Origin of the sequence: uncultured Roseobacter sp., assembly GCF_947491795.1 — a bacterium.
Taxonomy (GTDB): Bacteria; Pseudomonadota; Alphaproteobacteria; order Rhodobacterales; family Rhodobacteraceae; genus Roseobacter.
Genome location: NZ_CANLKW010000005.1, coordinates 1 through 57,671, shown reverse-complemented (window position 1 = coordinate 57,671; position 57,671 = coordinate 1). Strand labels below are relative to the sequence as shown.

The 57,671-nt window shown below is 60.3% G+C and carries 47 protein-coding genes and 2 pseudogenes (1 of these 49 running past the window's edge); 23 read left to right on the top strand and 26 right to left on the bottom strand.

From position 1 onward, the window contains the following. The 7 genes from Q1A34_RS18175 to Q1A34_RS18145 all read right to left on the bottom strand — a co-directional run. On the bottom strand, positions 1 to 685 hold the 5' end (the start) of the coding sequence (locus Q1A34_RS18175) for a sodium:alanine symporter family protein (protein WP_300037733.1). The gene continues 869 nt to the left of window position 1, outside the view; the window shows 685 of its 1,554 coding nt (coding positions 1–685); its start codon is at positions 683 to 685; its stop codon lies off the left edge, out of view. A gap of 10 nt (positions 686 to 695) precedes the next feature. After that, a complete protein-coding gene (locus Q1A34_RS18170; RefSeq protein WP_300037730.1) occupies positions 696 to 1,133 on the bottom strand; it encodes a universal stress protein in 438 nt (145 codons plus the stop codon). 302 nt (positions 1,134 to 1,435) lie between these two features. After that, positions 1,436 to 3,157, bottom strand: coding sequence for a CHASE2 domain-containing protein (locus tag Q1A34_RS18165; RefSeq protein ID WP_300038193.1), 1,722 nt, complete (start codon positions 3,155 to 3,157; stop codon positions 1,436 to 1,438). Positions 3,158 to 3,254: 97 nt separating this feature from the next. Continuing rightward, on the bottom strand, positions 3,255 to 3,782 hold the full coding sequence (locus Q1A34_RS18160) for a FecR family protein (protein WP_300037727.1): 528 nt from the start codon (positions 3,780 to 3,782) through the stop codon (positions 3,255 to 3,257). A gap of 93 nt (positions 3,783 to 3,875) precedes the next feature. Beyond that, positions 3,876 to 4,916, bottom strand: a complete 1,041-nt coding sequence (locus tag Q1A34_RS18155) for an aromatic ring-hydroxylating dioxygenase subunit alpha (protein WP_300037724.1) — start codon at positions 4,914 to 4,916, stop codon at positions 3,876 to 3,878. 295 nt (positions 4,917 to 5,211) lie between these two features. Further along, positions 5,212 to 7,071, bottom strand: a complete 1,860-nt coding sequence (locus Q1A34_RS18150) for a serine hydrolase domain-containing protein (RefSeq protein ID WP_300037721.1) — start codon at positions 7,069 to 7,071, stop codon at positions 5,212 to 5,214. Positions 7,072 to 7,111: 40 nt separating this feature from the next. Continuing rightward, entirely contained in the window at positions 7,112 to 8,110 is a 999-nt protein-coding gene (locus tag Q1A34_RS18145; RefSeq protein WP_300037718.1) for a VPLPA-CTERM sorting domain-containing protein, read from the bottom strand. A 176-nt stretch (positions 8,111 to 8,286) separates the two neighbouring features. Here Q1A34_RS18145 and Q1A34_RS18140 point away from each other — a divergent pair, with 176 nt between their 5' ends. The 4 genes from Q1A34_RS18140 (at position 8,287) to Q1A34_RS18125 (ending at position 15,342) form a co-directional block, all read left to right on the top strand. Continuing rightward, positions 8,287 to 10,113 carry a hypothetical protein gene (locus Q1A34_RS18140; RefSeq protein WP_300037715.1) on the top strand — a complete coding sequence of 609 codons (1,827 nt, stop codon included), beginning with the start codon at positions 8,287 to 8,289 and terminating at the stop codon, positions 10,111 to 10,113. Positions 10,114 to 10,134: 21 nt separating this feature from the next. Then, positions 10,135 to 11,247 (top strand): phosphatase PAP2 family protein, encoded by a 1,113-nt coding sequence (locus Q1A34_RS18135; RefSeq protein ID WP_300037712.1) that lies wholly within the window; start codon positions 10,135 to 10,137, stop codon positions 11,245 to 11,247. A gap of 1 nt (position 11,248) precedes the next feature. After that, the gene (locus tag Q1A34_RS18130; protein ID WP_300037708.1) at positions 11,249 to 13,234 is read left to right on the top strand and encodes a hypothetical protein; all 1,986 of its coding nucleotides are present in this window, start codon (positions 11,249 to 11,251) and stop codon (positions 13,232 to 13,234) included. A gap of 104 nt (positions 13,235 to 13,338) precedes the next feature. Beyond that, on the top strand, positions 13,339 to 15,342 hold the full coding sequence (locus Q1A34_RS18125) for a transporter substrate-binding domain-containing protein (protein WP_300037705.1): 2,004 nt from the start codon (positions 13,339 to 13,341) through the stop codon (positions 15,340 to 15,342). 548 nt (positions 15,343 to 15,890) lie between these two features. On the opposite strand, the gene Q1A34_RS18120 is transcribed toward Q1A34_RS18125, so the two are convergent. The 6 genes from Q1A34_RS18120 to Q1A34_RS18095 form a co-directional block, all read right to left on the bottom strand. Continuing rightward, positions 15,891 to 17,258 (bottom strand): aldehyde dehydrogenase family protein, encoded by a 1,368-nt coding sequence (locus Q1A34_RS18120; RefSeq protein WP_300037702.1) that lies wholly within the window; start codon positions 17,256 to 17,258, stop codon positions 15,891 to 15,893. 3 nt (positions 17,259 to 17,261) lie between these two features. Then, the gene (locus Q1A34_RS18115; RefSeq protein ID WP_300037698.1) at positions 17,262 to 18,626 is read right to left on the bottom strand and encodes a glutamine synthetase family protein; all 1,365 of its coding nucleotides are present in this window, start codon (positions 18,624 to 18,626) and stop codon (positions 17,262 to 17,264) included. 69 nt (positions 18,627 to 18,695) lie between these two features. Next, positions 18,696 to 19,733, bottom strand: a complete 1,038-nt coding sequence (locus Q1A34_RS18110; protein WP_300037695.1) for a TRAP transporter substrate-binding protein — start codon at positions 19,731 to 19,733, stop codon at positions 18,696 to 18,698. A gap of 60 nt (positions 19,734 to 19,793) precedes the next feature. After that, positions 19,794 to 21,119, bottom strand: coding sequence for a TRAP transporter large permease subunit (locus Q1A34_RS18105; protein WP_300037692.1), 1,326 nt, complete (start codon positions 21,117 to 21,119; stop codon positions 19,794 to 19,796). After that, entirely contained in the window at positions 21,119 to 21,640 is a 522-nt protein-coding gene (locus Q1A34_RS18100; RefSeq protein ID WP_300037689.1) for a TRAP transporter small permease subunit, read from the bottom strand. Before Q1A34_RS18100 ends, Q1A34_RS18105 begins: the two co-directional genes overlap by 1 nt. Beyond that, positions 21,634 to 22,392 carry an N-formylglutamate amidohydrolase gene (locus tag Q1A34_RS18095; protein ID WP_300037686.1) on the bottom strand — a complete coding sequence of 253 codons (759 nt, stop codon included), beginning with the start codon at positions 22,390 to 22,392 and terminating at the stop codon, positions 21,634 to 21,636. Before Q1A34_RS18095 ends, Q1A34_RS18100 begins: the two co-directional genes overlap by 7 nt. A 118-nt stretch (positions 22,393 to 22,510) precedes the next feature. Here Q1A34_RS18095 and Q1A34_RS18090 point away from each other — a divergent pair, with 118 nt between their 5' ends. Then, positions 22,511 to 23,383: a MurR/RpiR family transcriptional regulator gene (locus Q1A34_RS18090; protein ID WP_300037683.1), complete on the top strand. Its 873-nt coding sequence runs from the start codon at positions 22,511 to 22,513 to the stop codon at positions 23,381 to 23,383. A gap of 21 nt (positions 23,384 to 23,404) precedes the next feature. On the opposite strand, the gene Q1A34_RS18085 is transcribed toward Q1A34_RS18090, so the two are convergent. Further along, positions 23,405 to 24,424, bottom strand: a complete 1,020-nt coding sequence (locus tag Q1A34_RS18085) for a hydroxyacid dehydrogenase (protein WP_300037680.1) — start codon at positions 24,422 to 24,424, stop codon at positions 23,405 to 23,407. Between the two features lie 238 nt (positions 24,425 to 24,662). Here Q1A34_RS18085 and Q1A34_RS18080 point away from each other — a divergent pair, with 238 nt between their 5' ends. From Q1A34_RS18080 to Q1A34_RS22065, 3 genes and pseudogenes are all read left to right on the top strand, one after another. After that, positions 24,663 to 24,941, top strand: a complete 279-nt coding sequence (locus Q1A34_RS18080; RefSeq protein ID WP_300037677.1) for a PepSY domain-containing protein — start codon at positions 24,663 to 24,665, stop codon at positions 24,939 to 24,941. Between the two features lie 64 nt (positions 24,942 to 25,005). After that, positions 25,006 to 25,515: a LuxR family transcriptional regulator gene (locus tag Q1A34_RS18075; protein ID WP_300037674.1), complete on the top strand. Its 510-nt coding sequence runs from the start codon at positions 25,006 to 25,008 to the stop codon at positions 25,513 to 25,515. Continuing rightward, positions 25,463 to 25,906: pseudogene (locus Q1A34_RS22065) on the top strand (ferric reductase-like transmembrane domain-containing protein); the annotation flags it as partial. The gene Q1A34_RS18075 and the pseudogene Q1A34_RS22065, both read left to right, overlap by 53 nt. Positions 25,907 to 26,104: 198 nt before the next feature. Here the strand turns inward: Q1A34_RS22065 and Q1A34_RS18065 are convergent. Further along, positions 26,105 to 26,386 carry a hypothetical protein gene (locus tag Q1A34_RS18065; RefSeq protein WP_300037668.1) on the bottom strand — a complete coding sequence of 94 codons (282 nt, stop codon included), beginning with the start codon at positions 26,384 to 26,386 and terminating at the stop codon, positions 26,105 to 26,107. Between Q1A34_RS18065 and Q1A34_RS22060 the strand changes: the two are divergent. After that, positions 26,291 to 26,677 (top strand): annotated as a pseudogene (locus tag Q1A34_RS22060) (hypothetical protein); the annotation flags it as partial. The gene Q1A34_RS18065 and the pseudogene Q1A34_RS22060 overlap by 96 nt on opposite strands. A 183-nt stretch (positions 26,678 to 26,860) precedes the next feature. Here Q1A34_RS22060 and Q1A34_RS18060 read toward each other — a convergent pair. Next, entirely contained in the window at positions 26,861 to 28,006 is a 1,146-nt protein-coding gene (locus Q1A34_RS18060; protein WP_300037665.1) for a Xaa-Pro peptidase family protein, read from the bottom strand. Continuing rightward, complete coding sequence (locus Q1A34_RS18055; RefSeq protein ID WP_300037662.1) at positions 27,999 to 29,153, bottom strand: amidohydrolase; 1,155 nt, start codon at positions 29,151 to 29,153, stop codon at positions 27,999 to 28,001. Before Q1A34_RS18055 ends, Q1A34_RS18060 begins: the two co-directional genes overlap by 8 nt. Positions 29,154 to 29,469: 316 nt before the next feature. Here Q1A34_RS18055 and Q1A34_RS18050 point away from each other — a divergent pair, with 316 nt between their 5' ends. Both Q1A34_RS18050 and Q1A34_RS18045 read left to right on the top strand, forming a co-directional pair. Then, a complete protein-coding gene (locus Q1A34_RS18050; RefSeq protein WP_300037659.1) occupies positions 29,470 to 30,369 on the top strand; it encodes a TIM barrel protein in 900 nt (299 codons plus the stop codon). Then, positions 30,366 to 31,199: a PfkB family carbohydrate kinase gene (locus tag Q1A34_RS18045; RefSeq protein WP_300037656.1), complete on the top strand. Its 834-nt coding sequence runs from the start codon at positions 30,366 to 30,368 to the stop codon at positions 31,197 to 31,199. The genes Q1A34_RS18050 and Q1A34_RS18045 overlap by 4 nt, the downstream gene beginning before the upstream one ends. Here Q1A34_RS18045 and Q1A34_RS18040 read toward each other — a convergent pair. Continuing rightward, entirely contained in the window at positions 31,196 to 32,038 is an 843-nt protein-coding gene (locus Q1A34_RS18040) for an amidohydrolase family protein (RefSeq protein ID WP_300037653.1), read from the bottom strand. The genes Q1A34_RS18045 and Q1A34_RS18040 overlap by 4 nt on opposite strands. Continuing rightward, complete coding sequence (locus Q1A34_RS18035) at positions 32,035 to 33,063, bottom strand: aldo/keto reductase (protein WP_300037650.1); 1,029 nt, start codon at positions 33,061 to 33,063, stop codon at positions 32,035 to 32,037. Before Q1A34_RS18035 ends, Q1A34_RS18040 begins: the two co-directional genes overlap by 4 nt. 91 nt (positions 33,064 to 33,154) lie before the next feature. Between Q1A34_RS18035 and Q1A34_RS18030 the strand changes: the two genes are divergently transcribed. Genes Q1A34_RS18030 through Q1A34_RS18020 form a run of 3 tightly spaced genes read left to right on the top strand, consistent with a single transcriptional unit; the run spans position 33,155 to position 36,539 of the window. After that, positions 33,155 to 33,955 (top strand): BtpA/SgcQ family protein, encoded by an 801-nt coding sequence (locus Q1A34_RS18030; protein ID WP_300037647.1) that lies wholly within the window; start codon positions 33,155 to 33,157, stop codon positions 33,953 to 33,955. Then, the gene (locus Q1A34_RS18025) at positions 33,952 to 35,046 is read left to right on the top strand and encodes a M20/M25/M40 family metallo-hydrolase (protein WP_300037644.1); all 1,095 of its coding nucleotides are present in this window, start codon (positions 33,952 to 33,954) and stop codon (positions 35,044 to 35,046) included. Before Q1A34_RS18030 ends, Q1A34_RS18025 begins: the two co-directional genes overlap by 4 nt. After that, positions 35,046 to 36,539 (top strand): FGGY-family carbohydrate kinase, encoded by a 1,494-nt coding sequence (locus Q1A34_RS18020; RefSeq protein WP_300037641.1) that lies wholly within the window; start codon positions 35,046 to 35,048, stop codon positions 36,537 to 36,539. The genes Q1A34_RS18025 and Q1A34_RS18020 overlap by 1 nt, the downstream gene beginning before the upstream one ends. Positions 36,540 to 36,623: 84 nt before the next feature. Here Q1A34_RS18020 and Q1A34_RS18015 read toward each other — a convergent pair whose 3' ends face one another. The 6 genes from Q1A34_RS18015 to Q1A34_RS17990 all read right to left on the bottom strand — a co-directional run bounded on the left by Q1A34_RS18015 (position 36,624) and on the right by Q1A34_RS17990 (position 42,907). Next, positions 36,624 to 37,376 carry a hypothetical protein gene (locus tag Q1A34_RS18015; RefSeq protein WP_300037638.1) on the bottom strand — a complete coding sequence of 251 codons (753 nt, stop codon included), beginning with the start codon at positions 37,374 to 37,376 and terminating at the stop codon, positions 36,624 to 36,626. A gap of 93 nt (positions 37,377 to 37,469) precedes the next feature. Beyond that, positions 37,470 to 38,384, bottom strand: a complete 915-nt coding sequence (locus Q1A34_RS18010; RefSeq protein WP_300037635.1) for a carbohydrate ABC transporter permease — start codon at positions 38,382 to 38,384, stop codon at positions 37,470 to 37,472. Then, on the bottom strand, positions 38,381 to 39,487 hold the full coding sequence (locus Q1A34_RS18005; protein ID WP_300037632.1) for a carbohydrate ABC transporter permease: 1,107 nt from the start codon (positions 39,485 to 39,487) through the stop codon (positions 38,381 to 38,383). The genes Q1A34_RS18010 and Q1A34_RS18005 overlap by 4 nt, the downstream gene beginning before the upstream one ends. 340 nt (positions 39,488 to 39,827) lie before the next feature. After that, positions 39,828 to 40,286: a GFA family protein gene (locus tag Q1A34_RS18000; RefSeq protein ID WP_300037629.1), complete on the bottom strand. Its 459-nt coding sequence runs from the start codon at positions 40,284 to 40,286 to the stop codon at positions 39,828 to 39,830. A 252-nt stretch (positions 40,287 to 40,538) separates the two neighbouring features. After that, positions 40,539 to 41,138 (bottom strand): short chain dehydrogenase, encoded by a 600-nt coding sequence (locus Q1A34_RS17995; protein ID WP_300037626.1) that lies wholly within the window; start codon positions 41,136 to 41,138, stop codon positions 40,539 to 40,541. A 143-nt stretch (positions 41,139 to 41,281) separates the two neighbouring features. Continuing rightward, the gene (locus Q1A34_RS17990; RefSeq protein ID WP_300037623.1) at positions 41,282 to 42,907 is read right to left on the bottom strand and encodes a substrate-binding domain-containing protein; all 1,626 of its coding nucleotides are present in this window, start codon (positions 42,905 to 42,907) and stop codon (positions 41,282 to 41,284) included. Positions 42,908 to 43,124: 217 nt separating this feature from the next. Here Q1A34_RS17990 and ugpC point away from each other — a divergent pair, with 217 nt between their 5' ends. Genes ugpC through Q1A34_RS17970 form a run of 4 tightly spaced genes read left to right on the top strand, consistent with a single transcriptional unit; the run spans position 43,125 to position 46,185 of the window. Further along, the gene (gene ugpC / locus Q1A34_RS17985) at positions 43,125 to 44,162 is read left to right on the top strand and encodes a sn-glycerol-3-phosphate ABC transporter ATP-binding protein UgpC (protein WP_300037620.1); all 1,038 of its coding nucleotides are present in this window, start codon (positions 43,125 to 43,127) and stop codon (positions 44,160 to 44,162) included. Positions 44,163 to 44,179: 17 nt separating this feature from the next. Then, the gene (locus tag Q1A34_RS17980) at positions 44,180 to 44,821 is read left to right on the top strand and encodes an SGNH/GDSL hydrolase family protein (protein WP_300037617.1); all 642 of its coding nucleotides are present in this window, start codon (positions 44,180 to 44,182) and stop codon (positions 44,819 to 44,821) included. A 3-nt stretch (positions 44,822 to 44,824) separates the two neighbouring features. Continuing rightward, positions 44,825 to 45,271, top strand: coding sequence for an RbsD/FucU domain-containing protein (locus tag Q1A34_RS17975; RefSeq protein ID WP_300037614.1), 447 nt, complete (start codon positions 44,825 to 44,827; stop codon positions 45,269 to 45,271). A 2-nt stretch (positions 45,272 to 45,273) separates the two neighbouring features. Beyond that, positions 45,274 to 46,185: a ribokinase gene (locus Q1A34_RS17970; protein WP_300037611.1), complete on the top strand. Its 912-nt coding sequence runs from the start codon at positions 45,274 to 45,276 to the stop codon at positions 46,183 to 46,185. Between the two features lie 54 nt (positions 46,186 to 46,239). On the opposite strand, the gene Q1A34_RS17965 is transcribed toward Q1A34_RS17970, so the two are convergent. Then, the gene (locus tag Q1A34_RS17965) at positions 46,240 to 48,039 is read right to left on the bottom strand and encodes an NAD(P)/FAD-dependent oxidoreductase (RefSeq protein ID WP_300037608.1); all 1,800 of its coding nucleotides are present in this window, start codon (positions 48,037 to 48,039) and stop codon (positions 46,240 to 46,242) included. A 509-nt stretch (positions 48,040 to 48,548) separates the two neighbouring features. Here Q1A34_RS17965 and Q1A34_RS17960 point away from each other — a divergent pair. The 5 genes from Q1A34_RS17960 to Q1A34_RS17940 form a co-directional block, all read left to right on the top strand. Continuing rightward, the gene (locus tag Q1A34_RS17960) at positions 48,549 to 49,676 is read left to right on the top strand and encodes an efflux RND transporter periplasmic adaptor subunit (RefSeq protein ID WP_300037605.1); all 1,128 of its coding nucleotides are present in this window, start codon (positions 48,549 to 48,551) and stop codon (positions 49,674 to 49,676) included. A 1-nt stretch (position 49,677) separates the two neighbouring features. Then, positions 49,678 to 52,821 carry an efflux RND transporter permease subunit gene (locus tag Q1A34_RS17955; RefSeq protein WP_300037602.1) on the top strand — a complete coding sequence of 1,048 codons (3,144 nt, stop codon included), beginning with the start codon at positions 49,678 to 49,680 and terminating at the stop codon, positions 52,819 to 52,821. A gap of 139 nt (positions 52,822 to 52,960) precedes the next feature. Next, positions 52,961 to 54,121, top strand: coding sequence for a 2Fe-2S iron-sulfur cluster-binding protein (locus Q1A34_RS17950; RefSeq protein WP_300037599.1), 1,161 nt, complete (start codon positions 52,961 to 52,963; stop codon positions 54,119 to 54,121). After that, positions 54,121 to 56,424 (top strand): mechanosensitive ion channel family protein, encoded by a 2,304-nt coding sequence (locus Q1A34_RS17945; protein ID WP_300037596.1) that lies wholly within the window; start codon positions 54,121 to 54,123, stop codon positions 56,422 to 56,424. Before Q1A34_RS17950 ends, Q1A34_RS17945 begins: the two co-directional genes overlap by 1 nt. Before the next feature lie 327 nt (positions 56,425 to 56,751). Beyond that, positions 56,752 to 57,671, top strand: a 920-nt coding sequence (locus Q1A34_RS17940) for a FecR domain-containing protein (RefSeq protein WP_300037593.1), incomplete at its 3' end; no start/stop codon positions are given.

Here is a 57,671-nt window from a genome sequence, read left to right as displayed (position 1 = left end):
GATAGTCACCCAGGATCCCGGAAATCTGCGCGTGCGCCTGGTTGGCCTGGAACATGTTCCCGCCGCCCAGAGCGCCGAGGATACAGAAGATCGAGAACAGCACCGCGAGGATTTTGCCCCCCGGCAGACCCAGTTCATCAAATCCCTTGGACATATAGTACATCGGACCACCCGAAACGGTGCCGTCGGGGTATTCATTGCGGTACTTCACACCCAGCGTACATTCGGTGAACTTTGAGGCCATGCCCAGCAGACCCGCGAGGATCATCCAGAATGTGGCCCCCGGCCCGCCGATGCCCACGGCAACCGCCACCCCGGCGATATTGCCGAGACCGACAGTGCCCGAGAGCGCCGTGGCAAGCGCCTGAAAGTGACTGACCTCGCCCGCATCATTGGGGTCGGAATAGTCGCCTTTGACCAGCGAGATCGCATGGCCGAAAAACCGGACCTGTACGAGCCCGAAATAGACGGTGAAAACCGTGGCCGCGATCACGAGCCACATCACAATCCAGGGAAAAGCGGTTCCCGGAAACGGTGCAAAGATGAAACTCACGAAGGGGCCGGTGAACTGGGCAAAAATTTCATTGACCCTCTGATCCAGCGTCTGCGCTTCCTGCGCCAGCGCCGGGCTTGCAAGGACAGTGGCCAGAGCCCCCCCTGCAAGGTGTCTGATGTTCGTTTTCATAACGTTCCCCTTACCCTACGACGGTGACTGGCATGCTGGCGTGCATGACAAGATTACTGGTTGAGCTGCCAAATATCCGCGAGGAGAAGCCTCCCTCGGATGACCGTCCGACCACAATCTGGTCTGCTTTGTTTTCAACGGCGATGGCATTCAGGGTTTCAGCGACATCACCGTGGCGGACTTTGCCCGTCGCGGTGAAACCGTCGGATGTCAGCTGCGCCACGGCGGGTTCAACTACCCGTGTTGTCGCGACTGCAATCTCTTCTTCGCGGCGCTTGTGGCGCTGCGCGTTTTCCTCTGCTGTCTGGAAAGTGAATGGCGACCATTCAATCACGTAGACAACCAGAATTTCACAGTCTCCGATGAGCGAGGCAAGTTTCTTGCCGTAATCGAGCGCACGATTGCCCGATCCTGCTCCATCCAGACCGATAACCAGTTTTGATGGCATATGTCCCTCTTGATGTTCCCGGCGCGCTTTTTTGCGCGTCCGACGTGCCGTGTATTGAAAGGAACGAAACCACAGCACCCCAATTCCGCCCCATCTGACCAGCTTCTTCGATTTTCGCCCGCTAATGGGGCTGAATTAACGACAATTTCGATCTTTTGAACTTTGATATGAACGTTACGCAGTCGAAATGGGCTGTATTGATCAGGTTTTCCAAACGCTCATTTTTCTAGCCCTGGGGGAATCGCCGCTGATTCAGCAATTTCTGAGTGATTTTCATCTGCGTTTTTAGAACAATTACCGGATCAGGAATGATTGTCAGGAACCGTCCAGGCATGCACCTGAACTGTGCCTTCGCGTCCGCGTATCCGGACCTGAGCAGAACGCGCAGCACCAGGCGGGGTCATGACGTTCTGCATAAACTCCCCGCTTGCAACGATCGCAGCGCGCTCTTCTTTTGCAACTTCCATAAGGCGGCTTGCCAGATTTACGGTATCCCCGGAGACCGTGACCTGCTGATGGGTATCGGTGCCAAGCCGCGACAACACAACCGGCCCGCTGTGCAGACCGATGCGGCACGCCGGTGTCCCGTCTGTGCGGGCAAAGCTGTCCTCGGCCTCCAGCTTTTGCGCCAGAGCCAACGCAGCACCGATGCATGCATCAGCGGAGTGAACCTCGCCGGTCTCCGCCAGACCGAATACAGCCAGAGCACCGTCGCCCATATAGTTGAGCACACTGCCCCCGGCGCCCTCGATTTCCTCACCGACCAGAGAGTGAAACCGGCTGAGCAAGGCGCGCGTGCCCTCTGACCCCAGTTTCTGCGACAGGGTCGTGAACCCCGTCAGATCGACAAAGAACACCTGCATGTCCCTTGTGACGGGCCGCAGAAGGTAATCCGGTTCACGCGCAATCCTGTCGGCCAGCATGGGCGACTGGAAACGCCGCAGAGCGCGCACTGCCTGTTCCGATCTGTGGGCCCGGCGTCGTTCTGTGCGATAGCGCAGCCCACCGCAGGCAAGTGATGGTGGCACCGCGCAGATCAGCGGCAGGGCAGCACTCATCCAGATGCCGGTCGCAAAAAGTCCCGTGATGACTGCAAATGACCCGGCCACCAGAAAAGCAACCACAGCCGCACCGGCACCGAGCGGCAGGCAGATCAGTGCCACCATAGAGGCCGCTGTCAGCAGCACCGCGTGCCCTGCATCCCAGACACGTGTGGTATCGTCGCGCCACAGCCCGGGGCCGCCCAGCAGTTGCGACACGGTTGTTGCAATGATTTCGACGCCCGGCGTGCTGGGGTCGAAAGGCGTTGGAAACCTGTCGCCCACACCCGATGCCGTATAGCCCAGCACAACAAGCCGGTCTTTGAGGCGATCAGGCTGCGGCCCGCGCAGCAGATCGGCAGCACTTATGCCAGGGACCGTGCCCGATGGCCCAAGGTGCCGGAGCGGCAGATTGAACCCTGCATCAAGAGGGAGGCGGCGGCTGCCTATTTGCAGCGCCCCACCGTCAAAGGAGGCCTTTTCACCGCTGTAGCTCAGCACTGCGGCCAGCGCCATTGCCGGGCGTATCTCTCCCCCTGCCTCCAGCAGCAGCGGTATGTAACGCGGGATTCCGCCGGTATCTGTGGACAGGTTGACCAGCCCGATCTGTGCCGCCTGCCGGAAAACCGGTTGCGGCAACAGCACACCGGCAGTCGCACCGTCCGGCGCGCCCTCAAACCGCGCAGCACTCGCGAGAAAAGTTGGTATCGCCCGAAGTGCCTGCGCCAGCGCATCGTCGGTGTCCGGATCGCCCGCTTCGGTCAACAGGATATCGACAGCCAGCGTACGTGCACCGCTGTCTGAAATGTTCCGGATCAGACGCGCAAGGCGGTCGCGGCCCTGAGCACTCGCTGAGGACCCACCGTCGAGGGTGCGATCATCAATAGCTACCAGAACCACTGATGGTTCGGGCGTGCGCTGGCCTGTCAGACGATACCGCAGATCTGTCAGCCGGTTTTCCAGCGTTTCGGAAACCACAGGCATTCCAGACAAATGAGGCACCGCAAAAGCCGCAGCCCAGAGCAGACCCGCACAGACACCCGCCAGCAGAATCGCCGGAAAAGGGACGTTCGGCCGGGCGTCAGCGCCCAAAACGGGAAAGCAGCGCGCGCACGCGCCTGTCCGGCCAGCGGAGCGCATCAGTGAACCTGCTGTCCGACACGTCCACGCCTTGGCCCGCGCGCAGACGCACTGTTCTAGCTGCATCAGACACCCGCCGCACGCTGACCTCGCCATCTATGACAAAGACCGATGTCTGCGCTGCGGTCACCTCGACAACATAGGTTGTTCCGCGCACGGCAGCGATGGCATTCGGCGTCCGGATCTGCGTGGGGCGCGTGCCGGGCTCTACCTCGATCAGGATTGCGCCATCCAGCAGCTCTAATGTGCGTGGCGGTGCATCTCCTGGCCGCGGCACAAGCGTCAGTTCACTCCCGGGTGCCTTTTCAAGCACAAACCCGGTGCCACAGGTCAGCCTGTCAACGGCGCCGCTACCGGACGCAACACAGCCAGCGAAGGCATCCGTCGCAATTGTGCTCAGGGTGCTCGCGAGCAGTAAGGTGGTCAGCCCTGCACCGGCCCGCGCATTCTTCGACATCAACTCTGGCATACTGCACCCCCGGCCAGGAACCACACCCCAGGCGCCGTGACGCTTTCACATAAAGCTGGTTGCTGCAAGCAGCAGGGGCGCTGACCTGCTCCGCTACTCGGCCATCTGCCGGTCGACCTGCTGTTCCTCGTTGATCATCGCCTGCAGCTGGCGGCGGAACCGCAAGGGTCCTGCATCAATGGGCAGATCGATATGCGCAGAGCGCTTGTTCAGCATGCCCGCCTGCACCTCGTTGAGCACGGCGCGATCCTCTTCAAAGGCCTTTTGCACATCCTCGCTCATCATCCGGGACAGCTCTTCATCATCCGGTCGGATATTGCGCAGCTGAAACCAATAGTACCGGGTCTGATGCGCATTGGTGGGCGTCATGAAATTATAGCTGTCCATAATAAAGGTATCGTCATGCATCGGCCCGTCCGGACCACCGGTGCCCGCCGGCGTAAAGACCGCGCGGATCAGTGCGTGGCCGGGGTAGCGAACCTCATAATGCTGCAACCGGTCGCAGTGACCGTCAAAAGCGATGACCTTTTTGTAAAAAGGCGCAGGCTCATGATCCATGATCCAGCGGTGCACAATAACGCCGCTGTCGGTTCTGGTAACACGCAGGGGTGTGTCCCGTGTGCCCGCTGCTGCGAAACTGCCCTCATGCACCCAGGCCACATGGGTCGGATCGAGCAGGTTATCGCACATGAACAGGTAGTTGCACTCAAGCTCCATCGCAGAGCCGCGGTTGATACCCCAGGCCGGATCGTCGTAGTTTGGTATGTCGAAAATGTCGTCCGGATCGGCCAGCGCCGGGTTGCCCATCCAGATCCAGACCAACCCGTATTTCTCATGCAGCGGATAGGCGTGCACCCGCGCCTCGGACGGAATGCGCCCGGTGCCCGGAGACCAGACACACTGGCCTGCGCAGTCAAACGTCAGACCATGATACCCGCATTCAACCGTGTCCCCCCTGATGCGCCCTTTGCTCAGCGGCAGTTTGCGGTGTGGACAGGCATCTTCGAGGGCGACCAATTCGCCGCTCTCAGACCGGAACACACAGATTTTTTCCTCAAGCACGGTAATCTGCTGCAGGTCGCGCGTGATTTCATGGTCCCATGCGGCAACATACCAGGCGTTCTTCAGAAACATTCCGATCTCCAGGGGGTCAGCATTTGTCTGTCCTGACCGGTTTAACCCCTGTTTCCGCATGCCGTCGAGCGTGATGTCGCCGGTTAGACGCGCAGGGCACGGAAAAACGGCACCGAACTGCGAGTTGCCTTACGGAAACAGGCCGCTGCACGCCGTGATCAGGCAGGCCAAACCCGCGCAGCACGGGCAGGAGCCCGGACGTGCCAGCGCACGAAAGGTATTGCTCCGATGAACGGGCACAAAAAAGGGCGGTGCCACAATGACACCGCCCCGTCGGTTTCACACAGGCCGTCAATTACCAGGCCTGGTTCCAGTAGTCTGTGGTGACCGGCACATCCGCGTTGGCCGCAGCCTTGGCGATGGTGCTGGCCATGGACCGGATCGCAGCCTCGGTGCTGTCGGACAGACCGCTTGTGTTGGTCGTAATGGCCACATGAATATCACTCAGGTCTTCACCACTGACGGCGGTGTACCCGTCGCGAAAAACGGCCACGGTGGCATATCCGCCGCCGGTTGACCCGTTGTGGCTGAGCTTTCCGCGTGAAGTTGACCGGAATGCAGCAATATCCATACCGTCATACCCGATGGTATCCGCCAGGCGTGTCGTGATCCCCAGCACCCCCTGGGCCGACGCCGTCCATCCACCGGCCGCAAGCCCGGTTGTCGAGGCCTTGAACTCCAGCGCTTCATGCCCCGAGGACGTCCGTTTATAGGGCCATGCATCAGAAGTATCCGGACGTGCCTTCTGCGCCCGTACTTTGCCCTTGAGCCCCATGGGCCGCAGATAGCTGTTCACCGTGTATTCGCGATAGGTTTTTCCGGTCACCGCCTCGATCAGAAGCGTTGTCAGGCCCATTCCGTGATTGGAATAGGAATAGCGTTCTCCGGCAGGCCATTGCAGCGGGCGGGTTGCCAGAAAGTGTTTGTGGATCAGATCGTATTCCGGCTCGCCGTGATGCGGATACATGCGCCGGGTCGCTGGTACATCGCCACCGCCGAAAAAGCCGCTGCGATGATCAAAGAGATGCTGGACGGTGATATCCAGAAACGTGTTGCGCTGGTGTACATCATGAGCATGTCGGTAAGCATAGGGCGCCCGGTACGCGGTGAGGTTCCGGCTGTGCCCGGAGAAAGCCAGTTTGCCCGAAGACCATGCATAGACCCTGTCGTTTGCGGCTATACCCATCCCACGGATGCGGTACCGGTAGTCCGCCTGGTTGATGTTGGGTGAGGCATAGGTGCGACTGGCGAAGTAGCGGTCGAAATCAAGCGATGTCCCCGACGAAAGAGTACCATCGTCGTACCAGACGTAAACATGGCTGTTGGACTTCGCGATGGCGATACCGACGACGTCATGCATCGATTTGCGGTCTCCGTCAGTGCCTACCGGAAGAGACGCCTTTTGCGTGGGCTTGCCGTCGTCATCGAGCGGGATTGCCTGCCGCGCATCGAGATCACGCGATGTACCGATGCTGCGGGTACCGTCCTTGTACCAGGCATAAACGTGGTCATCGGGGCTGATCGCAACCGCATGCAGATCCCTGAGTTCCTTGCCTTCAGCAACACGGAAACTGCGGGGTTGCTGGTGGGCTGTCAGGTTGCCCGATGTTCCGATACTGACCGTGCCGTTACGATACCAGGCATATACCCTGTCATCGGAGGCAATCGCGATGGAAATGATCGGATTGTGCCGGTCGGTCGAGACACGCTGGACGGTATTATACCGTGTACCCAGAATACCGTTCTGGCCGTACACCTTGGTATTGGCCGGGTCCATGCCACGGGCCTGCATCGCCTGATAAAGCGCGGGGCCGGACACCACTGCCTTGGACACGGACCCGATCCGCGTCCGGTGATCTGGCTGCATCACCACGTTGCGCCCACCGGCAACCTCTGTGCGTCTGGCTTTGCCAAACCCTTTCGAATAGATCAGCCTGCCGCCCTGGGTGACAGCGACGGTCATGCCGACTATACCACCGTCCTCCAGCAGGTCCTGCAGCGGGCCGTCAATTTCGGACGCCAGCGCGGCCGGTGCGAAACCGGGTCCAGCGGAAACGGGGCCGGCAAAGGCCAGTATGGCCAGCCCCGCAATCAGGCCGCGACTGCGGATCAGGGTGCGGGTGGTGGCGGTGGAATGGTTCTGTGAAAAAAACATCTGGAAACTCCTTGTTACTGAAAATCATATTCACGCCGGATCACGCGGCCCGGCGCTGGCGCAGAACCCCCAACCCGGCCATACCGGCGAGCAGAAACGCCAGGCTGGCCGGCAGCGGTACCTGAGCCGGTTGCGGCATGTATTCTACCGCGTTGCGCTGCCGGAACCCCGTCAGCATCTCGAGCGAACCGCCGGGATCAAGGCTGATGGAAAAGAGGTAGCGCCATGTTACGTCCAGAGCGGCAGTGTTTTCACCGCCCGTTCCGGTGGCACCGGTCGCTGCGGAAAACATGAACCCGTCACTGCCGGTAATCAGGTTTTCTGCAACCGCAGCGCTGTCGCCCTCTTCGGTGACCGTGCGCAGGTACGGTGCCAGAGGCAGGTAGCCGATCTCTGCGCCAACGCCATTGCCGAATTCGTTGAAAATAGTGCCAGAGGTGCGCGCAAACCCATCCACCCCGTCATATCCTGCCGAAAAAGATGCTCTCACGTCGCCCACAATGTTGAAGGAGATCAGATCATCGCTGAGGTTCTCAAAGAGATACCCCCGTGTAATCGCATAATTGGAATGCGCAGCGGCTGCCACAGGTTCAGAAGTGATCCCGGCCCGGGCCGAGCCACTGTTCCGGACGGTCCGCTCGATGATCGAAGTCTCAAAAGGATCCGCATCCGGGTCATCAATTGCCGTCACCTCAACGTCAAATGAAGAACCTGCACCTTCGGTCCCGCCTGGCAGCGTGGTCTGATCAGATCTGCTCGCGCTGTAGGGCAGTGGCGGGTCCGAAAACGGATTACCAACGACAACATCTGTTGTAACGCTGTTAGTAGCCGTGGGGTCATCCACACTGCTTTCCGCGCCACCGCTGATTTCCAGTGAACCCGGCAGAACGGACAGGCGGATACCCTGTGGCACAGAGCCCGAATTCAGAACGTAACTGTGATAGAGCCGCAGGTCACTGTCTGCTGAAATGGGGGCTGCAAATGCCGTGCCGGCGCTCAGAACCGCAATGGAGGAAAGAGATAAAACATATGCCTTCATGACTGAAACTTTCTGTATGTGATTTGGTGCCGGGCAGATGAAATCCGCAGCCTGCGGTGATCCGTCCGGACGCCGAAAAAGCGGCGCAGGCCCAGCAAACACCGGCCTGCATCAGAAAACCGTCAGCCGGAAACCTGACGCAAACCTGACGCTCGCCGCGTCAGGCTTTGCACCCAATGACCACTGCACCCGACGTCCCACTGCGCCGCGCCGCGCGCCCCGAATGCTGCAGGCACCGGCTGCTGCCAGGTCCCACGCTTGTTTTTGACGGGTTTTTCACCCATGCTGACGAGGGTGGAACGCGGGTTCCGGGCAGATCGATGCACGCTCCGGCCAGGACTGCGTACTGTGGTGTGGGAATGCGTGCGATCGTGCCTGACAAGGTCAACATCTGTCTGAACGTGCGGCTCTATGGTGCGCCGGGTGTCCGGTTATCCGGTGCTGTCAGCGCCCAGATCACAGGTGCCCGCAACATCGCCCTGATTGCGCTGCTGGCAACTGCACCGGACATGCGGCGCAGCCGGGCCTGGCTGGCAGATACGCTGTGGTCTGACAGCACCGCTGCGCGCGGGCGTGCCAACCTGCGGCAACTGCTGCACGCGCTGCGCCAGAGCACCGGGCCCGCGCTGGATCAGCTGTTTGACAACTCTCGCGATCAGATTGCACTGCGCACAGGCACTGTAACCTTCGAAGGCTCCGACACTGACGGCGAATTTCTGGAAGGTATCGACCTGCCCGAAGAAGGGTTCGAGGACTGGCTGCGCGCTCAGCGGATCGGGCAGAACCTCCCTGCCCCGGCGGTTTTTTCTGCGACGCAAACGCATGTGCTGCCCAGAATTCTGGTGTGTCCCTTTGCAGAAACCGCAGCCGCGCAGCCCGGCGGCATCGGCGATGCGCTGTCACAGGAACTGACCGGCCACTTTGCCCGCTCCCAGCTGATTGACGCCATATCCCACTTTACCAGCCGTGCTCTGGCCGGACCAGACGACGCGCCTGCAAAGGATGCTGAATACGTGCTGACCGGCCAGTGCCGCGAAGCCAACGGACACCTGACCGTGGACGCAACCCTGATTGAAACAGACGGGCACCGGGTGCTCTGGTCTGATCGTCAGAAAATCAGATTGCGGGACTTTCTGGCCGGAGAGGATTACCTGACCAGCCAGATCGTCGGGCAGGCTTTGCGTATCATCATGTCGCGGTCTATCGCGGCAGGTTCCTGCACACCTCTGCCCGAACTGGAGGCGCACAGTCTGCTGATATCGGCGGTGGCGCTGATGCATTCGTTTGAAAAGCGGCATTTTCACCGGGCCGAAGCGCAGCTCGGCGAGGTTATCCGCCGCTGCCCCGGGCATTCGGTGCCCCGGGCATGGCTCGCCCAGTGGCATCTGTTGCGGATCTATCAGAAATGGAGCGATGACATCCCCACAGACGAGACCAAGGCACAGGCCGCTGTCCGGAATGCTCTTGATCTGAATGCCGGATGCGCGCTGTCACTGGCCATTGACGGGAACATCCAGACAATCCTCAGGCGGGACTTTGCGGCAGCACAGCAACGCTTTGATGCAGCCCAGGACATCAATCCAAGCAGTGCTTTTATTTCCCAGCTCAATGCTGTGCTGGACACTTTTACCGGTGACGGTGCCCGCGCGGTTGCTCTCACAGACAGGGCTTTCATGCTCTCGCCCCGTGATCCGCGGCGACCGTTTTTCCAGACCCTCAGCGCCGGGAGCTATGTTGCCGGAGGACGCTTTGACGAGGCGGTTGAAATGGCCGAGGCCTCGCTGCGGCACAATCCGCTGCATCTGTCGGCGCACAGGTGCCGGGTGATCGGCCTGCAACTGGCAGGCCGCGAGGCTGAGGCCCGCAAGGCCGCGGGTGAACTGATGCGTCTTGATCCGGGTCTGCGGGTGTCAGAGTACCAGCGCAACCATCCCGCCGCCCAAAGCAGTATCAGCCATATATGGGCGGATGCGCTCCGACACGCCGGGGTCCCGGTGAACTGATTTTCCCAGAAAGGTTTTTTCATGCCTGTTTTACAGTCTCTCCAGTCCTTGCAATCGCTTCAGTCGTTGCAGTCCCTGCAATCCCTTCAGTCTCTTCAATCGCTGCAAAGCCTGCAGTCTCTGGGGGCCTCAGTAACCGCGTCGCCCGTCGGCTACATTACCGCACATGACGGCATTGCCGGTCTTTGGCAGGGCAGTGCAACGCCCGTGCCACGCAATCTGGCGGATCCCGGAAACCTGAACCTCTGGGGCGCGCCCAGCCAGCAAACCGTTTTGTCAAACGAGGTGCTCAGCCGCCTGTCCTATGGCGCGGACCCGGACAGTGGCACGGCGATCATTTATCTGCTGGACCAGGCCGACCCATCGGGCACGTCTCCGGGTTTCACCGCAGCCCCGGTGGCACAGATGACAGCGCCAACACCTGAAGATTTTGCAGCGCAGGCCCGGATGGTCAGCGACTATGCCGATCTGCGGTCTGACAGGATCGCCGAAATAACGGACCAGACGGCCGGCACAATTGCCTATTTTGCCCAGATCACAGGGCTGGAGGCCGGACGCCACCGCGCCACCCTGCAACTGCTGTCACTGGCCCAGGACTGTGCGTCGCACGCGGCGCAACAAAGCAAACACATGCTGGCCTGCCACAGGCCGGTCGCGCTTTCAGCCCAGATCCAGCCCATTATTCCGACCCCGACGCACAGCAGCCTGCCCAGTGGTCACGCGACCGAAGCCTTTGCCATCGCGGAAACACTGATCCGTCTTGCGACGGCGGCACCGGATGCGGCCGCGCAGGTTATGCATATGGCGGCGCGGATCGCGGTTAACCGGACGGTGGCGGGCGTGCATTTCCCGGTCGACAGTTTCGCTGGTGCCATGCTCGGAACCGTCGTGGCCGACATCATTGCCGCGCGCGCCGGGCAGTTGGATGCGGTCCAGCCGCTGCGGTTCAACGGTGCACAGACCGGAAATGAGGACTTCTATACATCCCGCATCTGGCACGATGGTGCACGTCAGAGCCCCATGACCGAGAGCGGGACGGCGATTGTCGAGGAACAGCCCGGGCCCGCAGGCACAGACCTTTCCGCCCTGCTGGCGCGGGTCTGGACCGACGCGCTTGCAGAATGGGCACTCTGAGATGTCTGTTGAGTGGGTAGCCGACCCTGGTCTCGCGGCGTTTCATCCCCGCCTGGAGCCGGTAAGCGCCTGGCTTTTCAGGCGCAACAGCCCCTACCTGCGCACGGGAGGTGCCGCGACGGCCACATTGTTTTCAATGCCTCTGGATCAGGACGGTTTCCGTCCCGACGTAAGGGATGCATGGCGTGCGCTGAGCGTGACCAACCCTGCATCCGGGGACAATCCGGCACAGCTGGCTTTTGGCTCTGATGCTCTGGATGACCTGCTCGACCCGCTCGCAGATGATTTCGAGGACCCGCGTGTTTTCGTGTTGCCGCTGGCATCCGGTGCGCCCCTGCCTGCTGAGGAGTTGCGAAGGCGCACGGGTATCGGCTCACCGCGGTCGCGGACACCTGCCAGCCCGCTGCCGGCGCCATCCGCGATCATCGGAACAATCGACCATGGCATCAACATTTTCCACGCCAGGTTCCGGCACAGGGAGGACAGTTCACGCGTCGTTGCCGCCTGGATACAGGGGGCCGACCGGCTTGAAGACCGTTTGCCCTTTGGACGCGAGTGGCTGCAGGCAGATATTGAAAATGCTCTGAACGACACCGGCGGTGATGAGGACCAGCTGTTGCGACTGCTGGGCGACGATCCTGCGCGTCCAGGCTTCAGCCCACTGGGCTTCCGAACCAGCCACGGAACGCATGTGCTTGATATCGCAGCGGGGTTCGACCCGGACGATGCTGCCGGTGACACCCTGCCCGTGATTGCAGTCTCGCTGCCGCCGGAAGTGACGCGGGAAACCGCAGGGTCCATGCTGGCCCTGCCCTTTGCCCTTGGCCTCGAATACATCGCTGATCGCGCACGCAGACTGATGGCCCGGACCGGTGTTGTCGTGCCGGTGATTGTGAACTTCAGTCTTGGTCTTACGGGGGGGCCGCGCGGTGGCCTGCACCGGTTGGAGCAGACAATCGACCGGGTTGCCGGGCGGCACAGCGCGCAGATCGCTCAGGAGATGGGCGTTGCTGAGGCCCCGTTTACGGTTGTCGTCGCAGCAGGCAACAACAACCTGAGTGACGGGCACGCACGCAGCCTGGAGGCAGCGCAGGTGCTGACGATGGGCTGGCATCTGCAACCGGTTGATACATCGGCCAACTTTCTGGAGATCCGGCTGGCACCAGAGGCAGACCCGATGTTTGAGCCGCTCAGCGTGACGCTCTCTCTCACCCCTCCTGGCGCGGAGGAACCGATCAGCACGACCGTACTGCCAACTGCGGGCCGGACACTGCAGAACATCCGCCTGTTGCAGCGCAATGGCGCCGTGATCGGGCGGTTGTCCGTCTGGCGGCACCCGGAGGGAATAGCTGTACTGACCCTGGCGCTGGACGCTACAGACCCGGGTCGCGATATGCGCCCGGTCTCGCCGCCCGGTACGTGGGGGGTAACGGTGAACTGTAACACCACAACGCCCTACCGCATTGATGCATGGGTTCTTCGGGATGACGTGCCGGGGGGGTTTGCGGACACCGGACGCCAGAGCTATCTGACCGATACCGCCCATCGCAGGCGTGATCACACCGGCAGACTGATTGTCGAAGACGCACCGGACAGTGCCACAGTGATACGCCGCGCCGGTACACTGAACGCTGCGGCGACTGCAACCGACCAGACGCGCCGCTACAGTGTCGGGAGCCGCGCAGGCCTGGGTGCGGATGCACCCCCAGCAGAGTACTCCGCCACGGCCCTGGATAGCACTTCAGAACGTATCGACGCAGACGCGCCGGGTGACAGATCGCCCGTGCGCGGGGGCATACCGGCAGCGGGTTCAAGATCGGGCAGCCGCGTGCTGATCAGCGGCACCAGCGTCGCCGCCCCGCAACTGGTTCGCCATCTTGCCAGCGGGGTCGGAACGCTGTCCGATGCACCGGATGAAGACGCCGGACGACGGCGCGGAAGCCAACAGCTGACCGGTGCGCTGGCGGGTCTGGACGTCGGGGAGTAACGATTCCAACCTGCTGCAGATCGGGCTGAAAACACCTGGTTTACGTAAAATTCAGGTCTGATCTGTATCCGTTTCCGCAGCCATGGAAGCGGACAAAACACAGCATGCGTGAACACTGCATCCGTACATTCAAAACGACCGGTTTTGCTGCACTTCTGGTGATTGCGTGGACGTCTGCCGTCTTTGCAGACCAACAGCGCCTGAGAGTGGCGTATGAACAGTTTGTTCCCTATTCATTCACCGGCCCGGACGGCAGTGCTCAGGGGTTTTCCATTGATCTGATCACCCGGCTGGCCAACAGCGCCGGCTACGATCTGGAATTTGTCCCGTCCCCGAACCCCGCTGAAAGTATGCGGATGATAAACTCCGGCGAAGCTGACCTCACCTCCTTTCTGGCTCTGACGGAGGCGCGTAAGGAGCGCGGCCTGCCCAGTAATGCTCTGGGGTCATTTGAATTGCGGGCGTTTGTCCTCCAACGACACAGCGCCCAGACGCCTGAAGACCTTTCCGGTCTGCGGGTCGGGGTCACCGGGGGCAGCTTTGCCGTGAACGGGGCCCGTGAAATTCCGTTAGTTCAAATCGTCGAGTATGCGTATACCGATGATCTGGTCCTCCCGCTGCTGACCGGGGAAGTAGACGCGGTCGTAGGTGCCAGCGACAGTTTTCTGGGCCGGTTGCGCCAGGCCGATGTGGAACACCGCATCAGGATGCTCGATCCGCCACTGATTTCCAGCCCCGCCGGATTTTTCGCCGCCCCGGACAGACCAGAGGTACAGCAGGCACTGAACACCGCTATTCGCACCAGCCTGACGGACGCGGATCTGCGGATGATCTATGAACGATGGTTCGGGCGGTCCAGGACACTGACGGATCACCCGCTGTTCTGGTGGGCCGTTTGCGCCACGATTATGGTATTCGCCAGCCTGGCCTACTTTGGCTTGTCAGCAAGAAAACACCGGAAATATTCCGAACAGCTGCGCCGTATCAAGGCAGCCGATGACCTGCTGGTCTCTGCGCTCGACGAGGTGGCCGCTGCAATCGTAATCTATGACGAAGATCTGCGCGCCATCCATTGGAACAATGGGTTTTCCCAAAGCTTTCCCACCCTTATCAATGATCTCAAGTCCGGTATCGACATGCGGGAAATCATTGGAAAGTCTTATCGGGACGGCACTATGGTGGGCGAAGCCAATGCTGCCGACATCGATGAAAAAGTTGAGGGCATCATTTCTTCTGTCAGATCAGGTGAAAGCCTTGCACGGCAGGTAAAGGCGCGCGATGGCAGGATTTTTGAAGCAAGGGAGTTCCGGCTGAAACCCGGGCACTATGCCTCCATTCGGGTGGATATTACACGTCTGCACCAACAACAGGACACGATCGAAAAACAGACGCAAAGTCTCGAAGCCGCCAACGAACGTCTGGCAACTTTCGCAGCAATTGCGGCCCATGACCTGAAGGCACCGATCATACAGCAAAAAGTGCTGCTCAACTTTATCCGTGAGGACATGGAGGACGTTGGCATCGCAGTTCCAGAACCTGTCCTGGAGCACATGAACACAATGCATGACCTGTGTTCCGGCATGTCGGAGCTGATCCAGGATCTGCTGCTATATTGCCAGACTGACCACGCTTCTCTGGAAAAAGAAGTGATTTCACCTGATGATCTGATCGCATGCGCCGCTGCAATGGCGCATGTGCCTCCAGGTTTCTCCCTTGAAATCGAACAGGATATGCCGAACGTTCTGGTGAACCCAACGGCCTTTAAGACTGTCATGCGGAACCTGATTTCAAATGCTGCTAAGCATCATGACAAGGCGTCCGGTCGCATCAAAGTCAGTGGCTCTGTTGAGAACGGCGCTGTTTTGATCCGGATCGAGGATGATGGGCCGGGAATTCCGGACAAGCACAAAGAACTTGTTTTTGAACCTTTCAGGCGGCTGAGCAGCGCCTCGAACGGGAACGGCCTCGGTCTCGCTTATGTCAGAAAAACGGTAGAGGAATGGGGGGGCGAAGTCAGGGTAGCCGATGCAGCACCGCGGGGCAGTATTTTCTCTGTTTCTTTCCCGCACCGCGCCGCGGACATCATCCTCTTTTCTGAAGCCGGGTGATCGCGCTGGCCGTTTTCTGAATTCTTTCGCGAATGCTGTCCGGCAGGACCCTTTTTCACCAAAATGTCACTGATCCGCAGGCGAAACTCCGAGGCGGTCCCGCTTTGCGATTGATCACCAATACCTGCAATCCCCACCGCCCGGGGGCAACGTGCGCACTTTTGGTGTTGTCCGACGTCAGCGCAACAGGTCGCATGTTTGCCTGGGCCACCTTCTCCATCCAGACGGCGTCAGAGCAAAGCGTATTGTCAGACACGCAGGCTGAAATCTCTGATGAGCGCAAACCAGAAGCTTTGTTTTCATGAGTATTCGCCCCGTTGCCTTTGGTCCGGGGAATGTCGTGCCCCAGCAACGGCAAAGGCACCGCTGGTCTTGAGCGCTACCGATTGCGGAACAGGCTGCTAAAAAGTCAGCACCAAGGGCACGCGAAACCAAAAGGACAATCAGCCCCAACCGTTTTGTCCTTGTCCGGTTTTCCGCCAGAGCCATGGCGCGTCCGCCTCGGCACTGTCCGGGCTTTCTTATGCTGCAGCCAGTCCGGACAGATCTCACGCAAGCTTCAGATGGTATGATTTTGGCCGTGTCAGGTTGTGAAACCCGATTGCCGAAAGCCCTCCGCCGCGCCCTGTGTCCTTGCAGCCGGTCCAGCACAACCCGGGATCAAGATAGTCCGCCCGGTTCATGAAAACTGTGCCGGTGTCTATCTGGTCTGCAATCGCCCCGGCCCGCTGAACATCCCGGGTCCAGACCGAAGCGGTCAGTCCATAACGGCTGTCGTTCATCAGCTGTATCGCTTCGTCATCGCCCGTCACCGGCATGATGCCGACAACCGGTCCAAAGCTTTCCTCCTGCATGATCCGCATGTCGTGCGTCACGTTCGTAAGGATCTGGGGGGTCAGATACGCGCCGCCATCATCCTCGGGAAATGTGCTGATATGCGCTGTTGCACCGTCCGCAACGGCCTCGGCCGTCTGAGCCCGCACTTCATCCGCAAAACGCCGGTGTGCCATCGGACCAATCGTGGTCTCAGGATCCAGCGGGTTGCCGAGGCGATACCCCTGAACAATCGAAACCGCCCTTTCCACAAAGGCGTCAAAGTGCTGTTCGGCGACATAAATCCGCTCAATACCGCAGCAACACTGGCCGGAGTTGAACATTGCACCATCGATCAGTGTTTCAGCCGCAGCATCAAGATCAGCATCATCGCAGACATAGCCCGGATCTTTGCCGCCCAGTTCGAGGCCGACACCCGTAAACGTGCCCGCCGCGGCCTGTTCAATGGCCTGCCCTCCCCCGACCGACCCCGTGAAATTCACAAACCCAAAGGACCTTTCTGCGATCAGCGCGGACGTGACCGGATGATCAAGGAAGACATTGCAGAACACCGCCTTTGGTACGCCGGCTGCGTGGAATGCCGCAGCCAGCCTTTCCCCGACAAGCGGGGTCTGGCTTGCATGCTTGAGCACCACGCTGTTGCCCGCGATCAGTGCCGGTGCAATCGTGTTTATCGCTGTCATATAGGGGTAGTTCCAGGGTGCCACGACCAGGATCACACCATGGGGAACACGTTTGATGACCCGGCGAAAGGCCGCACTGTCCTCAATCACAATATCTGCCAGAGCGTCCTCGGCGATCTGTGCCATATACGTCGCACGTTCGCTGAAACCGCCAAACTCTCCGCCAAAACGTACAGGGCGGCCCATCTGCCAGGCCAACTCGGGCACAATCTCGTCGTTCATGGCGCCTGTGCGGGCGACGGCATCCTGTACGAGGGCAATGCGTTCACGCAGCGGGCGTGCGGCCCATGCAACCTGCGCCGCTTTGGCATCAGCAACGACTGTCTGTGCTTCCGAGAGGGAAAGGGTTGGCCGTTCCGCAAAAACAGAGCCGTCGACAGGAGATATACAGCGTATCATGTATCAGGCCCTTTCAAAGCCGCGCGCGACTTCCCAGTCAGTGACCACCCGGTCAAATTCTTCCTGCTCCCATTCTGCACAGCGGGTATAGTGGTCAATCACATCATCGCCCATTGCCTCACGCAGGAAAGCGGAACTGCGCAGCGTCTGTGTCGCGTCGCGCAGCGTTTGCGGAATGTCCTGGGCTTTCGCATCCTCATAGACATCGCCGCGCGTCGGTGGGGCCAGGTCCATCTTTTCTGTTATGCCGCGGATACCGGCGGCGAGCATGGCCGCCTGGGCAAGGTATGGGTTCAGATCCGAGCCACCGATGCGGCACTCTACCCGCACGCCTTTGGTTCCGTCACCACACAGACGGAAGCCCGCGGTCCGGTTGTCAACCGACCAGACCGTTTTGGTCGGGGCAAATGTCCCTTTGGCAAAGCGTTTGTAGCTGTTGATATAGGGCGCCAGGAAAAAGGTATAATCCGGCGCAAAGGCAATGAGGCCAGCCATGTAGTGGCGCATCACATCGGACATGCCCAGTTCCGCATCCGCATCAAAGAACACAGGTTTGCCGTCCTGCCAGAGCGACTGATGCACATGTGACGAAGAGCCAACCTTGTCGTGGTGCCACTTTGGCAGAAAGGTCGCGGCGTGCCCGTGTTGCCAGGCGATCTCTTTGATCCCGTTTTTTGCGATCGTGTGATGATCGGCGCAGTCCAGCGCATCTGCGTAGCGGATGTTCAGCTCCTCCTGTCCGGTTTCTGCCTCGCCTTTCGAGTTCTCAACCGGCAGACCCGCACCAAAAAGATGGTTGCGGATCGGTCGCATCACACCCTCTTCCTTGGTTGTCTGCAGAATGGCGTAGTCTTCGTTGTAGCCGCTGATCGGTGTCAGATCCCGGAAGCCCGATTTGCGGATATTGTCAAAAGAACCCTCAAACAGAAAAAATTCGAGTTCAGTGGCCATCATCGCATCGAACCCAAGCTCTTTCAGCCGGGCGATCTGGGTTTTGAGCATCTGGCGCGGCGCATGCGGCACCGGTTTGTGGGTATGATGATCGAGGATATCGCAAAGCACCATGGCCGTGCCCTCAAGCCAGGGCAGTATCCGGAGCGTTTTCAGATCTGGCGCCATGATGTAGTCACCATAGCCCTTTTCCCAGCTTGATGCGGCGTAGCCGTCCGGCGTTGCCATCTCCAGATCCGTCGCCAGCAGGTAGTTGCAGCAGTGCGTCTCCTCAAAGGAACTTTCCACAAAGTTCACCGCGTGGAACCGTTTGCCCATCAGCCGGCCCTGCATGTCCGGAAAGCAGGCCAGTACCGTATCGATGGTGCCGTTCTTTACGGCTTTTTTCAGATCTTCAAATGTCAGATTGGCTGGCATGTCCGGGCTCCTCTCAGAACGTGAAGCGCCCCCGGAAACCGGGGACGCCTGTTGTGTGCAGTATCGGGTTTACTCGAAGTTGTAAGGAACACCCGCCTGATTGATCACGCTGTTGTACTCCTTGAAGATGTTGACGATCTTCTGATGTACCTCGCCTTCCTGGGCGACTTCTTCCCAGAATTCCTTGGCAGCGTTTTCAACCTCGGCCCACTCTCCTGCTGGCACAGAGCGCAGAGCCAGTTTCTCGCCGTTTGCGCGCAGTGCGGCCTCACCGCCCCAGTACCACTGGTTGCGATAGGTGTGGCCCGCTTCGGTTCCCGCCATGACGACCGACTTGAGATGGTCCGGCAGTTCCGCCCAGCGTTCCTCGTTCACAAACCACGAACCGATCCAGGCACCAGAGATGTTGTTTGTCAGGAAGTAGTCGGTCACATCCGCCCAGCCGACGGTGTAATCCTCGGTGATCCCAGACCAGGCCATGCCGTCAAGTTCGCCCGTCTGTACGGCGACCTCGGCATCCTCATAGGGAATGTTCACCGGCACAACACCGAACTGAGCCAGGAACCGCCCGGCGGTCGGGAAGGTGTAGAGCTTCAGCCCGTCCAGATCTGCAACACTTGTGATTTCCTTTTTGGTGTTGAAGTTACATGGGTCTTGCCCGGCGGCAGACAGCCATTTAACACCCACTTTGGCGTATTCTTCTTCCCAGATTTCCTTCAGGCCGTACTGGTTAAAGAGTACAGGCACGTCGAGAATATGCTTGGTCGCAAAGGGGAAGTAGCCGCCGAACTGGCGCAGCGGTGTGGGTGACGCCATAGAGTCGTCATCAGAATGAACGCCGTCGATCGTGCCACGCTGGAGCGCCTGGAAAAGCTCCCCTGTTGGCACGATCTGGTCAGCGTAAAACAGTTCCACCTCAAGCTCGCCGTTGGCGTTTGCGTTGATGTAGTCGATCACCGGTTTGGTTACGTGCTCTCCCAGAGCAGCACCGGCATAGGTCTGAAAACGCCATTTGATCGCCGTCTGGGCTTTCACAATGGATGGGCTTGCCAGGGCAGCAGCGCCGCCAATACCGGCGGTGGTCAGAAACTTACGTCTAGTGGTCATGTTGATTTCCTCTCTGTTAATGCTCGCATTCATTGCCCCGTGTCCGGGGTCTCGTTGTGGTTAATTTCCGTAGACATACCCGGGCAGCCAGAGGGCGATTTCCGGAAAAGCCATAATCAGCGCCAGCGCCGCCACCATCACCAGCACAAACGGCAGGATAGAGGCATAGATGTCGCGCAGGGTAATTTCGGGCGGGGCCATCGCCCGCATGAGAAACAGGTTATAGCCGAAAGGCGGTGTCATATAGGCAATCTGCGTGGTGATCGTATACAGCACGCCGTACCAGATCAGGTCAAAACCAAGGGCACCGACCAGCGGAACATAAAGGGGTGCAACGATGACAAGCATCGCGGTGTCGTCAAGGAATGTACCCATCAGAATAAAGCTGAGCTGCATCAGGATCAGGATCATCCAGGGGCTGAGGCCCAGGCGTTCAGTAAAGAGGCTCTCAATGGCCTTTACCGCACCCAGCCCGTCAAAAACCGAGCCAAACGCCAATGCCGCCAGAATGATCCACATGAACATGCAGGAAATTCCCAGCGTCCGGCGCACAGAAGTTTCAAACACCTCACGGGTCATGCGCCCCTTGGCGACGGCCGCAACAAAGGCAGCAATGGCCCCGATGGCAGAGCTTTCCACCAGCGAGGTCCAGCCATTTACAAAGGGAACCATCATCGCAAAAAAGATGAAAAGCGGCAGCAGCCCGGCACCCAGCAGGCGGATTTTCTCTCGTGTGGGAATGTCGCGTTCCTCTGCCGGCAGAACCGGGCCAAGGGATGGATTCATACGGCATCTGATCACGATATAGATGACAAACATGGCGGCCATCATCAGACCGGGCAGCACACCTGCAAGCCACAGTTGCCCCACAGGCTGGCGGGCAATCATGGCATAAAGAACCAGAACAACTGATGGCGGTACCAGAATGCCCAGAGATGACCCGGCCTGGATCACGCCGGTGACCATCAGTTTGTCGTATCCCCGCCTCAGAAGCTCTGGCAGTGCAATCGTGGCACCGATCGCCATACCCGCCACGCTGAGCCCGTTCATGGCAGAGACCAGCACCATCAGCCCGATCGTCCCCACAGCCAGCCCCCCGGACAGACCGCCCATCCAAACATGGAACATGCGATAAAGATCGTCGGCGATTTTCGACTCCGACAGGATGTACCCCATGAAAATGAACATCGGCAGGGTCAGCAGCGGGTACCATTTCATCAGTTTGATGGCCGCCGCAAAGCCCAGATCGTACCCGCCCCGGTCACCCCAGAGCAAAAAGGCCGACACAACGGCGACAAAGCCGATGGCCCCGAAAACACGCTGACCGGTCAGGAGCATCAGCATCATTGACGAGAACATCAGAATGGCAATGGCCTCATAAGACATCAGAGTTTGACCCCCATGTCATGGCCGCGGAGCCGGAGGATGTCCTTGAGCAATTCAGACACCGCCTGCAACAGCATCAGAAAAATCCCCACCAGCATGATCGCCTTTATCGGCCAGAGATAGGGCCGCCAGACAGACGGGCTGCGTTCGCCCCCATAGCTGATCGAGTACTGAAAGCTTTCCCAGCCGCCCCAGAGCAGAAACACCAGATAAACGATCAGAAACATCACGGTCATGGCATCGATCTGCGCTTTTTTCCGGTCAGACCATTCGCCATAAAGCAGATCCATCCGCACATTGGAGCCCATCTGGATCGAATAGGGCCCACCCAGCATGTAATAGGCAACCATTGCGAACTGCGCCATTTCCAGCGTCCAGAGGGACGGGACAAAAAACGTTTTGGACACTGAAGACCACAGCAGAATGGCCATCATAATAAAGATGCCGTACATCACGACCCGACCGATGCGGTAGTTCAGGGCGTCCACGGCCCTGATGTATCTGCGCGCCAGCCCTAGCATGCATCCGCCTGAACAGCTGAGACCGCGCCCGACACCCAGTCAGCAAGCAAAGTTGCCATCCTGGCCTGCGCTTTCGCATCCGCGATCAGATCATTGCGCACTTCCAGCATCACATTCGGGCACCCGCGCGGCAAAGCGTGTTCTCTGAGCGTGTGGGTCACGCCATCCTGTGGACCGTAGGGATCATTCCGCCGGACGTCATAGGATGCGGGCGGCTGTGCAAGCAGGACATCGGCTAGCCGGGTGTCCTGGTCGTGCAGCACACCGATTTCCACGTCGCGTGTCCGGCCATGGTAGACCGGTGTAAAGCTGTGAACCGTCACGATAACCGGGGCCGTTTTCGCAGAAAGAACCGCGGACACAGCGTCTCGGAAGGGTTCATACCACGCGGAAACACGGCGGGCTTTTTCCAGGACCGTCAGGTTTTGGTTGCCCGGAACCTCGACAAGTTCGCTCCTCGCCGGCATCGCATCCTCAGCCTCCGGCGGGCGGTTACAGTCATAGACAAGCCGTGACACTCCGGCAGCAACAAGCACCGCATCCAGATGTTCGGCCATCTTTTCAGCGACAGGTTTCGCGCCCGGATCCCAGACGACATGGCCTTCCAGCGCATCCGGTGCGAGACCCAAATCTTTGAATTCAGGCGGAATAAACGCGCTGGCGTGCTCACAAATGACCACAACCTGAGACGCCGCATGACGGTTCAGAACCTCAACGCGCGCGGTGTTTGAAGTGTTTTCAGGATGATTCATTCACGCTCCCACAGATGAAAACTCTTGCCATGACGGCGCTCTGTCAACACAATTGTGAAAAATTTATCACACGCTGGTTCGCGCTGATATATTTTTGCCCGCGAAAAAGGCGTTGCTGATGGCCGACCAAAACCAGACGATATCGGACCGCATTCAGGAACGGCTGGATGATCTGACGCGGGCAGAGCGCCAGCTTGCTCTGTCCATCCTGGAAAACTACCCCGCATCCGGGCTCGGCCCGCTCACCGCGCTGGCCAAGGGGGCCAATGTCTCCGTGCCGACCGTTGCGCGGATGGTGCAAAAGCTCGGGTACAAGGGCTATCCCGATTTTCAGGCTGATCTGCGGGACGAGCTTGGTGCTGCGGCCAAGGGCCCGATTGCCAAGCATGAAACCTGGGCGGGGGCGGCTCCGTCGGAACATATTCTGAACCGTTTCACAGACGCCGTGATCGACAATATCCGCAATACATTATCGCATATCGATCCGGTCGCTTTTGATGAGGCCTGTGCACTGGTCGCAGATCAGGACCGTCATCTTTATATTGCAGGCGGACGGATCACCCATACCCTGGCAGAATACCTCTTTATGCATATGCAGGTGATCCGCCCAAACCTGACCCATGTTCAGTCCACGTCGAACACATGGCCGCATTACCTGCTGAACGCCTCCGAAGGCGATGTTTTCGTGATCTTTGACGTCCGCCGGTACGAGAACAACACGCTGAAACTGGCCGAGATGGCACGCGCGCGCGGTGCTCGGATTGTACTGTTCACCGACCAGTGGCGCTCGCCCGTTCATCGGATTGCGGACATCTGCCTGACCAGCCGGATAATCGTGCCGTCGGCATGGGATTCAGCTGCGACGACCATGTTGCTGATGGAAAGTATGATTTCTGCCGTTCAGACGCTTAACTGGGACAGCACCCGGGACCGTATGCAGGAACTGGAAGACATCTTTGACAAAACAAAGCTCTTTCGGAAATTTACCTGACAATCAGGCCCGGTTTTTGGTTCAGTTCTGATCTACGGGGCGTGACTGCATCCGACGCGCGGTTTCCGGCTCCGCACGTTTGCAGCACAGAGGTGGCAGACCACGGTCCATCAGGGACATATCTTCCAGAACCATTTCGCCCATCTGAAAAAAGGCCGCATCCATCGCGCCCGCCCGGTGTGCCGATCTCAGAAACCCTTTCAGCGACCGGACCGGATGATCCGGCGCCGGCGGCTCTTCGGGAAAGACATCGCTCGCGGCCCTGATGCGCCCTTCTTCCACCGCAGCAATCAAAGCGTCAAAATCCACAACCTCCGCCCTGGAGAGAAGGATAATCCGCGCGCCGGGTTTCATGGAGGCCAGCAATTCCCTGTCTATGAAATGACGGTTTTCCGTCGTGACCGCCGCGACCACAAAGATGAATTCCGCATCTGACATGACACTGGCAAGTGTCGCAGGCCGCACGCCATCCGCCTTCAAAAGCCTGTCCGGCAACCAGGGATCATAGACATCAATCTGACAGCCGAATCCAGTCAGCAGGCGTCGCAGCGCGCGGCCCAGATCGCCGTACCCGATGATGCCAACCCGTGCACCGCTCAGCAGAACGGCGTCAGTATTCCCATCCCCGCCCCACTTTTCCTGACCGCGCTGGAAATCCTGATCTGCGCCGCTGATGCCACGTGCCAGATCCAACGCCAGCCCCAACCCCAGTTCAGCAACAGGCATGGCAAAAACAGCCCCCGTTGTCAGCACGTGAATGCCACGCGAAAAGATACGCGCATAAGGCATATTGTCGATCAGATTGGATTCAACATTCAGCACAGCGCGCAGCCGCACAAGCCGGTCGAGCGTCCCTGCATCCAGTGCGGGCTGGCCGATGATGTAGCGCACCTGTCCCAGCATCTGATCCGGCAGTCCGGGAAGATCATCGCCGGTGGTTTCAATGATCTCATAGGCCTCATGAAGCTGCGTCAGCTTTTCAGGTGAAAAAATAAGATCAAGCGTTCGGGGAAAGGGAGCAGACAGGACAATGGGTTTCATGTGGTCACACTAGAAAAAAATTGCGCAACATCACACCCATTGACGCGCGATTGATAAAATCAGTGGCATGGCCGCTCGTTTTCCGGCACCCCGCGCGGGAAAACCTGCGCGAAACGGCATAAACCTTTGGCATAGGCCCTGCGTATTAACCCGTTTGTCCAATTCAGGAACGCCCCGTCGGTCGCCAGATGGAGGCAACCGCACAAAGGCGGACCAACACATACTGAAAGGACTGACTATGACTTTTTTCAAATCACTTGCTCTGACCGCTTGTATCGCCGTACCCGGCTACGCTCTGGCGCAAACCAACCTGGGGGACGCGGCGGGAAAAACCGGCGAGGACGTTGCAGCATATCTCACCGGGCTGGGATACAGCGTTATCGAGGTCGAGGCCGAAGATGATGAAATCGAGGTTTCGGCTCTGCTGGACGGTGTCGAATACGAAATCGAAGTCTCGTCGCAGACCGGACTTGTTATCGAAATGGGCATCGACGACGATGAAACAGAAGAAAACTGATCAAATCCCGTGCGCCAGGCCCTCGGTTCTGGCGCGCGGCCCTCGTCTGACAAAGGTAGCCTTCATGACCCGCACCACTGTTCTCTGGTCTTTGTTTGCTCTCCAGGCTGTTTGCTGCGGATACTTTCTGATGGACATCACCTGGGATCTGCTGTGGCCCCAGGCCATCAACTCACTTGCGGAAAGCGACGTCATTGAAGCGCTGGTGACTGTCGCGCTCTTTCTGGGGCTGATTTTTACCGGAAACGAGCTGCGTCATATGCTGCGCCGGCATGATCAGCTGAATGACCAGATCAGGGTTGCTTCCGGTGCCTTTGCCGATGTTCTTGAACAGCGGTTCGGGCAGTGGTCTCTGACGTCAGCGGAACAGGATGTGGCAATTCTGGCCATCAAAGGCTTTTCCATTTCAGACATTGCAGAGATCCGTGAAACGCGCCCTGGCACGATCAAGGCGCAGTGCGCCGCCGTCTACCGCAAAGCCGACGTCACCGGACGCGTGCAACTGCTGAGCGTTTTTCTGGATGACCTGCTCAGTGATGATCTGGTCGACGGCGCCCGGCGCAAAGAAATCTGAGGACAAAGATATGAAATCTACCGGATTGCTGGCCCTGGCCGGTACCGCACTGGTGCCCGCCTGGCAACTCGCTGCACTGCCCGCCACGCCCGACCCGCTTGCGCTTTTCAGTCAGTACCTGGGGCTTCTGGCACTTATCCTGATGGCATGGGGGCAGATCATGGCGACCCGATTGCCGGTCGTTGAAACACTTTTCGCCGGCCTTGACCGCGTTTACATCATTCACAAATGGGCGGGCATGACCGCAATGGCGGCACTGTTGCTGCATGACACCATTGATGCAGATATGCCCGGCACCAGCCCGAACTCTGTCGTGAACGACATTGCGGAAACCCTTGGCGAGCTCAGCCTGTATGGCTTGCTGATCCTTGTTCTGCTGTCCGTGATGACGTTTCTTCCATACCATCTGTGGAAATGGACCCATAAATCGATGGGCGCCCTGTTTATCGCCGGGTCGCTTCATTTTGCCTTGATCAGCAAGCCCTTTGCGATGGGCGATCCGGCAGGGTTGTTTACCGGGGTTTTCTGCGCACTGGGGGCGGTGGCCTGGGCTTACACAGTGCTGCCCGAGCATATGAAACCGGCTGCATCATACCGGATCACACAGCTCCAGCGGACAGGTGGTTCTCTTGCCATCACCATGACGCCAGATGCACGCGCCCTGAAGCCACGACCCGGCCAGTTCGGTCTTTTCCGCTTCACCGGCGCAGGCTTGCCCGAAGCTCATCCCTTTACCTTTTCGGCCATCGGTCCCGATGGCACCTTGCGCATCACAGTGCGCGCTCTGGGGGATTTCACAGAGTTGCTGGACGGTGCCGTGGCGACCGGTCAGATTGTGCACGTCCATGGCCCCTTCGGCCGCTTTCTTCACAAAGCGCGCCGCCCCGCTGTCTGGGTCGCGGCCGGTATCGGCATCACGCCCTTTGTGGCGCAGGCCGCGGCACTCAGACCGGGCGATCAGCCAGTGACGCTGATGTACAGTGTCCGCGACCGGACCGAGGCCCCGCATTTGTCAGAGCTGGAGGCGCTGACTGCCGCGAAAGACAACCTGACGCTTCAGGTTACGGAGACCTCCCATGGCCGCAGGCTGAACGCCGGTGACATCGCGCGGGAAATGGCTGCTCTGGGGACGGGAACACAGCTGTCTTTCTGCGGGCCGGTGGAAATGCGCAGAACACTTTTGCGAACGCTGCCTGCTGCCGGTATCTGCGCGCGCGGCATGCATTTTGAAGCCTTCGAGTTTCGGACCGGTATCGGATTTGCGCGGCTGGCGCGCTGGCTGTGGCAGCGGGCGGTTGACCGCAACGCAAAAAAACCACAGCGCCCCGGCCTGAGAGGCGCTGGTTTACAGCGTGACCTCGGCAACCGCTTTGGGGTGGTCCGTCAGAGGTTCCCAGCCGTCTTCGGTCACGATGACACTGTCGCCGACCTGAGCACGGAAACTGTCCGAGCTGACAGAGCCGTCGACGGCCAGAACCATCCCGGGCTGCAGCACGGTTTTGTCTCCGGTCACAAGCTGGGGCGCTTCCAGAAAACTGAAGCCCGTCGCACGACCGCATCGGAACGGATAATCAAAGCCAGCGCTCTGTATGACCTCGGCATAGGCCGCATGCACTGCTTCCGCGGTCACACCCGGGCGCAGTGCATCAAGGGCTGCACGCTGACTTGCCACCGCAACCTCATAAAGCGCGATCTGGCGCGGGTCCGCCGCCTCCCCAATCCAGAATGTCCGGTCAAAGCCCAGTTTGAAGCGGTGAAAATTGGTCATGCCACAAAAACACAGGAAAACAGGTTCGCCGTGCTGCATGATCCGGGCAGAGGCGCGGTGATGGGTTTTGGTTATGTTTTCACCAGAGGCCATAATCTGCAGAAAATGCGTGTTCGGCGACATATCCGCCTCGGCATAATGTGCGGCCAGCAGTTCAGCCGCCTTTCGTGTACCGGCCTGCGAAATGGCCAGAGCGACCTCATATTCCGGGACCCCCGGGGCAATGGCGGCGCGGCCCGCAGACATCATTGCATTCGCGACCTGACCCGCGTGCCGGGCCATCTGCAATTCGGCTTTGGATTTGATCATGCGCATGTCTGACAAAACCGGCGTCACGGTTGTCATCTTTTCCGGCGGGATCAACCCGTTCACAAAGGCGCGGACAGGTGGAGGCATGTGCGCTGGTTCCATGGCGACACTGTCCGCACCTGCGACCGCGGCAGGCAGTTCAGCGCGCCACTCATCCCCCATGCCATCATTCCATGCGGCGATCCGGTCCACCCGCGCCGCAGCCCTTGCCGCTGCGAGATCCAGTGATGGGGTGATCAGCAGACTGGGCCCGTCCCGGTGCACGACAAGGATCGTGGGGCGCCCGAATTCCATGTGCAAATAGTCAAAATAACCGGTCAGGTAGTAGACATTGTCGTCATCCGTGATCAGCGCCACATCAATGTTCTGCTGCGCAAGGCGGTCCCGAAATGCGTTCATCCGCTCTTCAAACATGCTCAGGCCCCTTTTCGGTTGCGGGTAATCTGTCCCGCACAAGCTGCGCCCAGAAGGCAGCACCTATGGGCAGCAGATCGTCGTTGAAATCATAGTCATCCGCGTGCAGCGGCTGACCGCAGGCGCCTTCGGTGCCGTTGCCCATCAACAGGAAGCACCCGGGCACAGCTGCGCAGAAATGGGCGAAATCCTCCGAAAAACTCATCGGCATGCACGCGCCGTCGACGTCGAGACCGGTGCGCCGTGCCGCCCAAACAACGGCCTGCACGGGCTCTTCTGAATTGATCGTTTCAATGAATTCAGTGTCGAAACTCACAGAAGCGGACACCCCATGCGCTTCAGCAATGCCGCCCGCAATCTGTTTTATCAGGGACGCGACCTTCATACGGTCCTCTGGCACGCGTGCCCGGACATCCCCTTTCAGAGTGGCATGGCCGGGCAGGACATTGCGCTGACCATCGGTCAGAAACTCCGTGACCGACACAACCGCGCCCGCACCCGGGGGCAGTTTCCGCGCCACGATTGTCTGCAGCGCCTGGACCATTTCCGCCCCGACGGTGATCGCGTCCCGGCCCACGTGCGGCATGGACGCATGGCCGCCCTGACCGGTGATGTCGATCGAGAAAAGGCTCTCGCTCGCACAGATCTGCCCCGGACGGGTGAGCACATGCCCCAGCGGTGCGCCGGGCAGATTGTGGATCGCATAGACCTCGCTGATGGGAAACCGCTCCAGCACGCCCTCACTGATCATCGCCTGTGCACCCAGGCCATGTTCTTCGTTAGGCTGGAACAGAAAAACGACGGTGCCGTCAAACCCGGCATCCTGCGCCAGGGCCGCAGCCGCACCGAGCAGCATGGTCAAATGCCCGTCATGCCCACAGGCATGCATCACGCCACTTTGTTGCGACACATATGCGTGCGTGCTTTTTTCCGTGATCGGCAGCGCATCCATATCGGCGCGCAGGCCAATCGCCCGGTTTCCACCGCCACGGCGCAAGAGGCCAACAACACCTGCCCCCTCATATACCTCGAGGCCGAGGTCTCTGAGGATTTCTGCCACCCGGGCTTTGGTCCGGGTTTCGGAAAACCCTGTTTCCGGAAACCGGTGAAATTCGTGCCGCAGTGCAATCAGATCGTGCTTGTCCATAACCGGGCGGTCTCCCTCCGTTTCCCCCGAGCCTAACGTCTGTGGTGGTATTGGCAGATACGAAAACGACCTCCGACTCAGAATTTTTCAGGACAAGGCCTGAAAGAACAAATGCGCCAGATACGCAGTGACCCTGGCAATGGCCCGCACAGGACAGGGCGGTGATAAACACCGGCTGGCCACGTATGGCGATTGCACCCCTGACAACACTGCTGTTACGCTTGCAGTCATGATTACGCCCTCCCCTCCCCGATTTGCCGCCCGACTCAATGCTTTCCGGATTGGCGCATCGGCGTACTGGCCCGGAAAAAACGCCGTGACAACGGCTGATCTTCTGGCGCGGGCAGCGACGGCCGGGTTGAACGCGGCTGATCTCAATTACCCGGATCATTTCGCCGCGGACACACCAGAGCACCTGAGCCGGGTTCTGGAGGACAACGGCATGGTGCTGAACGGCGTGGCCATGCGCTACTACACCGATCCGGGCTATAAACTCGGAGCTTTCACCCATCCGGACGCCACCGTACGGCGCGCAGCCATTGACGAGACCAAACGCGGGCTCGATGTGCTGGCCGAAATGGGCGGCAATCTCATGACACTCTGGATGGGACAGGACGGTTTCGATTATTCCTTCCAGATGGACTATGCCCAGGCCTGGGACCGCACGCTGGCCGCGATGGCAGAGGTCGCGGATCATAACCCCGGTATTGATATTGCACTGGAGTACAAACCAAACGAACCGCGTGCCTTTGCGCTGATGCCTGATGCCGCCACGACCCTGCTGGCACTGCGCGAAATCGCACGCCCCAACACAGGTGTCACACTGGATTTTGCCCACGTTCTTTATGCCGACGAGATGCCTGCTTTTGCCGCGGCACTTGTCGCACGGCATTCGCGCATTCTGGGTGTTCATCTGAATGACGGCTACGGCAAATGGGACAACGGGCTGATGGTCGGCGCTGTCCATCCCATTCAGACGGTTGAGCTGCTGGTTGAACTGGAGCGGTGCGGCTACAACGGGGCCATCTATTTTGACACCTTCCCGGATCACTCCGGCCTCGACCCTGTCGAGGAAGCGCGCACAAACATTGAAGTCGTTCAAAAACTGCGGGCAACAGCCGCCAGACTGGTTGGGAACACGGACCTGCAGAATGCAATCGCCGCGCAGGACGCGCCACGAGCGATGCGGATTGTCCAGGGTGCCATGCTGGGGTGAGCCTGCTCGTTGCCGGATCCCTGCATCTGGACGTGGTGCTCCGCGCGCCGCACCTGCCGGCCACGGACGAAACCGTTGCCGGCACATCGGTGAATTATGTTTTCGGTGGAAAAGGCGGCAACCAGGCCCTGGCTGCCGCGCGGATGGGCGCCGGTGTTCACTTTGCAGGACGTTTGGGCCGGGACCGGTTCGGGGAAATGCTGCGCGAAACGTTGCAGACATCCGGGATTGATCTGTCCCAGCTGCAAACCGACGATGGTGCCAGCGGTATGAGTGCCGCAATCGTTGACGCCAACGGGGAGTACGGGGCCGTCATCGTCTCTGCGGCCAATCTGAACATCGACGCGGACCGCATCACGCTGCCGCCGGACACGTCTCTGGTCATTTTGCAGAATGAAATCCCCGACGCTGCCAATCTGGAGATCGCCCGCAACGCGCGGGCGGCGGGCGCGCAGGTCTGGCTGAATGCGGCTCCCGCGCGCTCTTTGCCCGACGCGCTGGCCGAAAGTATTGATCTGCTGATCGTGAACCGGGTCGAGGCGGAATTCTACAGCAAGGCGGGCATCAGGACACAGATGCTCAGAACTGCCGGTGCAGAGGGTGTGCTCTTTCTGGGCGGGCACTGGCCGGCTGAAACCGTTGAAGTCGTCTCGACACATGGTGCGGGCGATATGTTCATCGGTGCACTGGCAGCGCGGGTGTCTGAGGGCATGGAAATCACCGACGCGATACCCTTTGCCCAGGCCGCGGCTGCCCTGCATATCTCTGTCCCCGAAGACCAGCGTTCAACGCTGAACCGGTCTGCCGTGGACGCCTTTCTGACAGGCTAGTCGAGGCGGTAGAACCGCGCAGCCGTGCCACCGAACACGTCCAGCCGCTGCGCGTCGTTCAGATCGGCCGTCAGCGCCTGAGCGGTCTCATACCAGTTGCCATACTCCGCCTGCAGCCGGCAGACGGGCCAGTCCGACCCCCACATAACGCGCGCCGGTCCAAAGGCTGACAGAACATGTTCGGCAAAGGGTCTCAGATCGTCCATGCTCCACCCCTCCGCCGCCTCTGTCACCAGCCCCGAGAGCTTGCAGAAACTGCCGGTCTCTGCGGCCAGACGCGACATCCCGTCGGCCCATTCCGAAAAGGCGTCCCGCCCCGCCTGCTGGTCGCGGATCTGCGGTTTCATCGCGTGGTCGATGACAACACGCATATCCGGATACCGTCCGAGCAGCGTCAGAAAGTTCCCGAGGTGACGCGGGAACCCAAGCGCGTCAAAGGAGAGATCAAGGTCGCAGATCGCGTCCCAGGCCCAGGCGATATCAGACCGCAGCATCCAGTCCGTGTCGGGAATATCCTGGATCATGGGGCGCACACCCAGAAACTTCGGATGCTCCGCCAGCCGCCGAAGATGACCCTGATGCGCCGAATCCTCAAAATCGACCCAGCCCACGACACCGCGAATGAACGGCGTGGCTTCCGCAAGGCCCAGCATATATTCGGTTTCCTGCACAGTCGCTGCGGCCTGAACCAGAACAGTGCCGCCGATGCCATGCCGCTCCAGTGTCTGTTCCAGATCACAAGGCGCATAGGCCCGGTTCAGCGTTGGGTTGTCTTTTGGCATCCAGTCATAGTCACCCCTGGCCGGTTGCCAGAAATGCTGATGCGCGTCGATCTTCATGAAGGTGCCCTTGCATCCATCAGACCCTGCTCTTTCAGATCAGCCCAGAGAGCCGCCGGGATCTCTGCCATTGCGGCTTTCAGATTGCCCTGCATTTCACTGACGCCCTGCCCACCGGGGATCACGGCGACATGTGCGGGATGCAACAGCGGGAACTGAAACGCCGCATCGACCAGTCGGACCCCGTGATCACTGCAAACCGCCTCGATAGCGTTCACGCGGTCAATGATCTCCTGCGGGGCGGGATCATAATTGTAAAACGCGCCCGGTTTCGCGCCGGTCGCCAGAATACCTGAATTATAGGGTCCCCCGGAGACGATCCCGATCCCGCGTTCCTCACAGAGCGGCAGAAAGCTGTCGAGCGCCGTCTGCTCCAGCAGCGTGTAGCGCCCCGCCAGCAGAAAGAGATCAAAGTCGCCGCGTTCCGCAAGGGTCTGACAGACTTCCCATTCGTTGATACCGCCGCCGATCGCCCGGATCAGCCCCTGATCGCGCAGCGAGATCATCGCGTCATAACCGCGCCCGGCGAAGAACTCCTCGATACGCATGTCGGAAATTTCTTTGGAGCCGTGGCTGAAAATGCACAGGTCGTGCACGTAAAGGATGTCGATCCGGTCCACGCCCAGCCTGGAAAAAGAATGCTCGAAAGAGCGCATGACACCGTCGTAGGTATAGTCATACTGCTCGCGGCGCTGAGGCACCTCGAACCACTTGCCAACGCCGGAACGATGCTCCGGGGCACAGGCCTGAATGAGACGACCCACTTTGGAGGACAAAACGTATTCATCGCGCGGTTTGTCCCGCAGGAAAGGGTTGAGGCGCGTCTCTGAAAGGCCGAGGCCGTAAAGCGGCGCTGTATCAAAATACCGCACGCCACCGTCCCAGGCCGCGTCAAGCGTTGCACGCGCATCCTCGTCTGAGATTGCCCGGTACAGGTTGCCCAGAGGGGCGGTCCCAAAGCCAAGTTCTGTAAAAGTCAGCCCGCCGTTGCCCAGTCTGTCCCAGTGTCGCGTCTTCAGTGTCATTCTGATCTCCCCCTGTATGCCTGCACAGCTTAGCGCAGTATGCCTTTACGTGAACAGGCTGGCAGTCATAAGATTGCGAGAGGAGAAGAGAATGACAATAAAATTCAATAAAGTGTTTGGTGACACAAAGCCCGTCATCGGCATGATCCATATCGGTGCCCTGCCCGGAACACCTCTCTTCGATCCTGGCGTTGATCTGCTTGGCGCAGCGCGTGCGGATCTGACGGCACTGCAGGACGCAGGCTTTGACGCGGTGATGTTTGGCAACGAAAACGACCGGCCCTATGAGTTTGACGTCGATACCGCATCGACCGCGACCATGGCCGCAATCATCGGTGCTTTGAAACCCGAGATCACAGTCCCTTTCGGCGTGAACGTTCTGTGGGATCCGATGTCCACCGTCGCTCTGGGTGCTGCGACCGGTGCCGCATTTGTGCGCGAGATTTTTACCGGCACCTATGCGTCGGACATGGGGCCATGGACGCCGGATGCGGGGCGCGCGATGCGCTACCGCGACCGGCTGGGGCGCCCGGACATGGCAATGCTCTATAACGTCAGCGCTGAATTTGCCCATTCTCTTGATGCGCGGCCACTGCCGGACAGGGCCCGCAGCGCTGTCTTTTCCTCAGTGCCGGATGCGGTACTTGTCTCCGGTCAGATCACAGGCGAGGCGGCATCGATGTCCGATCTGGAGGCCGTAAAGGCCGTCCTGCCCGATACGCCTGTGATGGCAAACACCGGCGTAAAGCATGAAACCGTGGCCGATGTGCTGCGCGTGGCCGACGGATGCATCGTAGGCTCTTCGCTCAAGGTCGACGGCGACACCTGGAACGCCATCGACCCGGACCGCGCGCAGGCGTTCATGCAAGCAGCGCGGCAGGCCCGGTCATGAAAGAGCGGATCACGCAGGATCTGCTGGACCTGATGCGCCTGCCTGGTCTTGCAGGTCATGAGGACCGCGTGCGCAGAGAGATTGCGCAAAAGCTGCGAAACGCGGGCGTTGAGAGCGAAACGGACCGCCTTGGGAACCTTGCCGCGCACTTCCCGGGCACCGGCCCCTCGGTGATGCTCTTTGCGCATATGGATCAGCTGGGCTTTGTCGTCAGGCGCATCGAAGCAGACGGGCTGCTGCGCCTTGAACGGTTGGGCGGCGTACCGGAACGCGCCCTGCCCGCGCAGGACGTTCTGCTCTGTACCGGTCCGGGCCAGGACATCCAGGGCATTATCGCGCACAAAAGCCACCATGTGACGCCGCCGGGCGAAAAGTACCAGGTCACCCAATATGCGGAGCTGTTTGCAGATGCCGGTTTTGCCTCGGCAGATGAAGCGCATCGGGCCGGCATCCGTATCGGCACCCCCGTTGTTTACCGCCCCGCAGCGCACAGGTTGCAGAACGACACAGTCACAGGTACGAGTGTTGACGATCGCGCAGGCTGTGCTGTGCTGCTGGAAATGGCCCGGCTGCTGCATGCCCGCGACGCCGGGCCGCCCGTGCATCTGGTCTTTTCCGTTCAGGAAGAATTCAACCTGCGCGGCGCGCTGCCCCTTGCGCAGAAACTGCTGCCCGACATCGCCATACAGCTTGATCTGATGCCCGCCACGGACACACCGGACGTTGCCGGACAGGGGGACATGGTACTGGGCGGCGGTCCTGGCATCAGTCTCTATTCGTTTCACGGGCGCGGCACGCTCAACGGTGTCATCCCGCATCCGGCCATGGTGCAGCTGATGGAGACGGCGGCCGCCGCAGAAAAGATACCGCTCCAGCGCAGCGCGCGCACCGGCATCCTGACCGATCTGTCATATGTCCAGCATGTGGGTGGCGGGGTTGCCTGTATCGATGCGGGTTATCCGATGCGCTATTCGCATTCCGCCCGCGAGGTCTGCGACCTCAATGACCTGGTGGCGCTGACCCGTCTGCTGGCGGCAGCACTCGGCAGGGTTGGCGCTGACTTTTCGCTCAACAGGGATGATTACACCTGATGCCACTGACTTTGGGAATTGATATCGGCACCTATGAAACCAAGGGTGTTCTGGTGGATGAAACGGGCTGCGTGACAGCCCAGGCCGCCCGCAGACATGAAATGCTGGTTCCTAGACCCGGCTGGGCCGAGCATCGCCCGGAAGAAGACTGGTGGGGGGATTTCGTCTTTGTCTGCCGTGCGCTACTGGAGCAGAGCCGTGCCGATCCGCACGACATTGTCGCCGTCGCCTGCAGTGCCATCGGGCCCTGTATGCTGCCGGTTGACGCCGCAGGGAAACCCCTGATGAACGGTGTGCTCTATGGTGTGGACGGGCGGGCCGAGGCCGAGGTCAGAGAGCTCACCGACCGGATCGGCGAAGACACCGTCATCAAGCGCTGCGGCAATGCGCTGACATCCCAGTCGGTGGGCCCGAAAATCCTTTGGCTGAAACGGCACCGCCCGGAGATCTACGCGCGGACGGCACATGTGCTGACCTCCACCAGCTTTCTGGTTCAGCGGCTGACGGGCGAGGTGGTGATCGACCACTACACGGCCGCTAATTTCTCGCCGCTCTACGATGTGGCGACACAGGACTGGACGGACGATCTGGCCGACGACATCCTTGATCTGAACAAGCTGCCGCGCCTGTTGTGGTCGGGTGACATCGCCGGCCACATCACCGCAGCGGCGGCGGCTGAAACCGGCCTTGCGCCCGGCACGCCCGTAACCGCAGGTACCATCGACGCCGCAGCCGAGGCGTTTTCTGTGGGCGTGGACCGGCCCGGCGATATGATGATGATGTACGGCTCGACAATCTTCATCATCCTGCGCACGGCAGAACGCGTGGCCGATCCGCGCATCTGGTATGCGCCCTGGCTCTTTGAGGGCGAGCATGCCTCGATGGCCGGGCTGGCCACATCCGGTACGCTGACCCACTGGTTCCGCGACCAGCTTGCCCGTGATCTGGACCCTGCCGATGCCTTTCCGGCGCTGGCCGCAGAAGCCGCAGCATCGCCCCCCGGTGCCAATGGCCTGCTGATGCTGCCCTACTTTTCTGGCGAGCGTACGCCGATCCACGACCCAAACGCCAAGGGCGCAATCTTCGGGCTGAACCTCACGCACACGCGCGGCGACATCTACCGCGCGCTGATCGAGGGCATCGCCTGTGGCACGCGGCATGTGACGGACACCTTTGCGGAACTTGGCCAGTCGCCCAAACGCCTGCTTGCCGTCGGGGGCGGGACGAAAAACGCGCTCTGGCTGCAGGCAACGAGCGACATCACCGGCATCGACCAGATCGTCTGCGAGAAAACCACTGGAGCAAGCTATGGTAATGCGTTTCTGGCCGCTTTAGCTGTGGGTCTCGTGGAACGCGGCGACATCGCAAAGTGGAACCCGGTCGAGACATCTGTCACAGCGCAAAGCGATCCGCGATATGACAAGTCATATGCGCTGTTCCGGCGCCTTTACGAGCAGACAAAGGATATCGCGGCTGAGCTGGGCGCCCTGTAGAACCTGATCGCCCTGGTCGCTGTGCGGGACCAGAGCGCCAATTCGCTTCGGCCTAACCAATGACCGCTGTTGGTCTGATTCGTTTCAGCGTTCCAGCTTTTGCAGGAGCGCTTTTGCAGTTCTTAAATCGAGTCTTGAAGGTGATTTGCCTTCGCCTTGTGAGTGATTTGGCAACTCCAACCAACGCTCACCGTCCCAATGTTTCTTGATAACCGATATCGCGCGCAGAACACTGCCTGCGGCCAACTCTGCCCTCACACTTTTTTTAACGATCTCTGGCATTGTCGCCGCCATGACATTGGATTGCGCACTATGGCGGGCGTGCGCGGCATCCATGAGGGAAAAATCAGCGTCGGACCAGATGCACCACTGCCGCATGAAAACGCTCATCTTGTCCGTCCATTGGTACGTATCGCCTGTCTGAGAGGCGTAGTCGCATTTCGCCAGTAATTTCATGACTTTGGTTGTGCCAGATGGCGCAGCAAAGGTCTCACGTGTTCCACTGATTGCGCCCCAATGCCCGATGAGATTTGCGACGAAGGCGGACAGCATGCAGGCCAAATCCTCCTTCGAAACAGTGTCAAGCGCTGCGACATGTGTACGGACAGCTTCGGAAGGAACAAGAGCCTGATGAACCGTGTAGTGTTCGCCTTGACGGTAGACGTCAACAAGGTTCAGAGCGTGGCACGCGGCTTCATAGTTCGACATCCCAATGTTGTAGATTTCACACCTGTCATCCGGCGGACCAAGATCGCGCCACAACCCTTCCGCAAGAAGACCGGCAATTTCTGCCGCAAGTTGGCGTTCGGGAAGTGTAAGCGCATGGTCCGCAATCATACAAAGTGTCCATCTCACACGAAGTTCATTGAAAACCGACCTTCTTGCTTGCTGCAGCATTTGTCACTTCGGGCTCGAAGCCGTCTTTCACTGTTACTTCACCGCCCCCGCCGCCATGCCTTTGATGATGTACTTCTCAAGGAAGATCGCGACGATTACGAGGGGCAGGATCGCGGCCGAGGACAGGGCCGCCATGGACCACCAGTTGATGCCCTGCGAGCCTGTTTGCGATGCGACCATCACCGGCAGGGTCGTGGCGTTGGTGGCCGTCAGCAAGGCAGCAAAGAAGTATTCGTTCCAGCAGAGCACGAGGCTCAGGATAAAGGCCGCGACCATGCCCGGCAGGGCGATGGGCAGCACGATCTGCAAAAACGCGCCCCAGATGCCCAGACCGTCCACCAGGGCGGCCTCCTCCAGCTCTACGGGGATGCCCTGAAACTGGTCGCGCATGATCCAGATGACGATGGGCAGCACCATCAGCGTGTAGAGCAGAATGAGGCCGACCCGGCTGTCGAGCAGCGCCAGCGATTTGTAGAGCACCAGAAACGGCAGCGCCAGGACCACAGGGGGCAGGATCATCTGACTGAGGAAAAAGAACGAGATGTCGGAGTTGCGCATGAACCCGAACCGGTAACTGAAGCGCGACAGGCCATAGGCGGCAAGCGAGCCCATGACCACCGCCAGCGTCGATGCGGAGATCGACACAATGGTGCTGTTCCAGAACCGTTTGAGGAATTCCTCGCGCACGGTCGAGACCTCGCCGATCAGACGCGGGGAGAGGCCGAGGGACTCCCAGCCTTTCCAGCGGGGTGTGAAATCCACCCAGGGGATCAGGTTGCCTTTCATCACGTCGGGGGCAAGCTTGAAGGAGGTTGTGATCGTCCAGAAGATCGGAAAGAGGCAGATCACCGCCCAGGTCAGCAGAGCCGCATAGATGGCAATGCGGCTGGCCCACCACTTTGTTTTTACGCGGTTATCTGCGTCGTGGTCTTTGAAAACGGCTGTCATGCGGGGCGCTCCATCCAGCGGCTGACCACCTTGAGGAGCAGCGTTACAAAGATCACGATCAGCACCAGATAGACCATGGCCAGCAGGGTGCCGTAGCCCACGTTCGAGCGGTCACGGTATTCGCGGAAAATGAAGCTGGTCACACTGTCGGTGGCCCCGCCCGGCCCGCCGGAGGTGACGTTGATAATGATGTCCGCGAGCTTGAGCTTGAAGATGATGCGGATCACGATGGCCGTGACCGAGACCGGGAGCATGAGCGGAAAGATCACCTCGCGGAAGCTCTGCCAGCCGGTGGCACCATCGACTTTGGAGGCCTCGATCACTTCACGCGGCAGCGCCTGCAGACCGGCCAGCAGCATGATCATCATGAAGGGAATAAAGGTCCAGGCGTCCATCGCCATGATCCAGAAGCGCGCAATCTCGGGACTGCCGAAAAAGCTGGGCTCCACACCCATTTCGCGCAGCACACGGGATATCGGTCCGAACCTGATCTCCAGCATCGACTTGCCGATCATCCAGGACACGGCCACCGGGCTGAGCATCAGCGGCAGCAGAAACACCACACGAAAGAATTTGCGCGCCCGGATCTGGGCATTCAGCAGCAGCGCGAGCCCAAAGGCGATGACATACTCCACACTGACCGCCAGCACGTAATATACCATATTTTTCAAGGCGTTCCAGTAGAACCCGTCATTCCACATCTCGCGCATATTGTCCCAGCCGTTGGGCTGCGGACCATTGGGTGAGGCGAGGTTCCAGTCGGTAAAGGAAATGTAGAGCGCAAAGAGCAGCGGAAAGACCACGAGGCTGATCACAAAGAGGGCGGCAGGCAGGACAAAAAGCGTGCGCTTGCCCTTTTCGCCGTTCACGATGACCTGGGCTGCACAGAGCGCCGTGGCCCAGAGCATATAGGCGTAAAGCACGGGCCGCCAGGTTTCAAAACCGCTTGCCACCCGGCCTGTCTCATAGGCCATCTGCCAGACCGCGAGGGCAACCACCAGCAGCGCGCTGCCCCAGACAATTGCCTTGCCGAAACGCCTGCGCGCCTCGGGGATATTGTCTGCTGTTACAGTATGGAGAAGGTCGCCTTCGGGTGCAGTCATGCGGTTGATGTTAGCGGCTGTCCGGGCGGCTGTTAAGCATGAAAGTGCGCAGGCCCGCGTGGGGGTTTCTTACCCCACCGAACGGTGGGTTTCGCGGCCAAACGCCGTCCTGGCCCGATATCCCTTGTTTTACTGGCAAACCCGACGTCGGTATTACGTCGGTAAAACGTCGGTATTACGTCGGTGCGAAGGTCGGTAAATGCCGGGATGAACAGAGCGTCCGGTCGGATGCGTTAACCTTTCCGCGCCTGCCCCTCGAAAGTTGCCGGGGCCGCGGGCCTTTGAGGCCAGGCAAAGGCTCAGACACCACGGGCAGCCACAGCCACCCGGCCCCTGTTGATCACGCAAAACGGCGGCCGGGCAGCGCCAGGACACGGGCGAATGGCAGCGCGAGCCCAAGGTATGACGCGATCATCGTGTCGTGCCGGGGCACTGTGTCCTGCATCCCGGCGATCCTTGTCCTGTAGTAGACGTCATGGCCGACGGGTGGCACCTGGTCTTTGGGCATCAGACGTGTCGGGATGATCGAAAAGGCGGCGAAAAAATGGGCCAGGACAGGTTCCCGGCACGACGCGCAGAGGCCCCGCACCAGCGGCGAGGGGCGCATGGTGCGCATCCAGTCGACCTGTTCAGGGTCCTCAAGGCGCACCTGACCCCGCCGGAGCACAAGCGCATCGGCATAGGGTGCCTGGTAGACGGACTGGCATCTGGTGCAATGGCATCGAAAGCGCAGCGCGGGCATTACGGAAACCACGGCCCGGGCCTGGCCGCATGTACAGGAGATCTGGTGGCTGCTCATCCGTCTGAGCTTATTCAGGCCGCGACCGGCGGGTCAAGCGGTCGGCGGGTTGGCGGCGACGGTCGACCGGGAGTGAACCACCGTGCAGGGTACCCTTTGACGGCTGGTTCTGTTGCGCAGCTGATGCCCTTTCCGGGGCATGCAGACATCCTGCTCGCGATGACCGTCCCTGCGCCGCATCGTCCGACGGGACGGGCACAGCCATGTCCCGCGCCGCTCGCCGGATACACTGCGTGTCGGTGCGCCTGAGAGCTATTCCACGATAAAGACCTGACCCGTCAGCGCGCCCTCCACGCTTTTGGCATAGGCAAGGCCCACATCTGCCGACGACACGGGCCGGTGACCCTGGAACCATTTTCCATAGCGCGGCGCAGAGACATCCAGCATGCCCAGGCTGACAACATTGACCCGCAGCCCACGCGACAGTTCGATTGCGGCACTTTTCACAAAACCGGCCAGCGCGCCGTTTGCCGTTGCCGCGTTGGTGCCCATGCGGATCGGGTCCCGGTCGAGCACGCCGCTGGTGAGCGTGAAGGACCCGCCATCGGCGATTGTATCCAGCCCGGCCAGAACAAGGTTTACCTGGCCCATCACTTTCTGGCGCAGCCCGACCATGAAACTGTCCTGGTCAAACGCATCCAGCGGCGCAAAGGTTGCATCACCCGCGCAGGAAACCACCGCGTCAAAAGGGGCCACCTGGCGGTGGAGCCCGCGCACCGCGTCGATGTCCGACACATCCACACGGTGGTCGCCGCCCGAACGCCCGACAGTGACAATGTCGTGCCGCGTGCCCAGTTCGCGGGCTGCGGCCTGGCCGATGTCTCCGCCTGCCCCGATAAGAAGTATTTTCATGTCAGCTGTCCTTTGTCCCTGAAGCGTGCGGTGTTGCTGCGCCGGTGTTGTGGTTTCTGCCGCTGCCGGATGGCGGGCGGATTGGCCACAAAAAAGGCGCGACCCTGCAGCCGCGCCTTTCCGTTGTTGCCGGGGTTGGGCGCTTACATGCCCAGCGAGGCCTTGTAGACAGCGATCTGGCTGTCACGCCCGATCTGGTCTGTGATCTTCTCCCATGCGGCGGCGATGGCATCCGCAGTTTCCTGGGCCGATCCGTACTGGCCCGCATAGCCTTTGGCCAGTTCATCCTCGGCCACAGAGTAGTACTGGAAGATGCCCGGGATACGGGGTTCGATGGCCGCGTTCGGATGGTTGTAGCTGTCCGCGTTAGAGCCGAGGTAGTCCTCGATAAACGCGCGGTCATAGCCTGCTTCTTCCCACTCTTCGAACTGGAAGTGCGAGTTGCGGTACGGCTGGAAGCCCGAAGGGTAGGCCGACGCCCAGAGCGACAGGTCCTTGCCGCCCAGATGGGCCGCTGCCGACCAGGCCGCTTTTTTCTTTTTCTCGTCGCCTTCAACCGTTGCCATGACATAGACGCCCCAGCCGATGTAGGCCATGTTGGGTGCCTCATTGCGCGTGTCTTCCCATGCGCCTTCGGCTGCGTTGTAGACACGTTCGGACGCGGGGTTGATGCCAAAGCCCACGACATCGCCCACGACAGAGGTGTCAGAGGTGCGCGCAGAGGAGCCCACATCGCCCCACCACATCAGCATGGAGCCGGTACCCGCCAGGAACTGCTGGAAGGCCGTGGTGCCAGGATCGGCGTTGATCTGATCTGCCGGGTATGCGCCCGCCTCGATCAGGTCCATCACGTCCTGAATGGCCTGAACCCATGCGGGGTTGTTGACCATCGGCTTCATCGTGTCCGGCTCAAAGAGCCAGGCCGGAGAGTTCGGGTGCTTGGCATAGGCTGACGCGCGGTTTTCGAGGAAATAGAACCCGAAACCACCCCAGCCTTTGAGCGGATCAAGATAGCCGTGCGCGGGCAGTCCGGTAAGCGGATCTTCCTTGCCGACCAGATCCTTGCTGACCTGGTTGATCTCCTGCCAGGTGGTCGGCACTTCGGCACCGCCGATACCGTCCGCACCGAAGTAGTCCTTGCGATAGGCAAAGGAATGGCAGTCGCCGTCGATGGACACACGGTATGTCTTGCCGTTCCAGGTGCCGACGGGCGCTTTGAGGTAATCCACATAGTCGTCCATGTCGATCTGCTCTTTGACCCAGTCCGGCATCTCGGAGGCAAGGCCCTTGCCCAGCACGTCGCCCTCAAAAGGCGCACCCATCTCGATGATGTCAAAGTCGACCGTCCCGGTCGCGATGGACTGCTGAAGCCGCGCGTTATAGTCCGCCTGTGCCAGATCGATCCAGTTGATTTTGGCGCCTGTGTAGGCCTCCCAGGGCTTCAGGAACCCGCGGAACAGGAAGTTGTGCAGGTTCTGGTTGTTGAGCCCCATAAAGGTCAGCTCGACGCCGGCGAACTCGCCCTCGGTGACATTTTCCTTTGTCGCGGCCAGACACATCTCGCCGACTTTCTGCCAGTCGCTGTCTGTCGGGGAACCGGCACCAACGCCCGGAATTTTCAGAATTTCGGCCCGGACATTTCCGTGCCCGTCCGCAAAGGCAGACTTTGGCATCATCGCCGCCGCGCCCAGTGCAGCAGAGCCCTTGAGCATCTGGCGCCGGTTCATTTTCTGCGCGGCCTTAATATAATTATAGAGTTCGACTTTCACGTGTTTCCTCCCAAGACAACAGGTGCTGGTTTCTTTGTGAGAAAGGACAAGCTCAGGAATTTATTTGTAATTTATGCAAGCTTTGTTCTGATATCCCCCACTGGAATTTCAGTATGGGCCTAATTGGACACGAGTCAACAAAAGCAAGGGGATGGGCGTGGACAGGCCCGGTGCCATTGACTAGCATCACGCAGGGACGGGTGGGAGAAATCGCTGAATGGCCGATGTAAAGATTGAGGAGATCCGCAAATCCTATGGTGCGGTCGAGGTCATCCACGGGCTGAATATTGACATTGCAGACGGCGAGTTTGTTGCCCTTGTGGGCCCGTCCGGCTGTGGCAAGTCAACGCTGCTGCGGATGATTGCCGGTCTGGAGCCGATCAACAGCGGCACCATCGCCATTGGCGAGCGGGTCGTGAACAACCTGCCCCCGTCCGGGCGGGACATCGCCATGGTGTTTCAGACCTATGCGCTGTACCCGCATAAATCCGTCGCCGAGAACATGGGGTTTGCGCTCAAGGTGGCCGGGGTCAACCGGGCGGATATTGACCGCCGGGTGCGCGAGGCCGCGGAAATCCTCAGCCTGACGGAATACCTGGACCGCAAACCGCGCCATTTATCCGGCGGTCAGCGCCAGCGCGTGGCCATGGGCCGGGCCATTGTGCGCGACCCGCAGGTTTTTCTGTTTGATGAACCGCTCAGCAACCTGGATGCCAAGCTGCGCATCCAGATGCGCACCGAGATCAAGGAGCTGCACCAGCGGCTGAAAACCACCACCGTTTTTGTGACCCACGACCAGATCGAGGCGATGACCCTGGCGGACCGTATCGTTGTGATGCAGGGCGGGCGGATCGAACAGATCGGATCGCCACTGGAGCTTTATGACAATCCGGCCAACGAATTTGTCGCCACCTTTATCGGTGCGCCATCGATGAACCTGTTGCCCGGCACCCTGAACGAAGGCCGGGTGACGGTCGCGGATCAGGTTTTTGCAGGACCGTCGGGCAGTGGCCAGGTCCGGCTTGGGGTGCGGCCCGAACACCTGATCCTGGCTGAGGATGGCCTGGAGATGGAAGTCAAAGTGGTTGAGCCCACCGGATCGGAAACCATGGTGTTTCTGAAGTTCGGCAGCCAGGACATCACGGCGGTTTTCCGCGAGCGCCACGCGTTTCTGCCGGGCGAGGTGATCCGACTGAAACCGGACCCGGCGCATCTGCATCTTTTTGATGCCGAGACCGGACAGCGGATCGGATAGCGCCTGTGCCCAGCGTCATGTGTTTCGGAGACAGCAATACACACGGCACCCGGGCAATGCGGTTCTGGGGAGACAGGCGCAGACACCCCCGCGGCATCCGCTGGCCGGATGTGCTGGCCGATACGCTGGGCGCCGGCTGGGAGGTGGTCGCCGAAGGGCATCCGGGACGGACAGCTGTTTTTGACGACCCCATCGAGGGGACGCACAAAAACGGGCAGCGGGCGCTGCCGGTGCTGCTGGAGAGCCACAGGCCCCTTGATCTGGTGGTGGTGATGCTGGGTACGAACGACCTGAAGCACCGGTTCGGCGCAAACCCCGGCGACATCGCCCTTGGGATTGAGCGGCTCGTCATGGAAATCTCCCGGTCGGACGCGGGACCGGGCAGCACTGCCCCTGGCGTGCTGATCGCGGCCCCGGCACAGGTTATGGAAACCGGGGCACTTGCAGAGATTTTCGCAGGGGCCGCAGAAAAGTCCCGGGCGCTGCCCGCCTGTCTGGCCGGGATTGCAGAGCGTCAGGGTGCCGGGTTCTGGGATGCCGGGAGCGTGGCACAGGTGGACCTGGTTGACGGCATACATCTGAGCGCAGCGGCACACAGGGCGATCGGGCTGGCCCTGGCAGGGGAAATCCGCGGACAACTGAACACCGAAGAGGAGTGAAACATGCTCAAAGGAATTCATCCGGTACTGAATGCAGATGTGCTCTATGCCCTGCGCGCGATGGGACATGGTGACGATCTGATCATTGCGGATACGAACTTTCCCTCGGACAGCGTCGCACGCGAAACCGTGCTGGGCCATGTCCTGCGGATTGACCTGCCCGCCGCCGAGGTCGTGCGGGCGGTGCTGTCGGTCTATCCGATTGACACCTTTGTCGATGACGCCGCCGCCCGCATGGAGGTCGTGGGCGAGCCGGACACCATCCTGCCGGTGATGAACGAGGTGCAGGCCGAGGTGGACGCCGTGGGCGGGCCCACAATGATCGGTGTGGAGCGGTTTGATTTTTATGACCGCGCGAAAAAGGCATATGCGGTGATCCAGACCCATGAGCGGCGGTTTTACGGCTGTTTCGCCTTTCGCAAGGGTGTCATCCCGCCGGATGAGGGCTGAGCATGGGCAGGGTAATCATACTCGGCGTCTTTGTCGCGGACACCGCCTATCGCGCAGACCGGATGCCCCGGATGGGTGAGACGATCATGGGCAACGCCTTTGCTCTGGGACCTGGCGGGAAAGGGTCCAATCAGGCCGTGGCCGCGGCTCGCATGGGGGCAGAGACACATTTCATCTCAAAACTCGGGCAGGATGATTTTGGCAAGCTGGCGCTGGACACATGGGCCGCCGCCGGGGTGACCCCGCATGCCGAGGCGTGCCACGACAGCTATACCGGGGCGGCACATATTTTCATCGAAGAGAGCACAGGCGACAACGCAATCATCATCGCTCCCGGGGCGGGCGCTCTGATCAGCACAGACGATCTGGAAGCCCGGGCGGATCTGATTGCGCAGGCGGATGTTTTTGTCACGCAGCTGGAGCAGCCGATGGAGGCCGCGATGCGCGGGCTGGAGATTGCCCGGGCGGCCGGGGTGACCACGGTTCTGAACCCTGCACCTGCAGCCCCGCTGCCGGACGGGATGCTGGCGCTCTGTGATTACGTCACGCCGAACGAAACCGAATGCGAGGCGCTGACCGGGATCGCCGTCCATACCGCCGAGGATGCGCAGAAAGCCGGCCAGGTTCTGCGCGATATGGGCGTTGGCACGCCGATCATCACGATGGGGGAACAGGGCGCATGGCTCTGGGAGCATGGTCTGGTGCCCGCCGTCAGCGCGGGCCCGGTGGTGGAAACAACCGGTGCCGGTGACGCGTTCAACGGCGGGTTTGCCGCTGCCCTCGCCGAAGGCATGACCGCAGTGCAGGCCACGATTTACGGATGTGCGACCGCCGGGTTGTCGGTGACAAAGGCCGGCACGGCACCCTCCATGCCCGACCGGGCGGCGGTGATCGCGCTGGTGGCGGCGCGCTGACAGCAGGGCAATGACAACGTCGCGGCCCCGGCGATCCGGGACCGCACCGCCACGTCAGCCTTTGTGGTGGCTTTCCTGCAGACCGTAGACCGGGGTCGCAATGCCCTCCATCCGCGCCTTGATCTGCAGAGACAGAAACTGCGAGTAGTGGCGCGACTGGTGCAGGTTGCCGCCATGGAACCACAGTGCTTCCTGCTGCGTGGGTTTCCACATGTTGCGCTGCTCGCCCTCCCAGGGGCCCGGATCCTTGGGCGTGTCAGAGCCCAGCCCCCAGACTTTGCCCACCTTGTCGGCCGTTTCCTGATCCACCAGATCAGCGACCCAGCCGTTCATGGAGCCATAGCCCGTGGCATAGACGATCAAGTCAGCCTCCAGCTTTGTGCCGTCCTCCAGAACAATGCCGTCCTCGACAACCTCGGTGACCTGACCGTGCGCCAGTTTTATTTTGCCATCGATGATCAGCTGGCTGGCCCCCACATCAATGTAGTAGCCCGAGCCCCGGCGCAGGTATTTCATAAAGAGACCCGAGCCATCGGCGCCCCAGTCAAGCTGGAAACCCGCTTTTTCGAGCCCGGCGTAGAAATCCGCGTCGACCTCTTTGATCTTGTCGTACACTGGGATCTGGAATTCATGCAGGATCGCATAGGGCAGCGAGGCAAAGATCATATCCGCCTTGTTGGTGGTCATGCCCGCGGCCACGGCCCGTTCGGAGTAAAGATCCCCCAGACCGATTTCCATCAGCGGTTCAGAGCGGACAATATGTGTGGTCGAGCGCTGAACCATCGTGACATCGACATCGTTTTCCCACAGCGCCGCACAGATATCATGCGCGGAGTTGTTGGACCCGATGACCACGGCCTTTTTACCCTTGTAGGCGTCGGGCCCGGGGTGTTTCGAGCTGTGGTGCTGGTCGCCTTTGAAGCTGTCCATACCGGGGAAATCGGGGACATTCGCCTTGGCGGACATGCCGGTGGCAAAGATCAGCTGTTTTGGTTTCAGCACGACCGTTTCACCGTCGCGGTCCACGGTGACCGTCCACTCCTTGCTGCCCTCGTCATAGGACGCGTTCTGGCAGGTGGAGCGTGTCCAGTAGTTCAGCTCCATGATGCGGGTGTACATCTCCAGCCAGTCACCGATCTTGTCCTTGGGGGCAAAGACAGGCCAGTTTGGCGGGAAGGGCAGATAGGGCAGGTGATCGTACCAGACCGGGTCATGCAGACAGAGCGACTTGTAGCGGTTGCGCCAGCTGTCGCCCGGACGCTCGTTCTTTTCCACGATGATCGTCGGCACCCCAAGCTGGCGCAGACGTGCGCCCAGCGCGATACCGCCCTGCCCACCGCCGATGATCACCGTATAGGGTTGTCTGGAATAGCCCAGTTCCGCAGCTTCGGTTTCGCGTTCTTCTTTCCAGGTGGGGCGGTGTTTGCCGGCGCCGTGTTTGGCCCCCAGCGGGCGGTCATAGCCCAGCGGCTCCTCGTGGCCTTTGAGCTCGACCATGGATGTCAGCAGGGTCCAGATCAGGCCATCACGCAGACGGATGAGCCCGTAGCCACGTGATACCCCGGTTTCAAAACTGATCCAGGCGGTGGTGATGCCGCCGTCCTCTGCCGCGGTTTCCCCTTCGGCGATTTTCCAGCCACCGGGGGCAACAGAGTCCAGCTGTGCGGAGAGCATATCAGCAATCGCCGCGCGCCCCTCCATCGTCCTGATGTTCCAGGTGAAGGACACAAGATCACGCCAGTAGCTGTCTTCGGTAAAGAGCGCGGCGGCCCCCGCGGCATCCCCCGCTGTCAGCGCTTCGTCGAGGTTTCCAAGGACCTTTTCAACTTCTGAATTGGCAGTCTGATCTAGCATATTTCCATCCCTGCAATCTTGTTTGTGGTGTATCCGGTCGAAATTACCGTGCCGTCCATTCAACCTAGACGTTAACTATTTCGCTTGGCAAGTGAATCAGAGCCGTGGGCGCACGGTACGCGGATCATGGCGAATTCACTGCGCCAAACTGTACGCTGGCGTATGTTATCAAAGCCGGGTGCAGCGGACAGTCTGAGACAGCTCAGACGTCCAGCGTCTGGCCGGGCGCAGAGTGAGCGCGGCACAGCGGCATGCCTGCCGTATCGTCTGTCTGCCCACTCCGGCCGGAAACAGCAGTTTCGCGCCGCTCTACAGCGGCTGTCCCTGTCGCGCCAAAGCCTCGGGCGGCCCACGCGGGTGCACACGGTTTCCGGTCACCGGTCGGGGCGGAAGCAGGCGATGGGCCGCCGTTGATGCGTAACTGAACCGTTCCGTTCAATTTGCGCTGGCATTGCACGGTCATCGCGCTAATGTCGGAAGGGCAAAACAACCTCCGGAAGAAGTATGACATGAAGCACATCCTGCCTGTAACTGCGTTTCTGACGGCCCTGGTCATGTCATCACAAAGCCTGGCGCAGAACGGGCCGCCGCCGGTCACGGTTGCGAAACCGGTGGTGAAAACAATTGTCGAGGACGACGAGTTTGTCGGACGGTTCGACGCGGAAGGGCAGGTGACGGTCCGGGCCCGCGTGTCCGGCTATCTGGAGGATGTTCATTTCAGTGATGGCAGCCTGGTTGAAGAGGGCCAGCTGCTCTACACCATCGACCAGCGCCAGTTCCGCACGGCATTGCGACAGGCCCAGGCGCAGATTGACGTCGCACAGGCCACTTTTGATTTCGCCGAGGAGCAGCTGCAGCGCGCGGAAGCGCTGATCGCCAACGGCAACATCGCCCAGAGTGCGGTGGATTCGAGGCGTGAGGCCTATCTCTCTGCCCAGGGTGCGCTGGAGCAGGCGAGGGCAGCCCTGGAGCTGGCCGAGCTGGATCTGGAGTATTCGCAGATCACCGCCCCGATGTCGGGTCGCATCGGGCAGACGCTGGTGGATCCCGGCAATCTGGTTCAGGCAAATGAATCGCAGCTGACGACCATCGTCTCGTCTGATCCGATCTACTTTTATTTCGATATCGATGAGCGTTATTTCCTGGCCTATGCCCGCGATGCCCGTGCACGTGGCGCGACCCTGCAGGAGGGCGGTGGCGGGCTGGAAGTTCTGGTAACGCTGTCGGACAAGAGTATTCCGCCGCTGCCGGGTGTTCTGGACTTTTCGGAAAACCGGATTGATGCGGCAACCGGTACCATGCGGGTGCGCGCCGTCCTTGATAACCCCGATGAAATCCTGACACCGGGTCTGTTCGGGCGGGTGAATGTGCCGGGCTCCCTGCCTTACGAGGGTATTCTGGTGCCGGACAATGCGGTCGTTGCAGACCAGAACCGACGGCTGGTGATGAGCGTGGATGATGCGGGCAATGTCATCCCGATCCCTGTCCGCCCCGGTCCCAGGATCGACGGATACCGCGTCATCCGCGAGGGGCTCGACGGCTCCGAGGTCATCGTGGTTGAGGGCATTGTCCGCGCCCGCCCCGGCAGTGTCGTCACACCTGAGATGACAGAGCTGCCTCTGGTCGCGGGCAACTGAGATGGGGCGCTTTTTTGTCAGCCGGCCGATCTTTGCGATCGTTATTTCCGTGATTATGACCATTGTCGGTCTGATCTCTTATACGCAGCTGCCCATTGAACAGTATCCCCAGATCGCACCCCCGTCGATTGTGGTGCGGGCAAACTATCCCGGGGCGGATGCAGCCACCATTGCGGCAACCGTCGCCACCCCGCTTGAGCAGGAGATCAACGGTGTCGAGGGGATGCTGTACCTGTCCTCCTACTCCACCGCTGATGGTTCCATGAGCCTGTCGATCACGTTTGAGCTGGGCACGGATCTGGATGCCGCACAGGTGCTGGTGCAGAACAGGGTGGCCATTGCAGAGCCCCGCCTGCCCCAGGAAGTGCGCGCACTGGGCGTAACGACAACGAAATCATCGCCCGACCTGATGATGGTTGTGCACATGCTCTCGCCTGACGAGAGCTTTGACCAGCTTTATGTGTCGAACTATGCCCGCTCGCGGGTGCGGGACCGGCTTGTGCGCCTTGATGGTGTCGGTGATCTGCTGATTTTCGGCGAGCGGGAATTTTCCGCACGGGTCTGGCTGGATCCGGACAAACTGTCGTCTCTGGGGCTGACCGCCGGGGATGTCGTCGACGCGCTGCGCGAGCAGAACGTGCAGGTTTCGGGCGGCTCTCTGGGGGCGCCGCCAAATGACAGCGGCAGCGCGTTTCAGGTGACGATCACAACACAGGGCCGGCTGGAAAGCCCGCGCGAATTCGGGCGGGTGATTGTGCGCGCATCAGAAGAGGGCCGCGTCGTCAGGGTGCGTGATGTGGCCCGCGTTGAGATCGGGGCGCGGTCTTATGTCAACAACTCATACCTTAACAACAAACCCGCCGTGGCCCTGGGTATTTTCCAGCGCCCGGGATCAAACGCGCTGGCTTCAGCCGAAGAAATCATCAGCGTCATGGATGAACTGGCCGGGGATTTCCCGCCCGGTCTGGAATACAATGTGGTCTATAACCCGACCGAGTTTATCGAATCCTCCGTCAATGCTGTGTACCAGACCCTGTTCGAGGCGGTTCTGCTCGTCGTCGTGGTCATCATCGTTTTCCTGCAGAGCTGGCGCACCGCCATCATTCCGCTGCTGGCCATACCCGTATCGCTGATCGGCACTTTCGCTGTGATGCTGGGACTGGGGTATACGCTCAACCTGCTGACCCTCTTTGGCCTGATCCTGGCCATCGGGATCGTTGTTGATGACGCCATCGTGGTCGTCGAGAATGTCGAGCGCAACATCCGGGACGGCATGACCCCGCGCCAGGCATCGATGCGCACGATGGACGAGGTCCAAAGCGCCATCATCGGCACCTCGCTGGTGCTGATCGCTGTTTTTGTACCTGCAGCCTTCGTGCCCGGGATAACCGGCCAGTTCTACAAACAGTTTGCCGTGACAATCTCTGTTGCGACGGTCATCTCGACCATCAACTCCCTGAGCCTGTCGCCCGCGTTGTCAGCGGCCATTCTGCGCCCCCATTCGACCGGTTCACCGCAAAATCCACTGGCGCGGTTCGGGGCGTCCGTCTCGGACCGGTTCAACAGGGGATTTGACAGGCTGACTGACGGATATACCGCCATCATTGCCTGGCTGGTCGGCTCCGTCCGGATGCTGGCGCTGACGTTTACCGTCTTTGCCGGACTTCTGGGCGTGACCTGGTGGATCAGCCAGGAAGTGCCGACCGGGTTCATTCCCGATGCCGATCAGGGCTATGCGATTGTCGTGGTGCAGCTGCCTGACGGTGCATCGCTGGAGCGGACAGATGCTGTGATCCGGCAGGCGACAGATATCGCACTGGAAACACCAGGTGTGACCAATGCCGTGGCCTTTGCCGGTTTCTCCGGGGCAACCTTTACCAATGCCAGCAATCAGGGCGTGATTTTCACAACCTTCGACAGTTTTGAGAGCCGCGCGGAAAGCGGGCTGAACGCCGGTGCAATTGTCGGACAGCTTTTTGGGCGGATGCAGGCCCTGCGCGAGGCCTTTATCATTGCGATTGCGCCCCCGGCCGTACGGGGTGTCGGCAATGGCGGCGGCTTTAAACTGCAGCTGCGCGAAAACGAAAGCGCGGACATGGGCCGCGTGCTGAACACCGCCTATGCGATCATGGGGGCCTCGGCGCAGTCGGACAGCGTTCAGGGGGTTTTCACGACGTTCTCTGCCGGGTCCCCGCAGGTCTATCTCGAGATCGACCGGGTGCGCGCACAGATGCTCAATGTCCCGATCGGAGCGATATTCGAGACCCTTTCGATCAATCTCGGCTCGGCCTACGTGAACGACTACAACGCACTGGGGCGCCTCTTTCAGGTCCGCGCCCAGGCCGATCAGCAGTTCCGCCTCGACGTAGAGGACATTACAGCGCTCAAAGTCCGTTCAGCGACCGGCGCGCTGGTGCCGCTGGGCACGCTCGTTTCTGTCGTTGATACTGCGGGTCCCGCGCTGGTACAGCGCTATAACCAGCAGGTGTCTGTGCCGGTTCAGGGCTCTGCCGCGCCGGGCGTCTCGACCGGTGACGCACTGATCGCCATGGAGGAACTTGCCGCATCACTGATGCCCCCGGGCGTTGATTTTGAATGGACGGAACTGGCACTGCAGGAGCGCAACCAGGGGGACACGGCAGCCTATATCTTTGCTTTCTCCATTCTGTTCGCCTTTTTGTTTCTGGCCGCGCTTTATGAAAGCTGGGCGCTGCCGGTGGCCATTGTCCTTGTGGTGCCCATGGCCGTTCTGGGCGCGCTGGCCGGTGTAATGCTGCGGGGCATGGATAACAATATCCTGACTCAGGTGGGCCTGATCGTCCTGGTCGGGCTGAGCGCCAAAAACGCCATTCTGATTGTCGAGTTTGCCAAACAGGCGCAGGAAGAGCGCGGATGCCCACCCGCCGAGGCCGCTGTTGACGCCAGTCGTCTGCGTCTCAGGCCCATTCTGATGACAGCACTGGCCTTTATCCTCGGCGTTGTGCCCCTGCTGTTGGCGACAGGTCCTGGTGCCGAGATGCGACAGGCACTGGGCACGGCCGTGTTTTTCGGGATGTCCGGCGTGACATTCCTCGGACTGTTTCTGACACCGGTGTTTTACGTGGCGATCAGAACGCTCTTTCCCGCACGCGCGCCCGCGGAATAGCCCGTCAGCGCAGACCGTACCGGAACAGTGCGGTCTGATTTAAACTGGCTGTTGTCTTGACCTCGGGCGCGGAATTGGCACAGGCTTCCCGCACTGAAACTGCGCGTGACACAGAACACGCGAAAAGGGGAATGCCCGGATGGCCGACACGGCAACTGCTGGCGCCGGGGGCGCGAAATTCAGGCTGCGCATCATGATTGCGACGGGCATGGTGATGTTCGTCTTTATCACCATGCATCTGGCAAATCTCAGCCTCGGGCTGATTTCCGTGCAGGCGATGGAGGACTGGCGCTGGATGCTGAGCGGGGTCTGGTCGTCGGTGCCGCCGCTCAAGATCCTTTTGCAGGCCTCGCTGATACTGCATTTTCTGGTGGCTCTGGGCTCGCTCTATTTCCGGAACACGCTGAAACTGCCCGCCTATGATATGGCGCAGATGGTAGCCGGGGTGCTGATCATTCCTTTGCTGGGCATGCATGTGTTCGGTGTGATGGCCATCGATGATCTGGGTCTGGAGCCAACCTATATGATCGTGCTGGGGCAGTTCTGGGTCGTCTCGCCGCTGGATGGTCTGCAACAGGTGGTGATGCTGGTGGTCGCGTGGATTCACGGGGCCATCGGCATGTACACATGGCTGCAGGCCCGCGACAGTTCCGCCCGGGTGATGAATTTCTTTTACCCGCTGGTCGTCGCCCTGCCCATTCTGGCGATGCTGGGGTATGTCGAGGCTGGCCGCCAGATCATTCCTGTCGATGAAGGCGGCGAGGGCTTTGTGCTGGAAAACGATCCCAATGCAGCCGGCCCCACGGTGGATCCCGATATGATCCCCGGCATCATTGCTCAGGCCAAAGAGCGCCCCAGACGGGCGACACAGATTTCACTGGGCCTTGTGGCGCTGGTGCTGGTGGCCCGCTGGTTGCGGGTTTCGCGGCAGGCCGGCGGACGTGTCAGCGTGACATACACCGGACGACGGCCCGCCACTTTCGAGGCTGACACAGGGCTGACGCTGCTGGAAATGGTGCGCGAAAACGATCTGCCGCACGCCAGCATCTGTCGCGGGCGGGGGCGCTGCGGCACCTGCCGTGTGCGTGTTCTGTCCGGCGCGGACGCCCTGCCTGCCCCGTCCGAGGCAGAAGCGAAAGTTCTCGCGCGCTGGCAGGCCGGTCCGGATGAACGGCTCGCCTGCCAGCTGATTCCCCGCGAGGGTGCTCTGGAAGTTGAACGGGTGATCGAGGCGGATTACTCCAACCTCAGCGAAGCGCGCACTGTCCGGGACGGTGACGCGCCGGCGGCAGCAACGTGATGGGTTTTTGGCGACTGCTTATGGCCACGCTGGCTTTGGTGTCTTTTCTGGGGACAGCCGATGCACAGGTGGTGCCTGGCACCACTCCGGCTGATGCGCCCGAGACACCGGACCCCTCCCCGAATGATGTGCGCGAACTGCTGCGTCTGCTGGGCGATCCGGGCATTCAGGAATGGCTGCAGACCAGTGCCGATGAAACCGGGCAGATTGACACCGGCCCTGTGCTGACCCTGCGCGAGCAACTCGACGCACAGCTGGCGCGCATCGCACAACGGGTACAGTCCCTGTCTCTGGCCTGGGAAATACTGCCGCAGATGCCCGCACTCATGGCCGATGTCTGGAACAGTGAGCTGTCGCATGCCCAGAAAGTCCGCTCTGCGACCTATATCCTGACCTTTCTGCTGATCGGCCTGGGGCTGGAATGGCTCTACAGGCAATATATGCGCTATCCGCTGCTGCGCATGGAACAGGCGCCCAAGGATGCGCCCCTGGAAAAGCTCACAGGGGCTGCGGTCCGGGCTGCGATCATCTTTGCCGGTCTTGGGGTTTTTGCGGTTGGCAGTATCGGCGCGTTCAAGAGCTTTGACTGGCATCCGCTGATCGAGGCGCTGGTGCTGGATTTTCTGGCAATGGTCCTGGTTTTCCGGATCGTGATGACGCTGTCGCTGTTCCTGCAGGCGCCATTCGCGCCCGAGCTGCGACTGGTCCCCTATGGCACGCCTGTTGCACGTTACCTTCATGAAACCCTGCGCCTGCTGGCCTTTGCAGTGGTGGCCGGTCTGGTGGTCTCGTTCATGCTCAACCGCGTCGCCGCAATGCGCGAGATGGATCTCGGCGGCAGTCTGGCGGCGGTGGCACTTGCGCAGACGGTGGCTGTGGCCCTGCTGGTCGTTCTGGTGACCTGGGGCTGCATCTGGACCGCGTTCCGGCGTGTCCCGCAGATGTGCGAAACGGCACCGGATACGCGCCGCCTGACATTCTGGCGGAACTATCTCATTATTCTGGTCGGCATGGTTTTCGGGCTGTGGCTGGTGGGCATGTTCGGCCTGATGTGGGCCGTTCTTGTGATCGGCGCCTCCATTCCGGGCCTGCGACTGTTGCAGTCGTGGATTGACCATTTCTTTGACCAGTCGACTGCAGCCCTGCACGACCAGCATATGGCAGAGGCACAAAGCACACTGGATGCGTTTGTGCGCGCAGAAGCGGATGGCGAACTGCAGGAGGGGGAGCCGCAGCCAGAGGTGCCGGAGTTCGCAGACCCTTATGCCACGGTCCGCCCCATCGTTCAGCGCGCCGCGCGTTTTATCTTTCTGATGGGGGGTGTGTTGCTGCTGTCCACCGCCTGGGGTGTGAACATTTTTGATCTGTCTGCCGACCGCAGCGTGCTGGGCCGCATCCTGGAAGTGCTGATCGACAGTATTGTCGCCCTGCTGCTGGCAGATCTGGTCTGGACCTGGGCCAAAACGGTGATCGACAAGCGCGTGGCGGACTATGAGCCCCCTGTTGACGGTCAGGCCCCCGGGCCAGAGGCGCGGATGATCACGCTGCTGCCGCTGTTGCGCACCATCCTGATGGTCGCCCTGCTGATCATGGTATCGCTGAGCGTTCTCAGTGCCGCCGGGGTCAACATTGCCCCGATCCTCGCCGGTGCAGGCATACTGGGCATCGCCATCGGTTTCGGCACGCAATCGCTGGTCCGGGACATTGTGGCCGGGATATTCTTCCTGATCGACGACGCCTTCCGGCTGGGGGAATATATTGAGGTTGGCGAACTGATGGGCACAGTTGAGAGCATATCTGTGCGTTCCATGCGCATCCGCCACCACCGCGGCAAAGTCCATACCGTGCCCTATGGTGAGCTGAAAAGTCTGACCAACCACAGCCGCGACTGGGTCATCATGAAGCTGGAATTCCGTGTGCCCTTTGACACGGATCTGCAACTGGTCAAAAAGCTCATCAAAAAAGTCGGTGCCGAGCTGGCCGCAAACGAGCACTACGGCCCTTCTATCCTCAGCACGCTCAAATCCCAGGGTGTGCGGCGCATGGAGGAGTTCAACATGGTCGTCGGTGTAAAATTTATGACCAAACCGGGCGAGCAATGGCTGGTGCGGCGGGACGCTTATCAGAAAGTGCGCGACATTTTTGATGCCAACGGCATCCGCATGGCCGAGCGCAACGTCAAGGTAGAGATCGAAGGGGGCGACACCCTTACAGACGCGCAGCGCACTGCCGTGGCCGGTGCAGCACAGGAAGCATCCCAGGGGCCATCGGGCCCGCCGAAACCAATCCCGGATGAGCCGTAGCAGCCTGCACGCGCTCGGAGTCTGAAGCCAGAAAAGACCTTCATTTTTTCGCGACCCGACCGCGATCTGACCCATTACACCGTTTGCGTCCCGCTGGTTTCCGATGCACCGTCCACCTGACGGAGGTAAACCTGTGTTCGTCCCGTGCGTTACACAGAGTCACCCTGTTACCTGCGAAAACCAGAGGCAGACCACCTGAAAGAATGACGTTTTGCGCCACGGCGCGACGGCAGGGAAAGATTAACCATAGCGGGCCAAAACGCAGGAATTTTCCGTTTTTTTTACCTCTCTGCATCAATAAGGGCTCACTTTTTGAAGGGGTGTGTCATGTTTGGTCGTATTTTTCTCGCTCTCGCGTTTCTGTTCGCTCTGAGTTTTTCTGCGCTCGCAGAAAGCTGGCAACTGCTTCGCGCCGATGGCAATGTGCGGATCACAACGGACGGAACCACCTGGAGCGACGCAGAGGTCGGCGCGGATCTGACCGGTGCGACATGGATCAGAACAGGCCCGCGCAGCAGGGCCATTCTGGCACGCGGGGACGAACGCATCGTGTACCGCGCAGACACTCTTGCCGCGATTTCCGTTTCCCAGCCCACGGGCCAGACCACCGAACTGACCCAACGGCGGGGTTCGGTTTTTCTGTCCGTGGTGACACAGAAACGCAAACGTACCAGCGTGGTGACCCCGCATCTGGCGGCGGTGATCAAGGGAACGATCCTTGAAGTGACAACTGATGAACAGGGCGTTTCCTCAGTTCGCGTCGACAAAGGCGTCGTTGAGGTACAGAGTGGCGGCCGCAGCGTGGACGTTTCCGCAGGCCGCGAAGCGTCATCAGGCGGCCAGTCCGTATCCGTGGGCGTTGCTGAAGTGACAAGCATTGTGCCCGGCACGGTAAACACATTCAGCCTGGAACTACGCCCGGCGCCGCCCCTGGCAGAGACCGCCGCCAGCGCCGCAGCCGCAGCGACTGCAGCAGGACCCGCCGCGACCGGAGCGTTCAGCATGGCCGAGGAAAGCCCCCGGAGCGCCGCCAACCGCAGCAGCAGCGCCCGCGAGCGCAGCAATTCTGACCGCAGCGGTAGCAGCCAGCCTGTGACTGTCGGCAAAAGCACTGCCAGCAACAACAATTCGGGCGGAAACTCAGGCACAGCAAGCGGTACTGCAAAGGCGGGCAACAACGGCAACAACGGCAACAACGGCAACAACGGCAACAACGGCAACAACGGCAACAACGGCAACAACGGCAA

Excerpts from the sequence above, each read along its gene's own strand:
- Q1A34_RS18075 (WP_300037674.1), top strand. The coding sequence starts at position 25,006 with ATGACCCGCACCACTGTTCTCTGGTCTTTGTTTGCTCTCCAGGCTGTT.
- Q1A34_RS18160 (WP_300037727.1), bottom strand. The coding sequence starts at position 3,782 with ATGCCAGAGTTGATGTCGAAGAATGCGCGGGCCGGTGCAGGGCTGACC.
- Q1A34_RS17960 (WP_300037605.1), top strand. The coding sequence starts at position 48,549 with ATGAAGCACATCCTGCCTGTAACTGCGTTTCTGACGGCCCTGGTCATG.
- Q1A34_RS18020 (WP_300037641.1), top strand. The coding sequence starts at position 35,046 with ATGCCACTGACTTTGGGAATTGATATCGGCACCTATGAAACCAAGGGT.
- Q1A34_RS18055 (WP_300037662.1), bottom strand. The coding sequence starts at position 29,153 with ATGGACAAGCACGATCTGATTGCACTGCGGCACGAATTTCACCGGTTT.
- Q1A34_RS18140 (WP_300037715.1), top strand. The coding sequence starts at position 8,287 with ATGACCACTGCACCCGACGTCCCACTGCGCCGCGCCGCGCGCCCCGAA.
- Q1A34_RS18100 (WP_300037689.1), bottom strand. The coding sequence starts at position 21,640 with ATGCTAGGGCTGGCGCGCAGATACATCAGGGCCGTGGACGCCCTGAAC.
- Q1A34_RS18030 (WP_300037647.1), top strand. The coding sequence starts at position 33,155 with ATGACAATAAAATTCAATAAAGTGTTTGGTGACACAAAGCCCGTCATC.
- Q1A34_RS18040 (WP_300037653.1), bottom strand. The coding sequence starts at position 32,038 with ATGAAGATCGACGCGCATCAGCATTTCTGGCAACCGGCCAGGGGTGAC.
- Q1A34_RS17950 (WP_300037599.1), top strand. The coding sequence starts at position 52,961 with ATGGCCGACACGGCAACTGCTGGCGCCGGGGGCGCGAAATTCAGGCTG.
- Q1A34_RS18115 (WP_300037698.1), bottom strand. The coding sequence starts at position 18,626 with ATGCCAGCCAATCTGACATTTGAAGATCTGAAAAAAGCCGTAAAGAAC.
- Q1A34_RS18165 (WP_300038193.1), bottom strand. The coding sequence starts at position 3,157 with ATGCCTGTGGTTTCCGAAACGCTGGAAAACCGGCTGACAGATCTGCGG.
- Q1A34_RS18080 (WP_300037677.1), top strand. The coding sequence starts at position 24,663 with ATGACTTTTTTCAAATCACTTGCTCTGACCGCTTGTATCGCCGTACCC.
- Q1A34_RS17945 (WP_300037596.1), top strand. The coding sequence starts at position 54,121 with ATGGGTTTTTGGCGACTGCTTATGGCCACGCTGGCTTTGGTGTCTTTT.
- Q1A34_RS17975 (WP_300037614.1), top strand. The coding sequence starts at position 44,825 with ATGCTCAAAGGAATTCATCCGGTACTGAATGCAGATGTGCTCTATGCC.
- ugpC (WP_300037620.1), top strand. The coding sequence starts at position 43,125 with ATGGCCGATGTAAAGATTGAGGAGATCCGCAAATCCTATGGTGCGGTC.
- Q1A34_RS18005 (WP_300037632.1), bottom strand. The coding sequence starts at position 39,487 with ATGACTGCACCCGAAGGCGACCTTCTCCATACTGTAACAGCAGACAAT.
- Q1A34_RS18015 (WP_300037638.1), bottom strand. The coding sequence starts at position 37,376 with ATGATTGCGGACCATGCGCTTACACTTCCCGAACGCCAACTTGCGGCA.
- Q1A34_RS18130 (WP_300037708.1), top strand. The coding sequence starts at position 11,249 with ATGTCTGTTGAGTGGGTAGCCGACCCTGGTCTCGCGGCGTTTCATCCC.
- Q1A34_RS18145 (WP_300037718.1), bottom strand. The coding sequence starts at position 8,110 with ATGAAGGCATATGTTTTATCTCTTTCCTCCATTGCGGTTCTGAGCGCC.
- Q1A34_RS18120 (WP_300037702.1), bottom strand. The coding sequence starts at position 17,258 with ATGATACGCTGTATATCTCCTGTCGACGGCTCTGTTTTTGCGGAACGG.
- Q1A34_RS18025 (WP_300037644.1), top strand. The coding sequence starts at position 33,952 with ATGAAAGAGCGGATCACGCAGGATCTGCTGGACCTGATGCGCCTGCCT.
- Q1A34_RS18170 (WP_300037730.1), bottom strand. The coding sequence starts at position 1,133 with ATGCCATCAAAACTGGTTATCGGTCTGGATGGAGCAGGATCGGGCAAT.
- Q1A34_RS17995 (WP_300037626.1), bottom strand. The coding sequence starts at position 41,138 with ATGAAAATACTTCTTATCGGGGCAGGCGGAGACATCGGCCAGGCCGCA.
- Q1A34_RS17955 (WP_300037602.1), top strand. The coding sequence starts at position 49,678 with ATGGGGCGCTTTTTTGTCAGCCGGCCGATCTTTGCGATCGTTATTTCC.
- Q1A34_RS18105 (WP_300037692.1), bottom strand. The coding sequence starts at position 21,119 with ATGTCTTATGAGGCCATTGCCATTCTGATGTTCTCGTCAATGATGCTG.
- Q1A34_RS18110 (WP_300037695.1), bottom strand. The coding sequence starts at position 19,733 with ATGACCACTAGACGTAAGTTTCTGACCACCGCCGGTATTGGCGGCGCT.
- Q1A34_RS17970 (WP_300037611.1), top strand. The coding sequence starts at position 45,274 with ATGGGCAGGGTAATCATACTCGGCGTCTTTGTCGCGGACACCGCCTAT.
- Q1A34_RS17980 (WP_300037617.1), top strand. The coding sequence starts at position 44,180 with ATGTGTTTCGGAGACAGCAATACACACGGCACCCGGGCAATGCGGTTC.
- Q1A34_RS18125 (WP_300037705.1), top strand. The coding sequence starts at position 13,339 with ATGCGTGAACACTGCATCCGTACATTCAAAACGACCGGTTTTGCTGCA.
- Q1A34_RS18010 (WP_300037635.1), bottom strand. The coding sequence starts at position 38,384 with ATGACAGCCGTTTTCAAAGACCACGACGCAGATAACCGCGTAAAAACA.
- Q1A34_RS17965 (WP_300037608.1), bottom strand. The coding sequence starts at position 48,039 with ATGCTAGATCAGACTGCCAATTCAGAAGTTGAAAAGGTCCTTGGAAAC.
- Q1A34_RS18000 (WP_300037629.1), bottom strand. The coding sequence starts at position 40,286 with ATGAGCAGCCACCAGATCTCCTGTACATGCGGCCAGGCCCGGGCCGTG.
- Q1A34_RS18135 (WP_300037712.1), top strand. The coding sequence starts at position 10,135 with ATGCCTGTTTTACAGTCTCTCCAGTCCTTGCAATCGCTTCAGTCGTTG.
- Q1A34_RS18150 (WP_300037721.1), bottom strand. The coding sequence starts at position 7,071 with ATGTTTTTTTCACAGAACCATTCCACCGCCACCACCCGCACCCTGATC.
- Q1A34_RS18085 (WP_300037680.1), bottom strand. The coding sequence starts at position 24,424 with ATGAAACCCATTGTCCTGTCTGCTCCCTTTCCCCGAACGCTTGATCTT.
- Q1A34_RS18155 (WP_300037724.1), bottom strand. The coding sequence starts at position 4,916 with ATGTTTCTGAAGAACGCCTGGTATGTTGCCGCATGGGACCATGAAATC.
- Q1A34_RS18060 (WP_300037665.1), bottom strand. The coding sequence starts at position 28,006 with ATGTTTGAAGAGCGGATGAACGCATTTCGGGACCGCCTTGCGCAGCAG.
- Q1A34_RS18090 (WP_300037683.1), top strand. The coding sequence starts at position 22,511 with ATGGCCGACCAAAACCAGACGATATCGGACCGCATTCAGGAACGGCTG.
- Q1A34_RS18095 (WP_300037686.1), bottom strand. The coding sequence starts at position 22,392 with ATGAATCATCCTGAAAACACTTCAAACACCGCGCGCGTTGAGGTTCTG.
- Q1A34_RS18035 (WP_300037650.1), bottom strand. The coding sequence starts at position 33,063 with ATGACACTGAAGACGCGACACTGGGACAGACTGGGCAACGGCGGGCTG.